Annotated in this window: 53 protein-coding genes and 1 tRNA gene; 52 read left to right on the top strand and 2 right to left on the bottom strand. The window is 46.8% G+C overall.

Annotated elements, in window-relative coordinates:
• Positions 1–218: 218 nt before the first annotated feature.
• From AAB523_02190 to AAB523_02080, 23 genes are all read left to right on the top strand, one after another.
• Positions 219–1,448: an aminoacyl--tRNA ligase-related protein gene (locus AAB523_02190; GenBank protein MEK7556078.1), complete on the top strand. Its 1,230-nt coding sequence runs from the start codon at positions 219–221 to the stop codon at positions 1,446–1,448.
• A gap of 1 nt (position 1,449) precedes the next feature.
• Positions 1,450–2,496, top strand: a complete 1,047-nt coding sequence (locus AAB523_02185) for a rod shape-determining protein (protein ID MEK7556077.1) — start codon at positions 1,450–1,452, stop codon at positions 2,494–2,496.
• A complete protein-coding gene (gene mreC / locus AAB523_02180; GenBank protein MEK7556076.1) occupies positions 2,471–3,283 on the top strand; it encodes a rod shape-determining protein MreC in 813 nt (270 codons plus the stop codon). Before AAB523_02185 ends, mreC begins: the two co-directional genes overlap by 26 nt.
• Positions 3,284–3,310: 27 nt before the next feature.
• Positions 3,311–3,574: a hypothetical protein gene (locus AAB523_02175; protein ID MEK7556075.1), complete on the top strand. Its 264-nt coding sequence runs from the start codon at positions 3,311–3,313 to the stop codon at positions 3,572–3,574.
• 3 nt (positions 3,575–3,577) lie between these two features.
• The gene (locus tag AAB523_02170) at positions 3,578–5,266 is read left to right on the top strand and encodes a penicillin-binding transpeptidase domain-containing protein (GenBank protein ID MEK7556074.1); all 1,689 of its coding nucleotides are present in this window, start codon (positions 3,578–3,580) and stop codon (positions 5,264–5,266) included.
• Between the two features lie 72 nt (positions 5,267–5,338).
• Entirely contained in the window at positions 5,339–5,809 is a 471-nt protein-coding gene (gene greA, locus AAB523_02165) for a transcription elongation factor GreA (protein ID MEK7556073.1), read from the top strand.
• Positions 5,810–5,864: 55 nt separating this feature from the next.
• Positions 5,865–7,334, top strand: a complete 1,470-nt coding sequence (gene lysS / locus AAB523_02160) for a lysine--tRNA ligase (GenBank protein ID MEK7556072.1) — start codon at positions 5,865–5,867, stop codon at positions 7,332–7,334.
• 311 nt (positions 7,335–7,645) lie between these two features.
• Positions 7,646–8,080, top strand: a complete 435-nt coding sequence (gene mraZ / locus AAB523_02155) for a division/cell wall cluster transcriptional repressor MraZ (protein ID MEK7556071.1) — start codon at positions 7,646–7,648, stop codon at positions 8,078–8,080.
• Position 8,081: 1 nt separating this feature from the next.
• A complete protein-coding gene (gene rsmH / locus AAB523_02150) occupies positions 8,082–8,972 on the top strand; it encodes a 16S rRNA (cytosine(1402)-N(4))-methyltransferase RsmH (protein ID MEK7556070.1) in 891 nt (296 codons plus the stop codon).
• Positions 8,969–9,307, top strand: a complete 339-nt coding sequence (locus AAB523_02145) for a hypothetical protein (protein ID MEK7556069.1) — start codon at positions 8,969–8,971, stop codon at positions 9,305–9,307. Before rsmH ends, AAB523_02145 begins: the two co-directional genes overlap by 4 nt.
• Before the next feature lie 77 nt (positions 9,308–9,384).
• Positions 9,385–11,097, top strand: a complete 1,713-nt coding sequence (locus AAB523_02140; GenBank protein MEK7556068.1) for a penicillin-binding protein 2 — start codon at positions 9,385–9,387, stop codon at positions 11,095–11,097.
• Positions 11,098–11,101: 4 nt separating this feature from the next.
• On the top strand, positions 11,102–12,397 hold the full coding sequence (gene murF, locus AAB523_02135; GenBank protein MEK7556067.1) for a UDP-N-acetylmuramoyl-tripeptide--D-alanyl-D-alanine ligase: 1,296 nt from the start codon (positions 11,102–11,104) through the stop codon (positions 12,395–12,397).
• A gap of 62 nt (positions 12,398–12,459) precedes the next feature.
• Positions 12,460–12,741: a hypothetical protein gene (locus tag AAB523_02130; GenBank protein MEK7556066.1), complete on the top strand. Its 282-nt coding sequence runs from the start codon at positions 12,460–12,462 to the stop codon at positions 12,739–12,741.
• Between the two features lie 161 nt (positions 12,742–12,902).
• Positions 12,903–12,974 (top strand) — tRNA-Glu (locus tag AAB523_02125).
• A gap of 268 nt (positions 12,975–13,242) precedes the next feature.
• Positions 13,243–14,076 carry a GIY-YIG nuclease family protein gene (locus tag AAB523_02120; GenBank protein ID MEK7556065.1) on the top strand — a complete coding sequence of 278 codons (834 nt, stop codon included), beginning with the start codon at positions 13,243–13,245 and terminating at the stop codon, positions 14,074–14,076.
• Positions 14,077–14,091: 15 nt separating this feature from the next.
• Positions 14,092–14,226 (top strand): hypothetical protein, encoded by a 135-nt coding sequence (locus AAB523_02115; GenBank protein MEK7556064.1) that lies wholly within the window; start codon positions 14,092–14,094, stop codon positions 14,224–14,226.
• Positions 14,202–14,540, top strand: coding sequence for a DUF559 domain-containing protein (locus AAB523_02110; GenBank protein ID MEK7556063.1), 339 nt, complete (start codon positions 14,202–14,204; stop codon positions 14,538–14,540). The genes AAB523_02115 and AAB523_02110 overlap by 25 nt, the downstream gene beginning before the upstream one ends.
• A 62-nt stretch (positions 14,541–14,602) precedes the next feature.
• Positions 14,603–14,863, top strand: a complete 261-nt coding sequence (locus tag AAB523_02105) for a hypothetical protein (GenBank protein ID MEK7556062.1) — start codon at positions 14,603–14,605, stop codon at positions 14,861–14,863.
• A gap of 71 nt (positions 14,864–14,934) precedes the next feature.
• The gene (locus tag AAB523_02100; GenBank protein ID MEK7556061.1) at positions 14,935–15,528 is read left to right on the top strand and encodes a host-nuclease inhibitor Gam family protein; all 594 of its coding nucleotides are present in this window, start codon (positions 14,935–14,937) and stop codon (positions 15,526–15,528) included.
• Between the two features lie 450 nt (positions 15,529–15,978).
• Positions 15,979–16,323 carry a DUF3135 domain-containing protein gene (locus AAB523_02095; GenBank protein MEK7556060.1) on the top strand — a complete coding sequence of 115 codons (345 nt, stop codon included), beginning with the start codon at positions 15,979–15,981 and terminating at the stop codon, positions 16,321–16,323.
• A gap of 134 nt (positions 16,324–16,457) precedes the next feature.
• Positions 16,458–17,684, top strand: a complete 1,227-nt coding sequence (locus tag AAB523_02090; protein MEK7556059.1) for a sugar phosphate nucleotidyltransferase — start codon at positions 16,458–16,460, stop codon at positions 17,682–17,684.
• Between the two features lie 123 nt (positions 17,685–17,807).
• Positions 17,808–18,455: a tRNA pseudouridine(55) synthase TruB gene (gene truB, locus AAB523_02085; GenBank protein ID MEK7556058.1), complete on the top strand. Its 648-nt coding sequence runs from the start codon at positions 17,808–17,810 to the stop codon at positions 18,453–18,455.
• Positions 18,452–18,973 carry a DNA-3-methyladenine glycosylase gene (locus AAB523_02080; GenBank protein ID MEK7556057.1) on the top strand — a complete coding sequence of 174 codons (522 nt, stop codon included), beginning with the start codon at positions 18,452–18,454 and terminating at the stop codon, positions 18,971–18,973. The genes truB and AAB523_02080 overlap by 4 nt, the downstream gene beginning before the upstream one ends.
• Here AAB523_02080 and AAB523_02075 read toward each other — a convergent pair.
• Positions 18,949–19,134, bottom strand: a complete 186-nt coding sequence (locus AAB523_02075; protein MEK7556056.1) for a hypothetical protein — start codon at positions 19,132–19,134, stop codon at positions 18,949–18,951. The genes AAB523_02080 and AAB523_02075 overlap by 25 nt on opposite strands.
• A 1-nt stretch (position 19,135) precedes the next feature.
• Positions 19,136–19,591, bottom strand: a complete 456-nt coding sequence (locus AAB523_02070) for a GatB/YqeY domain-containing protein (protein ID MEK7556055.1) — start codon at positions 19,589–19,591, stop codon at positions 19,136–19,138.
• A 404-nt stretch (positions 19,592–19,995) separates the two neighbouring features.
• On the opposite strand from AAB523_02070, the gene AAB523_02065 reads away from it, so the two are divergent.
• From AAB523_02065 to AAB523_01925, 29 genes are all read left to right on the top strand, one after another.
• A complete protein-coding gene (locus AAB523_02065; GenBank protein ID MEK7556054.1) occupies positions 19,996–20,418 on the top strand; it encodes a LysM peptidoglycan-binding domain-containing protein in 423 nt (140 codons plus the stop codon).
• 113 nt (positions 20,419–20,531) lie between these two features.
• On the top strand, positions 20,532–20,753 hold the full coding sequence (locus AAB523_02060; protein MEK7556053.1) for a hypothetical protein: 222 nt from the start codon (positions 20,532–20,534) through the stop codon (positions 20,751–20,753).
• Between the two features lie 13 nt (positions 20,754–20,766).
• The gene (locus tag AAB523_02055; GenBank protein MEK7556052.1) at positions 20,767–22,566 is read left to right on the top strand and encodes an alanine--tRNA ligase; all 1,800 of its coding nucleotides are present in this window, start codon (positions 20,767–20,769) and stop codon (positions 22,564–22,566) included.
• A 77-nt stretch (positions 22,567–22,643) separates the two neighbouring features.
• Positions 22,644–23,855 (top strand): hypothetical protein, encoded by a 1,212-nt coding sequence (locus AAB523_02050; GenBank protein MEK7556051.1) that lies wholly within the window; start codon positions 22,644–22,646, stop codon positions 23,853–23,855.
• 22 nt (positions 23,856–23,877) lie between these two features.
• Entirely contained in the window at positions 23,878–25,224 is a 1,347-nt protein-coding gene (locus AAB523_02045; protein MEK7556050.1) for a hypothetical protein, read from the top strand.
• 160 nt (positions 25,225–25,384) lie between these two features.
• Positions 25,385–25,603 carry a translation initiation factor IF-1 gene (gene infA / locus AAB523_02040; protein ID MEK7556049.1) on the top strand — a complete coding sequence of 73 codons (219 nt, stop codon included), beginning with the start codon at positions 25,385–25,387 and terminating at the stop codon, positions 25,601–25,603.
• Positions 25,604–25,630: 27 nt separating this feature from the next.
• Entirely contained in the window at positions 25,631–25,744 is a 114-nt protein-coding gene (gene rpmJ / locus AAB523_02035; protein ID MEK7556048.1) for a 50S ribosomal protein L36, read from the top strand.
• A 19-nt stretch (positions 25,745–25,763) separates the two neighbouring features.
• Complete coding sequence (rpsM, locus tag AAB523_02030; protein MEK7556047.1) at positions 25,764–26,144, top strand: 30S ribosomal protein S13; 381 nt, start codon at positions 25,764–25,766, stop codon at positions 26,142–26,144.
• A 4-nt stretch (positions 26,145–26,148) separates the two neighbouring features.
• Positions 26,149–26,583 carry a 30S ribosomal protein S11 gene (gene rpsK, locus AAB523_02025; GenBank protein MEK7556046.1) on the top strand — a complete coding sequence of 145 codons (435 nt, stop codon included), beginning with the start codon at positions 26,149–26,151 and terminating at the stop codon, positions 26,581–26,583.
• A 30-nt stretch (positions 26,584–26,613) separates the two neighbouring features.
• On the top strand, positions 26,614–27,249 hold the full coding sequence (gene rpsD, locus AAB523_02020) for a 30S ribosomal protein S4 (GenBank protein MEK7556045.1): 636 nt from the start codon (positions 26,614–26,616) through the stop codon (positions 27,247–27,249).
• A gap of 93 nt (positions 27,250–27,342) precedes the next feature.
• Positions 27,343–28,311, top strand: a complete 969-nt coding sequence (locus tag AAB523_02015; protein ID MEK7556044.1) for a DNA-directed RNA polymerase subunit alpha — start codon at positions 27,343–27,345, stop codon at positions 28,309–28,311.
• 5 nt (positions 28,312–28,316) lie between these two features.
• Positions 28,317–28,667 (top strand): 50S ribosomal protein L17, encoded by a 351-nt coding sequence (rplQ, locus tag AAB523_02010; GenBank protein ID MEK7556043.1) that lies wholly within the window; start codon positions 28,317–28,319, stop codon positions 28,665–28,667.
• Between the two features lie 19 nt (positions 28,668–28,686).
• Positions 28,687–29,031, top strand: a complete 345-nt coding sequence (rplM, locus tag AAB523_02005) for a 50S ribosomal protein L13 (GenBank protein ID MEK7556042.1) — start codon at positions 28,687–28,689, stop codon at positions 29,029–29,031.
• Positions 29,032–29,037: 6 nt separating this feature from the next.
• On the top strand, positions 29,038–29,454 hold the full coding sequence (gene rpsI / locus AAB523_02000; GenBank protein MEK7556041.1) for a 30S ribosomal protein S9: 417 nt from the start codon (positions 29,038–29,040) through the stop codon (positions 29,452–29,454).
• Positions 29,455–29,809: 355 nt separating this feature from the next.
• Positions 29,810–30,397, top strand: a complete 588-nt coding sequence (locus AAB523_01995; GenBank protein MEK7556040.1) for a nucleotide exchange factor GrpE — start codon at positions 29,810–29,812, stop codon at positions 30,395–30,397.
• 95 nt (positions 30,398–30,492) lie between these two features.
• On the top strand, positions 30,493–32,430 hold the full coding sequence (gene dnaK, locus AAB523_01990; GenBank protein ID MEK7556039.1) for a molecular chaperone DnaK: 1,938 nt from the start codon (positions 30,493–30,495) through the stop codon (positions 32,428–32,430).
• Between the two features lie 90 nt (positions 32,431–32,520).
• The gene (dnaJ, locus tag AAB523_01985) at positions 32,521–33,615 is read left to right on the top strand and encodes a molecular chaperone DnaJ (protein MEK7556038.1); all 1,095 of its coding nucleotides are present in this window, start codon (positions 32,521–32,523) and stop codon (positions 33,613–33,615) included.
• 273 nt (positions 33,616–33,888) lie between these two features.
• Positions 33,889–34,806, top strand: a complete 918-nt coding sequence (locus AAB523_01980; protein ID MEK7556037.1) for a class I SAM-dependent methyltransferase — start codon at positions 33,889–33,891, stop codon at positions 34,804–34,806.
• Positions 34,807–34,854: 48 nt separating this feature from the next.
• Positions 34,855–36,456 (top strand): ATP-binding protein, encoded by a 1,602-nt coding sequence (locus AAB523_01975; protein ID MEK7556036.1) that lies wholly within the window; start codon positions 34,855–34,857, stop codon positions 36,454–36,456.
• A gap of 207 nt (positions 36,457–36,663) precedes the next feature.
• Complete coding sequence (locus AAB523_01970; GenBank protein ID MEK7556035.1) at positions 36,664–36,879, top strand: DUF397 domain-containing protein; 216 nt, start codon at positions 36,664–36,666, stop codon at positions 36,877–36,879.
• Positions 36,880–36,924: 45 nt separating this feature from the next.
• Positions 36,925–37,410 carry a hypothetical protein gene (locus tag AAB523_01965; GenBank protein ID MEK7556034.1) on the top strand — a complete coding sequence of 162 codons (486 nt, stop codon included), beginning with the start codon at positions 36,925–36,927 and terminating at the stop codon, positions 37,408–37,410.
• A 112-nt stretch (positions 37,411–37,522) separates the two neighbouring features.
• Positions 37,523–38,497 (top strand): tryptophan--tRNA ligase, encoded by a 975-nt coding sequence (gene trpS / locus AAB523_01960; GenBank protein MEK7556033.1) that lies wholly within the window; start codon positions 37,523–37,525, stop codon positions 38,495–38,497.
• A gap of 20 nt (positions 38,498–38,517) precedes the next feature.
• Positions 38,518–38,712, top strand: coding sequence for a hypothetical protein (locus tag AAB523_01955; protein ID MEK7556032.1), 195 nt, complete (start codon positions 38,518–38,520; stop codon positions 38,710–38,712).
• Between the two features lie 176 nt (positions 38,713–38,888).
• A complete protein-coding gene (gene aspS / locus AAB523_01950) occupies positions 38,889–40,220 on the top strand; it encodes an aspartate--tRNA(Asn) ligase (GenBank protein ID MEK7556031.1) in 1,332 nt (443 codons plus the stop codon).
• Positions 40,221–40,686: 466 nt separating this feature from the next.
• Positions 40,687–41,418 carry a segregation/condensation protein A gene (locus tag AAB523_01945; GenBank protein MEK7556030.1) on the top strand — a complete coding sequence of 244 codons (732 nt, stop codon included), beginning with the start codon at positions 40,687–40,689 and terminating at the stop codon, positions 41,416–41,418.
• Positions 41,419–41,438: 20 nt separating this feature from the next.
• On the top strand, positions 41,439–42,041 hold the full coding sequence (locus tag AAB523_01940; GenBank protein ID MEK7556029.1) for an SMC-Scp complex subunit ScpB: 603 nt from the start codon (positions 41,439–41,441) through the stop codon (positions 42,039–42,041).
• 27 nt (positions 42,042–42,068) lie between these two features.
• Positions 42,069–43,016 (top strand): hypothetical protein, encoded by a 948-nt coding sequence (locus tag AAB523_01935; protein MEK7556028.1) that lies wholly within the window; start codon positions 42,069–42,071, stop codon positions 43,014–43,016.
• Between the two features lie 67 nt (positions 43,017–43,083).
• Positions 43,084–43,389, top strand: a complete 306-nt coding sequence (locus AAB523_01930; protein ID MEK7556027.1) for a hypothetical protein — start codon at positions 43,084–43,086, stop codon at positions 43,387–43,389.
• Positions 43,390–43,464: 75 nt separating this feature from the next.
• The gene (locus AAB523_01925; GenBank protein ID MEK7556026.1) at positions 43,465–44,520 is read left to right on the top strand and encodes a hypothetical protein; all 1,056 of its coding nucleotides are present in this window, start codon (positions 43,465–43,467) and stop codon (positions 44,518–44,520) included.
• Positions 44,521–44,638: the final 118 nt, after the last annotated feature.

Raw genomic sequence — 44,638 nt, 5'->3', positions numbered from 1 at the left:
GGTAGGGAACACCATTTCCAAAAAACGACCACATCCGCCCACTAGGGCGGATTTTGTATTCTTGATTCTCTCTCTTCTTTAAGATAAGATAACCCTAATGCGTCCCGTTAGAGGCCGCGATCGACTCCGTATGTGATCCGTATTTCCGGCACATAGCGTAATTATATATACTCATGGATACCAAACATACAACACGAACGCGATCTGCCTCTAACGGGATGCGCCAATCTCACCTTGCAACAAAAACACGAAAAGAGGCTCCAGCCGATGAAGTTGCGAACAACGCAAAACTTCTTATTCGCGCCGGTTTTATAGATAAACTGGGAGCGGGGGTGTACACCTATCTGCCTCTCGGATTGCGCGTGCTTAAAAATATTGAGAATGTTATCCGAAGAGCAATGAACGCGGCGGGAGGGCAGGAGATACTGATGCCTTCGCTTCAACCAAAAGAGAATTGGGAAAAAACAGGACGATGGAACACGATGGATGATTTGTATAAAGTGAAAGACAGCTCCGGCAGAGAAAACGCGCTTGGTCCTACGCACGAAGAAGTGGTGGTGCCGCTTGCGACGCAACTCGTTTCTTCATATAAAGATCTTCCGCTGTATCTCTATCAGATACAAAATAAGTTCAGAATGGAATTGCGCGCAAAGTCGGGGCTTTTGCGCGGGAGGGAATTTATGATGAAGGACTTGTACTCATTTCACGCTACGGAAGAGGACTTGGAAGCATATTATGAAAAAATGAAGGGAGTGTACCACAATATCTTTGAAACGGTTGGTTTGGGTGGTCTGACACGCCTCACGTTTGCTTCGGGAGGCAGTTTCAGCAAGTATTCTCACGAATTTCAGACGGTGACTCCGGCGGGAGAAGACACGATATATCTCTGTGAGTCGTGCATGGTAGCCGTGAATAAAGAAATTATTGCTGAACAGAACGTGTGTCCGGAATGCGGTAACAAGGAATTAAAAGAAGAACGATCAATTGAGGTGGGTAATATTTTCAATCTTAAGACCAAATTCTCCGATGCATTCGGACTGACGTACAAAGATAACGCCGGGGCAGAGCAGAAAGTGCTCATGGGATGCTATGGGATCGGACTCTCGCGTGTTATGGGAGCGGTTGCAGAAGTGCTTTCGGATGAGCGTGGTCTTCTATGGCCCCAGTCCATCGCGCCGTTTTCGGTGCACCTGCTTTCTCTCGGGAAGGACGCCGAAGCGGAAGTTTTGTACGAAGCGCTTCGGGCAAAAGGAATTGAAGTACTCTATGATGATCGGGACGTTTCCGCGGGAGAAAAGTTTGCCGATTCCGATCTGATCGGCATACCTCTCCGGATGGTGGTGAGCAAGAAAAGTTTGGAAGCGGGAGGAATTGAAGTAAAAAAGCGTCTCGAGAAAGAGGCAGAGATCCTCACGAAAGAAGAGCTCTTTAATCGGCTTTTAAAATAATATGTTTGAGAAATTCTATAGTTTATTTTCCAATGATATCGGCATTGATCTGGGAACGGCGAATACGCTCGTGTATCTGCGCGGCCACGGCATTGTGATCACCGAACCGTCTGTTGTCGCGGTCAATCAAAAAACAGGGCGTGTGGTTGCGATCGGAACAGACGCAAAACAAATGCTGGGCCGCACCCCGGGGCATATCACCGCGATTCGTCCGCTGGTGGACGGGGTTATTTCCGATTTTGAGATCACTGAGGAAATGTTGGCGTATCTGATGAACAGGGTCAAAAAAATATCCAATAAAATGATCCGCCCGCGCGTGGTGATCGGTGTTCCTTCAGGGGTGACGAACGTACAGATACGCGCTGTCCGCGACGCGATGAAATCCGCCGGAGCACGCGAGGTTCACATTGTGGAAGAACCCATGGCGGCGGCTATCGGTATTCGTTTGCCGGTTAAAGAACCGGTCGGTTCCATGGTGATAGACATGGGCGGCGGGACGACCGATATCGCGGTCATCTCATTGGGTGGCATTGTGCACTCCAAGAATCTGCGGATTGCCGGAGACAAACTGAACACGGACATCATTTCTTATATTCGCGATGAGTTCAAGATCCTGATCGGCGATCGCACCGCCGAAAGCGTGAAGATCGCCATCGGATCGGCGCTTGGCGATACGTCGGCAGAGGCGTCCATTAAAGGCAGAGATCTTATTACCGGGTTGCCCCGGGAGGTTATTATTACGGAATCAGATATCAGGGAAGCGATTGCTTCGTCCATCAATCATTTGGTGGAAGCGGCGAAGGAAGTATTGGAGGGAACGCCGCCGGAAATTCTCTCGGATGTCATGAATCGCGGCGTGATGCTGGTTGGCGGCGGCGCGCTCATTCCGGGCCTCGCAGAACTCTTACACAAGGAGCTGAAGATACCCGTTCATATCGCCGATGATCCGCTCACGTCAGTCGTGCGCGGAACGGGAATCATCGTGGAAGATCTCGAATATTTCAAGGATGTATTAATTGAAAATGAAGATGAGTTACCGCCAAAATAACACAAAGCGTAATACACTGGCGGTTGGCGTCGTTCTTGTGTTGGCGGTATCCACTTTTTATTTTTGGGGCGGCACGATCTATTACGGTATTTCTGCGGCGGCTCACTACGTTTCGGAGCCGCTCTGGAAAGCGGGGAATCGCATGAGCAATACGGCTTCTTCATACAGTGCCTTTTTGGATTCAAAGGAAACTTTGGAGGGGAGGAATGATGAACTGGAGAAAGAGGTTCAGGAGCTTCGCTTGAAACTCCTCTCTAAAGATCTGTTGCTGAAAGAGAATAAGGAACTGAAGGCGATACTCGGGCGTGTCAGCAATCAACGTGCCATACTTGCCACAGTGCTCTCTCGGCCGAACAATTCTCCGTATGATACATTGATCATTGATATCGGGAAAGATAAGGGAATAGAGAAAGGAGACAAGGTCTTGGTTGCCGGAGAGATCGTGGTGGGGACGGTAGGGGAGGTGTACGCGCGTTCTTCAAAAGTGGAACTGTATTCTTCCCCGGGCCTCACAAGAGACGTTGTGCTGGGAGGAAGCGGTATTCCCGCGACCGCTAAAGGGAAAGGCGTTGGCAATTTTGAGATCATACTGCCGCGTGATGTTTCGGTCGTTTTAGGCGATGTGGTCACCATTCCTGATATTGACCTGACGGTGCTCGGCAGCGTTCTGTATATCGGGAAAGACCCCAACAGCCCGTTTCAAACGATTCTTGTGAAAAGCCCGGTCAATTTTAGTGAGTTAAAGTGGGTAGAAGTCGTTATCTCTTCTCCCGAGCATACCAATTAATACGTGATCCCTAAAACTGTTGTATCCATGATAAAAAGAGCTATCGCAGATGTATGTATACTATTGAGTGTCTTATACGCGCCGTGGTGGGTGACGGCGTTCATCGGTATTCTTTTTGTGTTTTATTTTAGTAATTATTACGAACTGATAGCCGCAGGCGTACTTGTTGATGTACTCTACGGAAACAATAGCACCCCTTTATTCCACATCCCTTTTATTTTCAGTATCGACTCAGTTGTTTTTTACGTTCTCGTTCAATTCTTGAAGACCAAAATGCGCATGTATATCTAAATTATGTCAAAGAAACGAACATACAATCACGAAATAGATCCCGATGAGATCTTCTTGGATTCCCATAATCTTCCTGAGTTTGACATACATCAGTTTGAAGGAAGAATTGAACGTCCCATTTCCAAACAGGCGGTCGCGCTGATGGGTATCGTGTTCATGCTAGTGGGAGTAGTTTTTCTCGGACGCCTGATGGACCTTCAGGTGGCACGCGGAGAATCTTATCGAGAGCGCAGTGAAAATAATCGTCTGCGACATATTCCTATCTTTGCGGAGCGCGGAGTGATCTATGACAGGAACAATCAAGAGATGGCATACAACGTGCCGAGCGAGGATGATTTTTCAGAACGGGAATATATCAAACAAGAAGGATTTTCGCACGTTCTCGGATATATCAGTTATCCGAAAAAAGACAGTTCGGGCTTTTATTATCAAACCGCTTTTGAAGGCAAGAACGGCATTGAAAGTACGTACAACGATCTCTTAGAAGGGAAACAGGGGATCAAGATAAACGAAGTGGACGTGTTTGGCGGCGTGCAATCCGAGAGCACCATACTCCCGCCCGAGGACGGTGAAAATATCGTGCTCTCCATTGACGCGCGCGTTCAGAGCAAGTTCTATGAATTGATAGGAAATTTGTCCCGCGATGTTTCGTTTACCGGCGGGGCGGGTATTATCATGAATATTGAAAACGGGGAATTGCTCGCGCTGGCAAGTTACCCGGAATACAGTTCGGATGTACTCTCTCGCGGTAGCGACAGCGAAAAAATAAGCGCGTACATCAACGACCCGAGTAAACCATTCTTGAACCGAGCTGTTTCAGGGCTCTACACGCCAGGGTCAACGGTCAAGCCGTATGTGGGGCTTGGCGCGCTACATGAAGGTATTGTGACGGCAGATACTTCAATACTCTCCACCGGCTCCATATCAATTCCTAATCCGTATTTTCCGGATCTACCCTCTATTTTCAACGACTGGAAAGCGCACGGATGGGTGGATATGCGCAAGGCGATCGCTGTTTCATCCAACGTTTATTTTTACGAGATTGGCGGGGGTTACGAGGACCAAAAAGGACTCGGTATCGCAAAAATAGAAAAATACGTCCGCATGTTCGGTTTGGGGGAACTGACCGGCATAGATATACCGGGAGACGTGGAAGGAGTGGTCCCGAACCCGCAGTGGAAGGAGAGCAATTTCCCCGGCGACCCGTGGAAGGTTGGCGATACGTACCATACGTCAATCGGACAGTATGGTTTTCAAGTGACGCCTCTGCAAATGGTGCGCGCCGTTGCGGCGATTGCAAACGACGGCACGTTGGTAAAACCGCACCTTTTGATCGGGATTTCGGAGCAGCCGATCAATCAGGAAGAGTTTATCGTGGGCACCATAGATATAGAAGGAAAATATTTCAATGTCATCAAAGAGGGAATGAGGCGCGCGGTTATTGAAGGATCAGCAACCGGGTTGAATATTTCCGGGGTCAGTGTCGCGGCAAAATCAGGTACTGCGGAAGTGGGGGTCTCCAAGAAACGCGTCAATTCATGGATCACGGGATTTTTCCCTTATGAAAATCCCAAATATGCTTTTACGGTTGTCATGGAAGAGGGTCCCCGCGCAAATTTGATCGGAGCATTGTATGTGATGCGTCAGCTTCTGGAATGGATGGCGGTGGAAACACCCGAATATACGCAGTGACGAATAAACCAACCATTCATTGACTTTTGACCTTCTTGTCCCTATAGTTAGAACTTATATATACATACCTATATGAACGATGAGCAAAAAACATACTTGAGCAAAGAAAAACACAAAGAGCTTACCGAAGAGCTCGATTTTCTTAAGACGAAGCGACGCAAAGAAATTGCCGAGAAGCTTGAGTACGCCAAGTCGCTTGGCGATCTCTCTGAAAATGCCGAGTATCATGAGGCGCGAGAAGATCAAGCAAACACTGAACGGCGTATCATTGATCTGGAAGCATTACTCAAAGACGTAGAAGTGGTGAAGAAACACCATAGTGAAGAAGTGGAGATCGGGTCTGTTGTGGTTGTGCAAAAAGAGGGCGAGAAAGAAAAAAGAACCTATCAGATCGTTGGTTCTGCGGAGGCGGACTCCGCTCAAGGAAAGATCTCAAACGTGTCTCCGCTCGGCGAGGCACTCATGGGCAAGAAAAAAGGGGAGACTGCTTCTTTCCAAATCCCCGCCGGTGAGGTAAAATATAAAATTATAGACATTGAATAATCAGCTTCTTTAGCCAGAAGTTCCCAAGAACTTAAACGCGAGAAGCTCTCCCCCCGTGGCATCTCTAGAAGAACTTCGCAGTGAACGCATTAAAAAGCTCCAGAATCTCAAGACAGAAGGGATAAATCCATATCCTATTGTTTCGCATAGGGAATATTCACTTGCCGAGGCGCTTCTCGCATTTCCAAAACTCTCAAAAAGAAAAAAACCGATCGTTCTTGTCGGGCGCGTGCTCGCACTTCGCAAACAAGGCGGCCTCATATTCCTCAATTTTAGTGACGGCACGGAAACACTGCAAGCGATGATGAAGAAAGATGATCTTAAGAATGGAAGTTTTCAGTTGTTTGCCGACAACATAGACATTGGCGATTTCGTTGAATTCACGGGGTCGCTCTTTATCACCAAGCGAAAAGAAAAAAGTATTCTGGTGAAGGGTTGGCGCATGCTCGCGAAAAGCTTGCGACCGCTTCCTGACCAATGGGCGGGACTCTCGGACGTGGAGGAGCGATTCCGAAAGCGATATCTGGACACGCTTATGTCTGCCGAAGTGAAAGAGCGTTTCGTCATGCGCTCGCGCATGATCACGACATTGCGCTCCCTCTTGGACAAAGAAGGGTTTCTTGAAGTGGAAACACCGATATTACAACACCACGCCGGTGGGGCTACGGCAACGCCGTTTACGACGCATCACAATGCGCTTGATGTTCCACTCCATCTGCGCATTGCCCCGGAACTGTATTTGAAGGAACTTTTGATCGGCGGATTTCCGAAAGTGTATGAGATGGGAAGAAATTTCAGAAATGAGGGCATTGACGCGACACACAATCCGGAATTTACCATGCTTGAGTTTTACGAAGCATACAGCGACACGAGGAAACTCATGGTGTTCATGGAGCGCATGATAAAAGCAACGGTAAAAACGCTTTTCAAGAAACAGAATATTCCCTACGGCGACAACACCATAGATTTCTCTAAAAAATTCCAGGTCGTTTCGTACCTTGATCTGCTCAAGCGCTACGCGCTCATCACACACCCGGAATCTATCACCAAAGAAGAAGCGACGACCAAGGCGCATCAGCTGGGCGTGCCGGTGGACAAGGGGGATGGAGTGCAGAAAATACTTGATAATATCTACAAAAAATCATGCCGGCCAAAACTGATACAGCCGACCTTCGTTATTGATTATCCTACCGATTACCTACCGCTTGCGAAACGGAAAGAAGAAGGAGGAAATCTCGTTGACGCGTTTCAATTGGTCATCGCCGGCATTGAAGTGGGGAAAGCGTTCTCCGAGCTCAATGATCCGCTTGATCAGGCGGAGCGTTTCAAAAATCAGGAAGAGCAAAGAAAAGCTGGCGACAAAGAAGCACAGACTCGCGACGATGCATTTTTGGAGGCAATGGAATACGGTATGCCGCCCGCGGGAGGCGTAGGGATCGGCATTGAACGCCTAGTGCTTTTGTTTACCAATACGCACAATGTTCGCGAGGTCATTTTGTTTCCGACATTGCGTCCAAAAGGGTAGCACGGAAGATTTTTTAAGTTTCTCGATCAGCACTGATCAAATCATAGATCCGGGTATTGTTTCCCCACTACTCCAGTATACTGGAGTAGTGGGGAGGGGAGAGATTCCGCACAAATCGTGAGATATACAAAAACCGACCCCCGATGGGCGGTTTTTTAATGCGTGCCTCACGGGCGTTTTTACCATGCGCGATAATGTTTTATGGAGTACGGGAGGGTGGCTCTTGTGGATAACTTTTTTGTGTAGTGGGATGAAGTGGTATAGAATGAAAGGCAAGTGGGATAAGGTGGGATGTTTCCCAAACACCAACCATGCTCATAGGCGAATACATACACACGCTTGATCCAAAAAAAAGGCTTTCGCTTCCCGCTAAATTTCGCAAAGAGGTAGGGAAAAAAGTCGTTATTACGCGCGGTTTGGACAAGTGTCTGTTTATCTACCCCTTGAAGCAATGGGAAAAGATCTCAGCAAAGCTCGCGGAGCTTTCCATGGGAAAGGCGGACAGCAGGGGATTCAATCGCTTTATTCTTGCAGGTGCCGTTGAAACAGAAGTGGATGTTGCTGGACGAGTGCTCATTCCGGATTTTCTAAAGGCGTTTGCGCATTTGCACAATAAGGTCGTTGTGGCGGGTGTGCATAATCGCATTGAAGTATGGGATGAGAAGTCTTGGAACACCTACACTGTGCGGGTTGAAAAACAGGCTGACGAGTTGGCTGAAAAGTTAGGGGAGATCGGAGTTCTGTAACATGCACCAGTCAGTTCTTTTACACGAAGTCATCACGTATCTGGATATTAAGAAAGGAGATGCGGTTTTAGATGGAACCATAAATGGCGGCGGTCACAGCAAGGCCATGTGCGAGCTCATTGGCAGCAAAGGGAAGTTGATCGGGATCGATCAGGACAAGGACGCTTTAGAGCGGGCAACGAAAGCGCTTAGCGAATGCGCTACGCCGCACTCTCTTATTCAGGAAAATTTCAGGAACCTTGATCGGGTACTTTTAAGCACTGGTATGAAGACGGTAGACAAGATATTGCTTGACCTGGGTTTCAGCAGTTTTCAGATAGAAACGTCCGGAAGAGGGTTTTCTTTTCAGAAAGACGAGCCACTTCTCATGACCTTGAAGGCATCCCCACAACCGGAGGACCTCACCGCGGAGGAGATCGTGAACACATGGGAGGAGGAGCACATTGCGGATATCATCTACGGATTTGGTGAAGAGCGTTTTTCACGAAGGATCGCCAAAGGGATTGTATCGGCTCGGGAAAAAAAGCGCATTACCACGACAGGGGAGCTCGCACGGATCATCATTGAGAGCGTTCCCGAAAGACTACGGAGTGGGAAAATACATCCCGCCACCAAGACATTTCAGGCACTGCGCATCACGGTGAACGATGAACTGGGAGCGCTCACAGAAGGGCTCGAGAAGGGGATACGAGCGCTTTCTCCCGGAGGAAGGATGGCCGTCATTTCATTTCATAGTCTTGAAGACCGGATCGTCAAAAACACGTTCAGGCAAAAACAGAAAGAGGGAATCGTTTCCATACTTACCAAGAAGCCTCTCACCCCAAGCAGAGAAGAGATCGGAGAGAACAAGCGCGCGCGGAGCGCTAAATTGCGGGTCATAGAAAAATTATGAGAACAATGAGCCTACCACAACGAGATATCAACTACGAACAAGCGGCATTTTGGGCAGTATCCCTTTTGGTGCTCTCGTTCGTCTTTGGCTATTCATATTTTGTAAATGCGACCGTCCTTCACGTGGTAGGGCGCCAAAACACGGAACAAAAGGCATCCGAAGTGCGTGCGCACATTTCTGAACTTGAAACAACTTATTTTGCGCGTATGAATGGCATGAATCTGGATCTCGCGGTATCATATGGACTAGAGGAGGCCGGGGAAACAACATTCGTATCTCGTAAAACACTGGCCAAGAAGACCCTTACGTTCAATAATAGATCTCTTGCGCAATAATCTTTTTATTGCAATACATATCTTGCATAGCTTTCACATTTTTCCTTCGCCTCAATTAACACGCAGCGTCTACTTGTATGAAAGCTGAAACTACACCGCGCATTCATATACTATTTTTTTTAATGCTACTCTTTGCGATAGTCCTCGTAGGGAGGCTTTTTTTTCTTCAAATCGTGCATGGGCAAGCATATCAAGAAATGGCGGACAGTCAATATGTGACGTCCGTCTCCAACATCTATGAGCGTGGGTCCATTTTTTTTCAAGATCGAAGAGGACAGCTCGTGTCTGCGGCAACGTTGAAATCGGGATATATTATTTCCATCAACCCCAGCATAATAGAAAACTCCGAGGAGGCGTACGAAAAAATACAAAAGATCATTCCTCTTGATAAAGAGTCTTTCTTCGTCAAAGCGGCAAAGAAAGAAGATCCCTACGAAGAGCTTGCTCGCCGTGTCGCAGAGGAGTCAGCTTTTGCGGTGCGCGACCTTGAGATTCCGGGCGTTTCAATCCAGAAAGAAAAGTGGCGTTTTTATCCCGCGGGGAAAACCGCCGCGCATATTTTGGGGTTTGTCGGGTACAGCGGCGACACGCTGAGCGGGCGCTATGGCCTTGAACGCTATTATAACGACATACTCTCGCGCGCGAACGAAAATCTCTACGTAAACTTTTTTGCCGAAGTTTTCTCCAACATCACGGATTCAATTCTCAAAAGTGATAATTCCAAGGAAGGAGATCTGGTCTTAACCATTGAGTACAATGTGCAGTTAGCGCTTGAGGCGACGCTTGCGCAAGTGATGAAAGACTGGTCTTCGGAATCCGTGGGAGGCATTATCATCAACCCAACCGACGGAAGGGTGTATGCCATGGCATCACTGCCTAATTTTGACCCCAATCTATTTCAAAAAGAGGAATCCTTGGCCGTATTCGGGAATCCTATTGCGGAAAATGTGTACGAAATGGGGTCCATCATCAAACCACTCACCATGGCGGCTGCTCTGGATACCGGCGCCGTGACCGCGCGCACCACATACAACGACAAAGGGTATATCAATTTAGACGGGTATCGGATAGCCAATTACGACGGTGAAGCGCGCGGCGTAGTGTCTATGCAGGAAGTATTAAATCAGTCGCTCAATACGGGTGTTGTGTTCGCGGAACAGAAAATGGGAGGGGAGGCCTTCCGCTCATATATGGAGGCGTATGGCATCGGCAAAGAAACCGGCATTGAAGTGCCGAATGAAACAAAAGGACTCACCGACAACTTGAAGAGCGGACGCGAAGTTGAATACGCGACTGCCTCTTTCGGGCAAGGTATCGCCATGTCGCCGATCGCAACCGCACGCGCGCTTTCCACGCTTGCAAACGGCGGATTACTTATTGAACCGTATCTCGTGGACCGCATTGATTATAAGAACGGGGGAAGCAAAAAAACCTATCCCGATGAAGGGACACGCGTACTTAAGAAAGAGACGTCCGAGGAGATCACGCGGATGCTCGTGAAGGTCGTGGACGAGGCGCTTTTGGGAGGCACGGTGGCACTGCCGCACTATAGTGTTGCCGCAAAGACGGGCACTGCGCAGATTGCGGATCCAAAACAAGGAGGTTACTATGATGATAGATATCTCCACTCATTTTTCGGCTATTTCCCCGCGTATAATCCGCAGTTCCTCATCTTTTTATATAATGTAAACCCGAAGGAGGTGCGATACGCTTCGCAAACGCTTACGAGTCCATTCATAGACATCACGAAATTTCTCATCAATTATTACGAGGTCCCGCCGGACCGATAAACACATGATCAAACGCATATTAAAAAATATCATCGTGCGGATACTGGAGCTTGAAGCGCGGCTTGTGCTTAAGAAATATAAACCCAAAATAATTGCGGCAACCGGCAATGTGGGCAAGACGTCCACGAAGGATGCTATCTACGTGATGCTAAGCAGGGCTTACCATGTTCGCAAAAGCGAAAAGAGCTTCAATAGCGAATTAGGAGTACCGCTTACTATCTTAGGATGCGAAAGCGGATGGAACAGTCCTCGCCTATGGATGTCAAACATTCTTGAAGGGCTCGCGCTCATCTTCCTCAAGAACCACTATCCCAAATGGCTCATACTTGAAGTCGGGGCGGACCGGCCGGGCGATATTTTGCGCATTACCAAGTGGCTCTCTCCCGACATGGTGGTGGTCACGCATATTGGCGAAGTGCCGGTGCATGTTGAGTTCTTCAAGTCCGTCAAGGAGGTGGTGGCGGAAAAAAGCCATCTCGTTCGCGCCCTTAAAGAAGGCGGACTTCTCTTCCTAAACGCCGATGACGAGCAGGTGCTTTCCATGAAAGAGCACTCGCGCGGAAAGGTCTTCACGTTCGGCACGAGCGAGAAGGCGACGATGCGGGCAACTAATGAGCAAATTCTCTATGACCAAGACGGCAAACCCGCAGGCGTGACATTCAAGATCAACTATGGAGAGAGCAGTGTGCCGGTACGTCTGCAGGGGACAGCGGGTTTTAGCTATGCCTACGCGGTTTCTGCGGCGCTCTTGATCGGCGTGTCGGAGGGTTTCAATCTGCTTTCGGCAGTGGAGTGGATACAAGAATATGAAACGCCGCCGGGACGTTTGAAGATCATAGGGGGTATCAATCGCACGAGCATCTTAGATGACAGCTACAACGCTTCTCCCGCGGCGATGGACGCGGCTTTAAGCACGCTCGCGGCCGTAGAGACGAAAGGAAGAAAGATCGCCGTGCTCGGGGATATGATGGAACTGGGAAAACATTCCACCGATGAACACAAAAAAGTAGGCGCGCTTGCGGCGGGTATTTGCGACATACTTGTAACGGTCGGCATGCGCGCTCAAACGATAGCCGAGGAAGCGCACGCGAAGAAAATGGGGAAGCGTGACATCTTCTTGTTTGATGATGCGAGGGAAGCAGGGGTTGCCTTGAGAGGCATCGTTGCAGAAGGGGATGTTATCTTGGTAAAAGGATCGCAGTCAATGCGCATGGAGCGTGTCGTGGAGGAATTGATGGCGCACCCGGAAGACAAACGCCGACTGCTCGTTCGCCAGGAGACAGAGTGGCTGGAGCGATAAAACTTTCGCGGGTATATATTTTGTTTGACAGAAAGAGTATTGAGAGGGTACGCTTAGAGAGTATGATTTGGCAAGACATCGGGATCATGATCATTCAATGGGCTTTTTTCTTCGCGCTCATACCAACGGTGTTGAGTAAAGACAAGCCGCCTTTTTTCACGAGTCTCCTTAACGGGATCCTTCTTCTTTTTCTTGCGATTATTTTTTCCACATTGCATCTCTGGGGCAGTGTGACAAGCACACTTCTTGTGGGTGGAACGTGGTTTTTTATCGGATTCCAAAAATATCGCACAGAGAGTAAAACGAAGTTGCTTACGGCATCAGCGCAAAAAATTAAACCGTAGATTTTTCATAAAAACGTGTTACAATACGCCCATATTAAATAGCTCGTTACGAGCTATTTTTTAAAAAGAGCCTGTCGTCAGGGTAAGCCTTGCAAAGACGATGTCTTACGTGGTACATGAATGGACTTTTAATTACCGATTGATATACAATCTTATCACTTGGCCCTATCGTCTAACGGTTAGGACATCGCCTTCTCAAGGCGGCAATCGGGGTTCGATTCCCCGTAGGGTCACAGATTTGAACGCAGTGAAAAGCTGTGACCCGGAGAGAAAGACAACTGCTTGTCTTTCGCGGGAATCGAACCGCCGGAGCGTTATACGAATTGGCGAGGAGCGAAGCGACCCCGCGCAACGAGTATCGCGGGGCGGATTGGCACTCATATTATTATTTTATATCTAAAATATTATGGATATGGAAAAGCGATCGAAACAGCTGCACCCTTTCCGCCATAAGAATTTTTTATATTTGCACTCAAGATCCAAAAATGATTTAATTCCTTTATGCCACAAGTAATAACAACAATACTGTTAGATGACAATCCGAATGGTGTAAAAATAGCAGAACTTTCTAATTGGAAAGGTCAGATATTTATCATTCCGAGGAATCATCTCAATTCCGTCCGAGACAGAGCAGAGATGAATCAGGCGGGAATATATTTTCTCTTTGGAGATGGAGAGGACCGCCCCCTTGTATATATTGGTCAATCTGAAAACTGTGCTTCAAGACTCACTTACCATGACAGAGATCGAGAAGACGAACAATGGAATACAGCTATAGTGTTCACGGGCGGCTTGCATGGCACATATATTAAATATTTAGAAAGCATTGCTGTTAAGACCGCAACAAATGCAAATAGATATGAAGTGATTAACCGCACAGCCCCAACGGAGAATCAATTAACAGAAGCGCAAAAAATTACTGCAGATGAGTTTTTTAAGAAAATAAAATTTCTAGTTACGTTTTTTGGATTTCAATTATTTCAATCTGTTAGAGAATTATCTTCTGATAAGGTTACCTATCATTTAAAAGCGGATGGCGCTGACGCAAAAGCCCAGCTTTTGGATGATGGGAGCCTCAATGTACTTAAAGGCTCTCTTGCGCGAATTAGAGAAACGGAAGCATTTTTCGGTTGGTCAAAAGCAGCTCGAAAGAAATTTCTTGAAGATGGCACACTTGTAGATAATGAGGATGGAATTTCTTATAAGTTCACAAAAGATGCTGTGTTCAATAGTCCCACTGCCGCAGCCGCAACAGTAACTGGCCGACCGATAAACGGCTGGACGGCATGGAAAGATGAAAGCGGAAAAACATTAGATGAAAATATAAGAAAGTAAATTATCTATTTGATCATGAATTATTTCGTCTTAATTGTTGTCGCTGTTGCGGGGATCGCGCTGGGGTCGTATTTTGCCAGGCAGAGGAACGGCTGGCTGGCTGATCGAGGACAGGAAGAAATAATATGCAATCTCACATCACAAAAATAGCATACGAACTTGGCACAGCCCTACGTGAAAAAGGTATTAAGCTTGAGCTTGAACATTGGGATGGACACAAACACGTGGACATTTTCATACCAAGCGCCGGGCTATGCATTGAGGTAGACGGGGCACAACACTACACTAACGCAGATCAAATACTTCGGGATCTTGAGCGTGCACATTATTCGGATGATGATGGGCAACGAACTATGCACATCCCTAACGAAATCGTGACAACACATTTTAAAAAGGTTGTGGATGCTATAGCTAAGACAGTCTCGATCCGCCACGAGGAGATATCAAACGGCGAGATAGCGTAGTATTCTTATGGAAGCCGCTATTTCTTCATAAATTAAAACTTTAACAAACCAAGCAATACAACATGATGGAAAAATTTGAGAAAGAAAATCCTTTTATGCAAAGGTATGAAACGGACCAAGAGCTTAAAAAGGCGATAGACAAGAAGATCGGCCGGCCATTGAATTGGCAGTTGCTTAAAAAGACCGAAAGCGAAGCTCTGTATGCGGGTATTGATCCAGTCACGGAAGTAGTGTACGCGATCTCAAGCAAAGAACATGAGAATGTTTTTATTGAGACATTTGGTTCCCTCAGCGAAGCACTCGCTTCCGTTAAAGAACAGTAGAAAAGCCACGGCCCGCGGGTATATATTTTCTCCCTATCCAGGCGTTTGACTTCCTTTTTGGGGGGAGTAGTATGGCGCTAGTATTCATACATGATCTTTCAAAAGAGGTGTTTCATATGGGAACAACAAGGCAGAAGGTAGAGAAAGCGTTTTCTCGGATGGCCGGCATGCTTAAGCGGTTGGCAAAATATGTGGAGGAGATCGGAAAAGAAGGAGAAGTAATCCGTTCCATCAAAAAAGAGTACGACAAACAAATCACACAGTTGCACAAAGAAGGGCAGGGGAAGATCAGTCCGCATGAAAAAAGGCGGGAAAAATTGTTTAATGATCTGCTTCGTCTCGCGCTTCCCAACTGGAAAGGACTCGTGAACAAAGGAAAGGAAACGATCGAGCTTTCCACCGGAGTAATCCAGAGCCGATTGGCGGCGCTTCCTAAAGTGACAGTGCTTGATGAGGAGAAGGCGGTCAGAGCACTTGAACGAAAAGGATTTCGTGACTGCGTGCGTGTCATCAAAGAAGTTGATAAAGAGATGATACAGAAAAAGCCTGGTGCCGCGAAAGGCATTAAGTGGATCTCAATGGAGCGCTCCCGCACCATCACAGTCAAACCCGTCAAAGGGGTCGTGTTGACCCGTTCTCTGGATAAAATGTCAGAGAAAGTGTAGATACGTAAAATATTTTAAGGCCGATCACGTGATCGGCCTTTTTATTTGATATTCTTGACAAATTTTTTGTATCTGTTATAAAAAATATACCTTTAAAGCTGACATTTTAATGGCTTTGAGGGGGAGCTTCGGTCATTCGACCGAAGCTACGGTGCGCCAATCCAACTGCCGATCCAACAGGAGGAGTACGCGATGAAAAAAGCATCCATTCGTGCCGGCCCCATGCCGGCAAACAGAGCTCGTTTGATTATCTCTCTCTGCATCGGCGCCGGCCAGTTCGGCTAACAGCCGAAGGGCAGCGCAACAGCGCAACTGACACGCAGCGCTTACATAAACAGCGTTGTCCCCCGAAGCATCACCGCTTCGGGGTTTTTTATTTGCAGGTGCTTGACATAACAGGAAAAGAGTTTAATAATATATGCAGATAAAGCACGCCAAAGGAGGTGTGTCATGAAAGCTCTCTACAAGATCACTGTCAGTTCGCGTTATGACTACTTGTTCAAACTCTACAAAGCTGATCCGAAGGAGTTTGAACGGCATACCCGGGCAATGATAGAAGCACAGATACAGGGAGCGTCTCCCCATCTGCAATTAAAGTTGCGCGCTCTGCAGTCCCTACTCTTCGCTGAACTTTCCCACTACAAACATCCCGTCGCGCGGATGAACCGCATGGTGGAATTGTTCTGGAACAAGGCTATTGAACTTCAAAGCGCGCTCAACGGTTCTTTACCTAAACCAGCAGAGAAGTCTAAAGGGCACAACGCAAAAGTCATTGCACTTTTCAAGAAAGAGTAGCCATTTTCCCGGGATCAGTATGATTCCGGTTTTTTGTTGCGCCATTCAAAAGGTTTGACATGAGCGAAATATTTTGGCATAATCCAGCAGGATTTTTTATCTTTGAACATTGAGTATTCAAAAGGAGACAGATCATGTACCTGCAGAATGATGTTATCGGCATTGTACTTGCCGGCGGACGGGGGAATCGGTTATTGCCACTCACCGCGGTGCGTGCAAAGCCTTCCGTGCCGTTTGGCGGGAAGTGGATCATCGCGGACCTCGCGTTATGGAGTCTCTATAATTCCGGGATCAGGACCATTAAGGTTCTCGCGCAATATATTTCGCAACCGTTGATCCAGCATGTGCAAAGGAGTTGGCCGCTTCGTCCGCATGGCGAACCGCACGTAGAGGTTGTTCCCGCTCAAATGCGCGTACATGACGACTGGTATCGCGGGACCGCGGATGCGGTGTATCAAAATCTGGACCTCATTTGCAGAAACAGCGGATGCTTTCCGCTTACCGCTATCTTTGCGGCTGACCATATCTTTAAGATCGATGTGGGGCAAATGCGTGAGTTCCATGATAAAAAACGCTCTCAGTTCACGGTGTGCGTCAAGGAGATGCCGACAGAGGATGCCTCCGGTAAATTCGGTGTTCTTATCGTTGATGAGGAGGACCGCGTCATCGGTTTTGAGGAAAAGCCGGAAAAGCCAAAAGAGATATCAGGGAAGCCGGGCTACTGCTATGCGTCCATGGGCAATTATCTGGCAGACTCGCTCCTTCTTAAGGAGGCACTGGAAAAAGATGCCCGTGATGAATCTTCAAGTCATGATTTCGGGAACGATGTGATCCCCGAATTGATCCGTGGTGGCGTGGCGATGTTTGCGTATAATTTCGCACACAACACCGTGCCGGGACAAGAAGGGCCGTACTGGGTTGATGTAGGAACCGTCAAATCTTACTGGGGAGCAAACATGGACCTTGTGGGACCATGGCCGTTACTCAATCTGTATTCGGAGGAATGGCCTATCTTGCCGCACCCCGATAGTCTGCCGCCTGCAAAGTATGCGAGCGGGGGGAACTATGAACATATGCTCGTAGGGGGAGGATGCATCATTGATGGCGCAAGCATAAGCAAGTCTGTGCTTGGAAGAAAAGTTCGTGTTTTTCACAACGCTGAGATCGAGGAATCCATTCTTTTTTCGGGAGTAACTATCGGAGAGGACGTGCGCATGAGGAAGGTGATCATTGATGAAAGCAATCATATTCCGAACGGCACGCGCATTGGTTTTTCGGAGGAGGAAGACAAAGCGAACGGTCTCAAGGTAAAAGACGGCATCACGATAGTTCCGTACAATTTTTCTTTCACGAAAAAATAGATCTTTTTGTTCACGCCGGCCTTTCATAGGCCGGCTTTTTTATCGTAATGCGGCGGACTTTCGGCGCTCGCGATTGCCTGGTATCATGGGAAGGTGTCTATACCTCAAAATATTTTCTCAAATATGAACAGCCAGCAAAGAAACATTTTATTGATCGATAAGCCGAAGGGTATCACCTCGTTTGACGTCATACGCGCTTTGCGCAAGAAATTAGGAATGATCAAGATGGGTCATGCCGGCACGTTAGATCCTTTGGCAACGGGGCTCATGCTCGTGGGCGTGGGCGAGGGGACCAAAGAACTTGGAGGTCTCCTCGGCTTGCCGAAGACCTATGAAGCAGAGGTGCTCCTTGGCGTGAAGACCGAAACGGGCGATTTGGAAGGGGCAACGATGGAAGAAACTGCCGTTTCGGAGATAAACGAAGGAGAGGTGAAAAAAGTACTTGCGGGAATGGTGGGGACTCTCTTGCTTCCCGTACCGAAATATTCTGCCGTGAAGCGCGGCGGTGAGCCGCTCTACAAAAAAGCGCGGAGAGGCGAGCATGTGGAAGTTCCCATCAAAGAGATGGCAGTTTATTCTTTGAAACTCCTTACGCACGCGCCGTTTGATAATAAATATGTGCTTGGCATAGAACTTGAGGTAGGCAGCGGAGTCTATGTACGGTCAATTGCCGAAGAGATCGGAAGACGGCTCGGAGTACCCGCGACGATCAAAGAACTGCGCCGCACGAAGATCGGAAAATATTGCGTGGAAGACGCGGAGAAAATATGAGAAAAGTATTGAGTGAAAAATTCTTTGCGCGGGATGCGCTTCTCGTGGCCGAAGAGCTTCTCGGAAAATTCTTGGTGCGGAAGTATGGGGAGAGGGAAGAAGCGCACATGATCACCGAAGTGGAAGCGTATGACGGACACTTAGACAGAGCAAGTCATGCAAGTAGGGGGAAAACAGAGCGCAACAAGCCCATGTGGGGGTCGCCAGGACGCTTTTATGTGTATCTCGTCTATGGCATGCATAACATGCTTAATATCGTAACAGGACCGAAAGATTACCCCGCGGCGGTGCTCATTCGTGGCGTGGAGGGGCTCCGCGGGCCCGGTACATTAACAAAAGCATTGCGAGTTGATAGAACGTTGAATAATAAAAAAGCGGATAAAAAAACGGGACTCTGGGTTGAAGACAGGGGAGTGATGATACAAAAGAAAGATATCAAAAAAGGCCCACGCGTCGGTGTGCGTTACGCGGGGCCGGTATGGAGCAAAAAACCTTATCGATTTCTTTTTAAGGGGTGAACCGAAACCTCGGAAGGGTTTTGGCGGTCCGCCTTGGCAGAGGCCTCTTTCAAGTTTTCTTCTTCAATTTTCTTTCGTATCTTCAGCAACTCTTCATCAGCCGTTTTCTTGACGGCCTCTTCTTTGTCCAGTTCTTCTTGGGGATGAGGGTATGTTTCCATATTATGCGAATAGCTCGTCAACCACTTCTTTAACGTCGGCTCCATCCGCTTTGTCTTTGAGTTCCTTCATCAGGGTTCCCATGAATATGCCCTTCTTTGTCGGATCGCTCATGCCGAGTTCGGCTTTTTTCGCTTCCGCCGCGCGACGAATGTCTTCCTTGCTCATGGTCGCCGGAAGATAGGTTTCCAATATCGCGAGCTCTTTCTTTTCCGATTCGGCAAGTTCCGGACGCCCTCCTTTTTCAAATTGTAGAATAGAGTCTTTGCGCTGTTTGACGGCGCGCTTGATAACGGCGATCGCCTCTTCATCGGAAAGTATCTCGTCGGGCTTTTTTTTGCTGGCTACCAACTCGTTGGTAAAACCGGTCAAAAGTCCTCGCAGAGTGGTGAGGCGCACCGCGTCCCGCGCTCGCATGGCATCCTTCAGTTCTTCTTTGATTTGTTCATGTATTGTCATAGCTTCCATTATAAGGTTCCGGACAGATTATTCAATGAATAGATTTTTCGCCATGGGTACGTATGATCATCCTGTGTATTTTCCACTAACCACCACTACTCCAGTATACTGGAGTAGTGGGGGGTTATGGTGTATGGCATATACTTGGAATTTACTCCTAAAGCCTGCCTGCCGACAAGGCAGGGTTTAGTCAAGTTATTGAACCATTACGGGGTATTGACCCCGTTAGAGATCACGGAGCACTTTTCTCGAAAAATCTTTTAAATCTTGTTTGTGTGGGTCTCGAATACGTGTATAGGTATTATACCTCCTGCGACCGTGTCCTATCTCTAACGGGGTTGACAAAAACTTGAAATAGTGTATAGTTAACTCAGTATTTCAACCATCAAAAAGGAGCTCTTTTCATGAACATGATGATCGTGAAGCAGTATCTGCGGAATGCCCTTCGTGTCGTGCTCGTTTCGGTGATTGTCGCCCTGAGCATGCTTATCGGTGACAAGTTCCAACCGTTCACCTATCTGGAACTGACCATGGGCTATCTGAATCAGACGGAGGTGAAGAAGACGGTCGTTCACAAAGCGTCGCCTGCGAAAATCGCCGATAAGGTTGCCCCGAAAAAACAGGCACAGGCAGAGATACCAGAGAAAGATGCGCTCTGGGAACACGTCGGGAAGATCAAGGGCGAATACGTGGTGAAAGACGGAGACACACTGTGGAGCATTGCGCGAAAGCATAATGTTCCGCCGAAGGAACTCCTCGTCGCAAACAACATGACCCGCGACACCAAACTGCGCCCCGGCCAGCTGATCACTATTCCGAAGAGCTGATACACCACCTATGTTCTTTGTACACGGAACCGTACCCACGGTTCCGTTTTTTTTGTCTTTGTTTTCACTTCTGTGTATAATGAAAGGCATTAATTGTCATTAAATCCTTTGCAATGAATATACTTATCATCGGCATGACCATCGGTCTCATCGGCAAGGTAACGCTCGGTGTTGCGGTCATCCGAGTTCACATGCATCTTGCCGAAGAGCGCAAGGTTGACGGCGACGTCATACGCGCGATTGAACGCGAGAAATATGTTACTGCGAGCGCTATTTTTCTCATGATTGCCGGATATCTTTTGGAGACGACATATTTCATGGGATTTTTCGCGTAACGAATAACAGAACATGACATCGCGCGAGATCAGAAACCGATTTCTTTCTTTTTTTGAACGCCGTGGGCACGCAGTCATCCCGAGCGCTTCTTTGGTGCCGGAGAATGATCCCTCGGTGCTCTTTACGACCGCCGGCATGCAGCCCTTGGTGCCGTATCTCTTAGGCACACCGCACCCTAAGGGAAAACGTCTGGTGAATGTGCAAAAATGTGTCCGCACACAGGACATAGAAGAAGTGGGCGATAACACGCACGACACGTTTTTTGAAATGCTCGGCAACTGGTCGCTTGGCGATCCTGCCTCGCCTGACGGCATCGGAGAAGGCGGGTATTTCAAAGAAGAAGCTATTACGTGGAGTTATGAATTTTTGACGTCAAAGGAAGAGGGGTTGGGTCTTGATCCGAAACGATTGTATGTGACTGTGTTTGAAGGCGATGAAAATGCTCCGCGTGACACCGAATCAGCGGAGATCTGGAAAAGTTTAGGCATACCCGCGCATCGCATCTATTATCTGCCCGCAAGCAAAAACTGGTGGAGTCCGGGAGACAATGGCCCCTGTGGCCCCGACTCCGAAATGTTTTATGATCTCACCGAAAAAGGCCTAGGCGATATGACACATGAAGAATACCTCGCGGCTGACGACAGGCAAGATGTCGTGGAAATTTGGAACGATGTGTTCATGGAGTATGAGAAAAAAGACGGCAAAGTGATCGGCAAACTTGCGAATAAGAACGTGGACACGGGCGCAGGATTGGAACGGCTCGCGATGGTGTTGCAGGGGAAGCGTAATGTGTTTGATACTGACCTTTTTTCTCAATTAATGGTAGAGACGAAGAAGATCACGGAAGACATGCGCGCAGAGCGTGTTATTGCAGACCACATGCGTACCGCGACCATGATGATCGCAGACGGTGTGACGCCCTCAAATACTGATCGCGGATACATCCTGCGCCGGCTTATTCGTCGTGCGGTGGTGAAAGCGGGCGGAACATTAATGCCCGAACATGTGAGCGCAACCATCTGTGCGATAGTGGAAACCTATAAGGGTGTGTACGTCAACGTTCTGGAAAACAAAGAACGAATTGCGGAGGAAATAAATAGGGAGATTGAGAAATTCAGCGGCTCGGTCGCAAAGGGAATGAAAGAATTCGAGAAACTAGCAAAGACTGGCGTAATCTCGCCGGTAGACGCATTCATTCTTTTTTCCACCTATGGTTTTCCGATAGAAATGACGGAAGAACTCGCGAAAGAGCGAGGAATCATGGTTGATAAAACGGGATTTGAAACGGAGTTTAAAAAACATCAGGAACTTTCGCGCGCGGGGGCGGAACAAAAATTTAAAGGGGGTCTGTCCGACACGGGCGAAAAAACGACCATGTTGCATACCTCTACGCACCTTATGCTTGCGGGACTGCGCAAATTCTTGGGTGAGCACGTGCATCAAGCGGGATCAAACATCACGACAGAACGTACGCGCTTTGATTTCACACACCCGGAGAAAGTGCCGCGTGAGATTTTGGATAAGGTGGAAGCGTACGTGAACGAAGCGATTGGCAAAGGTTGCGCGGTTGTCGTTGAACAAATGCCGAAGGAAAAAGCAAAGAAGACGGGCGTAGAAGGAAGTTTCTGGGAAAAATATCCCGATATGGTGAATGTGTACGCGGTGAAGAGCGAAGACGGCACGGTATATTCGCAAGAACTTTGCGGCGGACCTCACGTTGAGAATACCAGAACCATAAAAGGCACATTCAAGATCATAAAAGAAGAAGCGTCGTCGGCAGGTGTACGCAGAGTTAAAGCAGTGCTTGAATAAAAAAAGAAAGACCAAACCTTTTTAATTTCCACAGAGAAACGAACCACTCTTTTCTCCAGACATGATATAATATCTTTATGGTATTTTCTGTTTTTACGCGAAAGAAGAGTGGTAAAATTGCGCTCGTATTTGATATTGGTTCAGCAAGCGTTGCCGGTGCCCTCGTACTGTTTAAAACAGGGGAAACGCCGAAGATCATCTACGCTGTTCAAAGAGACATGATTTTTCAGGAAGAATTGGATGCTATACGACTGCGCGGCATTATGCTTAAAACACTTAACGAAGTGGCCATGGATGTGCAAAAAAATGGTGTTTCTCATTTAAAATTCACACAGATGGGAAGCCGTGTTCCGGAGGTGGCATACTGTACGCTTGCTTCTCCGTGGTACGCGACGCAAACACGGATGATACGGGTAAAAAAAGATAAACCGTTTGACGTGACGAAACAATTCATTGACGATCTTATGGGAGCGGAAATAGAAGCGTTCAAAAGTTCGGAGGAGGTCAGGGGGTACATAGGAGATGATAGAGCCAGTGTCATGGAAAAACGGCTGATACAGGTCAAATTAAACGGCTATGAAACATCCGAACCGCACGGGAAGAAAGCGCGCTCTATTGAGGCGGCTCTTTTCGTCTCTGTGTCTCCGAAAGAATTGCTTAAAGATATTGCGGGAGAGATACGGAGGACATATGTCGTCTCGGAGGTAGAGTTTAGTTCTTTTTCACTTGTGGCTTTTGACGTGTTAAGAAATATTGCTCACCATGCGGATAATTTTTTGTTTCTTGATATTTCCGGGGAGGTCACTGATCTCACGCTCGTGAGATCCGGCATACTCCTTGAAACGGTTACATTCCCCATCGGGAAAAGAGATATCATCCGCAAGCTTGCGAAGATATTGAAAACCAATCCGGCTGACGCGCTTTCAATCTTGCACTTGTATCACGAGCAGAACATCAGCACTCACCATGAAGACAGCATTAAAGTGGCACTCTTCTCCGCGGCGGGTGAATGGACGAGCAGTTTTCAAAACGCACTTAGTACGTTGTCGGAATCTTTCGCAATTCCGAGCAAAGTTTTTTTCACTTCCGATAAAGACCTTGAAGAATGGTTCGCTTCGTTGATCACTAAAGAGCAATTTGCGCAATTCACCATGACGGATGAAAAATTTGACGTTACCCCCGTGAATGCGGCGCTTCTCAATGATTTTTGTCGTTTCAATTCTTCTGCCGCGAGAGACCCGTTCATTATGATTGAAACAGTGTTTGCAAACAAAGTGCGGGGCTTGTAGTATTAACGTAATAATCATCCGTATGAAACATTCATTTGACGACATAAAGATTCCCAAAAAACACAGCCGAAAGGAATCGAAAAAAGACGCAGAGCATATTCCTGTTCACGTGGTGACGCAAGAAAGGGAAGAGAGGGAAGAGATGCCCGAAAAGAATCTTGCCACGCGCATGTCGTTCTTGAAGCCCCGTGTCCGTGAACGCCTCATAATAGAGGAGAGACGCGGTGGTCGGCGCATACTTCTTTGGAGTGCGGCTCTTTTTGCGGCACTCGTGCTTGTGTTTTCATTCCTCAGCCTGTTTACGGGCGCAAACGTAACGATCACCCCGAAACAAGACACCGGCGTCATTGAAGGGGAATTCTCGGCTTACAAGGAACCTGCTCCGGGAGAACTCGCTTTTGACGTGATGATTCTCGCGAAGGATGAAGGGAAGGATATTCCCGCGACAAAAGAACGCCAGGTTGAACGGAAAGCATCAGGTAATATTATTGTTTACAACAAACACAGCACCGCGGCGCAACCCTTGATAAAAAACACTCGGTTTGAAGCGCCAGAAGGCAAGATTTACCGCATCAAGGAATCAGTCAGTATACCGGGAACAAAAGTGGAGGCAGGGAAGATGATCCCGGGGTCTCTTGAGGTAACGGTATATGCCGATGAACCGGGAGAATCATATAATATCGGATTGTCTGATTTTACCATCCCCGGATTTAAAGGGAGCCCCCAATATGAGAATTTTTACGCTCGCTCCAAAACCGAAATGACCGGAGGATTTTCCGGCGTCGTGAAATACCCGTCGGAAGAAGATATCAAAGTTGCCCGCGAAGAACTCCAGAACACGCTCAAAGAGCAGTTGCTGGCTGAAGCGAATGTGCAAAAGCCGGATAACTTTATTCTCTACGAAGACGGCATATTCATTTCTTACGAAGGGGAAGACAAAATTGAGGAGACATCGGATGACACCGCGCGCATTACCGAACGGGCGACACTGAATGGCGTAATCTTCAATAAAGACGAACTGGCAAAATTCATCGCGAAGCAGGCGCTTCAAAACCGATATGACGGGAGCGCTGTGACTATTCCCAATGTGGACCAGATCACATTCAATGTGGTGGATAAGCAATCTGCTTCGCCGTTTGATAAAAGTATATCGTTTAGCCTTTCCGGTACGGTTAATGTCATATGGACCGTTGACGAAGAGGGGTTAAAGGCGGCGCTTGTCGGCAAACCTAAAAAGGGATTGCAATTCCAAGAAGTACTCGCCGCGTTTCCCTATATACAACGAGCCGAAGCCTCCATTAAACCCTTCTGGAAGAGAACATTTCCGGATAGTGTGGACAAAATACATATCAATCAAATTACAAAATAGAAGAGGGGCTGACCGAGCACCACTTTTACTAACTTCTCCATTGAGTATCTACGGAAACAATGATTACATTATGCACCAAAAACCTCTTCTGCTTTAAGAGTAAAAGTGGTGCTCGGTTGACTATTTATACACTTATCTGTTAATATACAGACCACTCTAGATGAACGAAAAAAAAGGAAAAGAAGAAGTTGCGCTAGGGGTGGTAACGGAAGCATTGCCTAATACGTTGTTTCGTGTCTCACTTCCTACGGGGAGTGAGATGTTAGCATATCTTTCAGGCAAAATGAGAATGCATAGGATCAAAGTGCTTGTCGGTGACAAGGTAGAAGTCGTTTTAGATCCGTATGGCGGGAAGGGGAGGATCATTAAGCGAGTGTAGAGAGCGAGCCAACAAATAGGTTTTGATATGAAAGTAAAAACTTCCGTAAAAAAAATGTGCGCAAAGTGTAAAATGGTCCGCAGAAAGGGTCGTATTGCCATTGTGTGCGAAAATCCGAGACATAAGCAGCGTCAAGGATAATTGAAATTATTTTTTATATATGCGTATCGCAGGTATTACAATTCCAGAGGAAAAAAGACTAGAGATCGGCTTGACGGCTATTTATGGCGTGGGGCGTCCTTTGGCGCACCGGATATTAGACAAGGTGAAAGTTTCCCACGGAAAGAAACCGAAGGATCTTTCAGAAGACGAGGAAAATCGCGTGCGCAAGGCGGTTGAAGAGCTCCGCATTGAGGGTGATCTCAAGCGCGAGGTTGCGGGGAATATCAAGCGGCTGAAAGATATCGGCAGTTATCGCGGTTCGCGGCACGCCAAACGACTTCCTTCACGCGGACAGCGCACAAAAACAAATTCAAGAACAATGCGTGGTAACGTGAGAAAGACCATGGGTTCCGGCAGAAAGAAAGTAGAGAAGAAATAAAATCATGGGAAAGAAACGAATTGTAAAAAAAGGAGCGGGTAGCGTTGATGCCGGATTAAAATCCAGGGCGCTTTCTCGTGTTTCTAAAAGGAGAGTTGTTGCCGGCACTCTTCACGTACAAGCAACATACAACAACACCAAGGTGCTTCTCTCTGATAAAGAAGGCAACGCGCTCGCGTGGTCTTCCAGCGGAGCCCTCGGATTCAAGGGCGCAAAGAAGGGAACGCCTTTTGCGGCCGCAAAAATAGGTGAATTGATCGGAGAAAAAGCGGCGATGATGGGAGTACAAGAGGTTAACGTCATCGTGCGTGGCGTAGGGTCAGGAAGAGAATCGGCAGTAAGAGCATTTTCCAGCAAAGGTATTGATATTTCCGCAATCGTGGATAAGACACCGGTGCCGCACAATGGCCCCAAACCAAAGAAACCGCGACGCGTCTAATTGAGAGAAAAAATAATTGAGATAAAATGTATGTCAACAGGACACAGCAAATGTAAAATATGCAGAAGAACAGGCGAGAAGCTTTTCCTCAAAGGGGAAAAGTGTTTTACTCCTAAGTGTGTTTTCAACAAAAAGCCCTACGCTCCCGGAAAACTCGACTCAGAGCGCAAGCACCGGTCACAATTAACGGAATACGGACGTCAGCTTCGCGAGAAACAAAAAGTTCGCAACATGTATGGTCTCCGGGAAGAACAATTTTCTCGTTACGTGAAGGAAGCGTCATCCCATGCGGGAACCAATCCGGCCGAAGTACTCTACGAACGTCTTGAATCACGGCTGGACAATGTTGTCTTTAGACTTGGTATTGCGGTGTCGCGTCCTCTTGCTCGGCAAATGGTGTCACATGGTCATATCACCGTAAATGGAAGGAGAGTCACCATTCCTTCATATCGGTTGAAAACAGGCGATGTGCTGGGGGTACGGGACAATAGCAAGCAGAATAAGTTGTTTATGGAGCTTGGTTCCAAGACCCTCAAACAAACCTATCCCACATGGCTTTCGTTTAGTCCCGACGTATTGAAGGGCGAGATGAAAGGAGCTCCCAGAATGGAGAAGTCAGATAACCTGTTTGATCTTGCATCGATTGTTGAGTTCTATAGCCGATAAATTTCGCGAGAAAGTACTCTAGGGATTGCCATTTCTCGAAAAACAGTGTATATTTTAACAATTATTTTATTTTAACCGTATAATCACATCTTTATGCTTGACGTAAATGTTCTCTTGCCATCAAAGCCAAGGATCGTTTCCGAAGAAGGGTTCAAAGGTATCTACGAGATCGATGGTCTCTATGCCGGATATGGACATACTTTGGGAAACTCATTGCGAAGAATCATCCTTTCTTCGCTTCCCGGTTTTGCGATCACTTCTGTAAAGATTGGGGGAGTACCCCATGAATTTTCTACTATTGAAGGCGTGAAAGAGGACGTTATTACGATCTTGCTCAATCTGAAGAGAGTAAGATTTAATCTGACTACCAACGAACCCCAGACGGTTTCCTGCTCCATTAAGGGTCCGAAAGTGGTTACGGCGGGAGATCTCATAGCACCGGGTCAGGTTGAGATTTTGAATAAGGATCAGCATATCGCGGAAATAACCAAGAAGGGGGTCACTCTTGATATTGAAATGACCGTTGAAAAAGGTCTTGGTTATGTAGCAAAAGAAGTGCTTCAAAAAGGAAAAAAAGTTGATATCGGCACCATCGCTCTTGACGCGATCTTTACTCCTATCAGAAGGGTGAACTATGAAGTGGAGAATATGCGTGTTGGCGAAAGAACAGACTACAATAGATTGCGCATGACCGTTGAAACGGACGGCAGTTTGACACCGCGAGAGGCGTTGGAGAATTCCATTGATATCATGATCAAACAACTGAAGGCCATTGTCGGATTTAAAGAAGAGCAGGTGAAAGAAGAAATGGGAGAAACTTCTTCCGAAGAAGGAGGCGGAAAAGAGGAAAAAAAGCTCGATGCTGACATTTTGAAAACTCGCATTGAGACTATTGGATTTTCGCCGAGGATCTTGAACGCATTAACGAACGCAAATATTAGAACGGTTGGCGGGCTTGCGAGAAAGAAAGAGGAGGATCTGCTCGATATTGAAGGGCTGGGTAATAAAGGTATTCAAGAGATCAAGCGTGCGCTCGGCAACCTTGGCGTTACGTTAAAATAAGATCCATGAGACACCATAACGCAAACAGAAAATTTGGCAGAACACGAGATGAGCGAAGGGCTTTGATGAAGTCCTTGGCGCTTGCTTTGGTGAAGCATGAAAAGATAAAGACAACGGAGGCTAAAGCGAAGGAGCTGCGGCCATTCATTGAAAAAATGGTCACGAGAGCGAGGCGAGGAGACCAAGCCTCACAGCGGCTCTTGGTCGCTCGTCTGGGCTCTCCCTCCGGCGTGAAGAAGCTGATCGACGAGATCGCGCCTCGGTATAAAGAGCGAAATGGTGGGTATACGCGTATTGTGAAGCTCCCGGCGCGGGCAAGTGACGCAAGCAATATGGCAATCATTGAATTTGTATAAAGTTACGAACAGAAGAATTATGGAATACACTATTGACGCAAATCAAAAAAGTCTCGGACGAGTTGCAAGCCAAGCAGCGGTTTTTCTGATGGGTAAGAACACGACCACCTATAAACGGCATTTGGCACCGGCGGTGAGAGTACACATCATCAACGCTTCCAAGATAAAGATGACCCCTAAAAAGTTGGACGGTAAAATATATAAAACTTTTTCCGGATATCCGGGAGGACAGAAAGAGAAGCCGATGAAGGAGGTGGTCGCAAACAAAGGATATGCTGAAATTTTTAGATTGGCGGTCAAAGGCATGCTTCCGACAAACAAGCTCCGGAGCATTATGTTGAAAAATCTAGAAGTCACCGAGTAAAATTTCATGACAACAGAAACAAACAAAACAAAAAGCAGATACATTGAAGCGGTGGGACGAAGGAAGACCGCCGTGGCGCGCGTGCGCCTGACGGAGGCAGCCAAGAACCAATTTGTAGTGAACGATCGCGAGCTCAACGTGTATTTCCCGACAGGGGAGATGCAGGAGGTAGTAACCGAGTCTTTTTCCAAATCAAAAGTTCCCGCAAAATTCAAGGTTTCCGCCAAGATAACGGGAGGAGGCATTCACGCTCAAGCTGAAGCAATGCGGCACGGGATCTCGCGCGCGCTTGTTTTGTTTGACGAGGAGCTCAGAAAAAAACTCAAAAAAGCCGGGTTTCTTAAGCGCGATCCGCGCGTGAAAGAGCGAAGAAAGTTCGGTTTGAAAAAAGCTCGCAAAGCGCCACAATGGAGCAAACGCTAGTTTGCGATCATTGTGGGAGGGGGTCGGGGAACGGGAGTTCCCCGTATCGGAGAGCAGTGCGAAGCACGTTGAGAACCGAGGGTTCTCAAAGGAGCAAAGCTCCACAATGGAGCAAACGCTAGTTTCTCCGCGAGTAAGAGAGATTTCAGGGTCATGAAACTTTGACAGTAGTTTTGTTATTCACTTTGAATTACGAAACTCCAATTCCGCGTCTTTTCCTTAAATTTCGGCTACGACTTGGGGAGAATTATTCAATATATACGCCGTATATGTTGAATAATTCTCCCCGGCGTCTCGCTCGAAATTAAAGAAAAATCCTGCGAAAGCGAGTTTCGTAACTCAAAGTATTCAAGGTATGGTAAAGAAAACACCGCACAAACAAGAAAACGACAATGTTGCCAAAGAGCCTCACGTGGCATTGGACGACGTGGTGTTTGAATCCGAAGAGGATAGTGGTGCCGATGCGCTTAAAAAATTACGAGAGCGTCTTAAAACGTGCGTGCAGGAAAAACAGGAATATTTAGACGGCTGGCAGAGAGCAAAAGCTGATTTTCTGAATCTAAAGAAAGAGACGGTGGCGGAAAAAGAACGCTTTGCGAAATTTGCAACCGAGGATATCATTCACGAGCTTCTGGTAGTATTGGACAGTTTCGGTATGGCCTTTGGCAACACTCTCGCATGGGAAAAAGTTGATAAGAATTGGAGGACCGGTGTGGAGCATATTTACGCGCAATTTATGGGGGTTTTAGAACAAAATGGCGTGCAAGTCATTGATCCAAAAGGGGAACATTTTAATCCACACGAGCATGCCTCCCTTGAGGTCATAAAAACAGATAAAAAAGAGGAAGACAACACTGTGGCGGAGGTTGTACAAAAAGGATATCGCTTGCGGGACAAAGTGATCAGAGCCGCACAGGTAAAAATCAAACAATATACAGAGTGATGCTACCTACAAGCGCCACAGAACTTTACAAAAGAAATAATATATGTTATAAAATATCCGTCTATGAGTATTTTTTAACATAGCACATCAAATATATGAGTAAAATATTAGGAATTGATCTAGGAACAACAAATTCGGCAATGGCGGTTGTCTCAGGAGGAGAACCGACCATCATAGAAAACACGGAAGGCGCGCGCACGACGCCGTCCGTGATCGCTCTTTCCAAATCCAATGAGCGCCTTGTGGGACTCATTGCGAAAAGACAGGCGGTAACCAACCCTATTAATACTTTGTTCGGTATCAAGCGTCTTATCGGGCACAAATGGAGCGATGCGGGCGTCCAACGAGATACCAAGACATCCCCATTCACTATTGAAGAAGGCGATAATGGCGGCGTAAAGGTAAAAATGGGGGACAAGTTCTATCGCCCGGAAGAGATCTCCGCCATGGTGCTGCAGAAATTTAAGCACGATGCCGAAGCGAAGCTCGGTGAAACGATCACCGAAGTGGTTATCACCGTGCCGGCATATTTTAATGACGACCAACGAAAAGCGACAAAAGATGCCGGGAAAATAGCGGGATTTGACGTAAAGAGGATCATCAATGAACCCACGGCGGCGGCGCTCGCCTATGGGTTCAACAAGAAAAAGGATGAGAAAATCGTCGTATACGACTTTGGCGGCGGTACGTTTGACGTATCCGTACTTGAGGTGGGGGATGATGTGATAGAAGTGAAATCAACGGATGGCGATGTGCACATGGGCGGTGAGGACATTGACCAGAAAGTTATCACGTGGATTGCCGATGAATTTAAAAAAGAATCGGGTATTGATATTACCAAAGACGTGCTCGCGCTCCAGCGCCTCAAAGAAGCGGCAGAAAAGGCGAAACACGAGCTTTCCACCACGCCGGAAACAGAAATTAATATTCCGTTTGTCACTTCGGATGCATCCGGGCCGCGACACCTCATGTTGAAACTAAGTCGCGCAAAACTTGAAGAACTCGCGCGGGAATTTATTGATAAATCCATCGCGATCACTAAACGCGCGCTTGGAGCATCGCCTTTCGGTATTTCGGATATCAATGAGATCCTCTTGGTGGGAGGCCAGACGCGCATGCCCGCTATTCAAAATGCCGTGAAGGAGCTGTTTGGCAAGGAGCCGAACAAATCCATCAACCCCGATGAGGTGGTGGCGCTCGGCGCGGCAATCCAAGCAGGCATTTTGCAGGGAGACGTAAAAGATATCCTTTTGCTCGATGTCATCCCGCTTTCTTTGGGCATTGAGACCATGGGTGGTGTCGCGACAAAGCTGATAGAAAGAAATACAACGATTCCCGCGTCCAAATCGCAAATTTTCTCAACGGCCGCCGATAACCAGACATCGGTTGAGATTCACATTGTGCAAGGAGAACGCCCGCTGGCGGCTGATAACAAAAGTCTTGGACGGTTTATCTTGGACGGCATCCCACCCTCACCGCGCGGCATGCCGCAGGTGGAAGTGATGTTTGATGTGGATGCAAACGGCATCTTGAATGTGAAAGCAAAAGATAAGACAACAAACAAGGAGCAATCCATTCGCATTGAAGCAAGCTCGGGTCTCTCCGCGCAGGATATTGAACGCATGAAGACGGAGGCACAAGTGCACGCGGCAGAGGATAAGCAGAAAAAAGAGCTGATCGAAGCGAAGAATATTGCCGAGCAGATGACCTATACGGCAGAAAAAGCGCTCAAAGACAGCGCCGGCAAAATCCCCGAGGAGATAAAAACAAGCATTGAAGAAAAAATAAAAATACTTCGTGAAATAAAGGAGAAAGATAATTTTGAAACGATAAAAAGCGCGACCGAAGGACTCTCTACGGAAATGCAGAGGATCGGGGAACATCTCGCTAAGAATGCGGGAACGGGAACAGGTTCTCAAGGCGATGGGGCAGAAGGGAATGTGCGGGACGCGAAGTTTGAAGAGAAGCCGGACCAAAATGGAAAAGACGAAGAAAAACAAGGGGAAGATGGCCAAAAGGGGAACGATAAATAATTGTGAAAAGGGTGGGTATGGTACTCGCCTTTTTCAATTAAAACGGTTTGCGGTTTCTTCTTTACGGGGAATATGTTATATAATGAATATATGGGAAAAGACTACTATAAAATTTTAGGCGTTGAGGAGAAAGCTTCATCGGAGGACATCAAAAAGGCCTTCCGGAAGCTTGCGCATAAATATCACCCTGACAAAAGCGGCGGCGATGAATTGAAGTTTAAGGAATTGAATGAAGCGTACCAAGTGCTTTCCAATAAACAAAAACGAGCGGAATATGATACCCATGGGCATGCGTTCAATAGCGCCGGCGGAGGGCAGGGATTCTCGGGATTCAGCGGAGGAAACCAAGGATTTTCAGGATTTGGCAACGCCGCCCAAGGTTTTGGGGGAGTTGAGTTTGATCTTGGCGACATCTTCAGTGAATTCTTTGGCGGTGCATACCAAGGGGGCGGCACGCAGACAAAGCGCGGTCGGGACATTTCCATTGATATTGAAATTCCTTTCAAGGAGTCTGTCTTTGGAGCACAGCGGAAAATATTGATTACCAAAACCTCGGTATGTAAAACATGCAAAGGGTCGGGAGCGAAGGAGGGTTCAAAGATGAAGACCTGCGATCTTTGCAACGGGAAAGGAAGATTCAATGAGGTTAAGAAATCTTTTTTTGGCACATTCAATACGGTGCGCGAATGCAGTACCTGTTTTGGTTCCGGACAAGTTCCTGAAGAAAAGTGCTTCACCTGCAAAGGTCATTGTGTGACAAAAGGAGAGTATGAAGCGCTTATCCACATGCCGCCCGGTATCAGAGACGGAGAAGTTATTCGTTTGTCCGGGAAAGGAGAGGCGGTGGCGCGCGGTCTTTCCGGCGATCTGTATATTAAAGTACGCGTGACAGAGCATCAGGTCTTTCGGCGCGACGGTGAAAACTTGCATATGGATCTCTATGTCAAACTATCTGACGCTCTTTTGGGAATAGAACAAAACATCGTGACCTTGGAGGGGAATATGAGCGTCACGATTCCGCCGGGTACCACTTTGGGAGAAGTGCTTCGAGTGAAGGGCAAGGGCATACCGACAGGGAACAATAAACGCGGCGACCTTCTTGTCCATCTGAACATAGAACTCCCTAAAAAATTATCGAAAAAAGCGAAAGCTCTCGTTGAAGAATTGAAGAAAGAGGGGATATAAAGGGAAAAAGAAAATCAATACCCTTTGTTTTGACTTCATACCACTCCTCGCTTGTCAAAATAAAGGGCGGAAGAAAAGTACACCCTTTGTTTTGACGTCGCTCGGACGCTGTGTAAAATTAAAATAAGAATTTTCCACGCGATCCTCGCTTGTCAAAATAATCAGTACTGTTGTGGTGCCGATACTTGACTTACGCGTATTTTGAGGTATTCTATAAGAAGATATTTATCACTATCATCGTTCTTAAACAGTTTTACTTGGGAGGAATTACCAATGAATTCGGTCTACTGCCAGTGCGGTAAATGCGAAGACGTGAAAGTTGTCATTGAAGACGGTAAGGCTTACGAAAAACACGGATTCCTGAAGAAGATTTATTTTTATTTCTTTTGGCTTCCGTTCATCAACCTGCTTCCTAAAAATCTCTGTAAGTGGATCTTTGTGTCGTCTAACGATCATACGAAGGCGATCCGAGAAACTTCAAAGACATACAAGTCTCTAGAGCTGATGTATCAGTACTACAAACAACCCATCATGGGTGCCAAGGAAAGACTGGTCTCTTCTTTTTGGGAGTTGAGTGTTATCAATGCGGGGGCGCTCAGGAACAGGCTCGCGTTAACAAAAAAGGAACTCAGGAACGCGATCCAAGAAAGAATGAATGGTTCTTCGCGGAAGATACGAATACTCTCTGTCGCTTCCGGTTCGGCCAGGGCGGTTATAGAAGCCATTGCTGAACTTAAGTTGGTTGGTAGCGCCGTTGAAGTAAGACTTGTTGACATAAGCAGATCAGCTCTGGATTACAGCAAGGGGCTTGCTTCGGAGTTCGGAGTAAGCAGTTCAGTAGAACTTATCAGGGCGGATGTACGAGATGTCAGCAAATATTGCAACGGTTGGAATCCTGACATTATCGAAATGGTAGGACTTCTTGATTATTTTAACCAGCCGGAAGCAATACAGTTGGTGAGCGCTCTGTATGATTCTCTCGCGAGAAACGGAGCATTCATCACCTGTAATGTGAACGACAACCCGGAAAGGGAATTTGTGACGGACGTCGTGAACTGGGCGATGGTGTATAGAAGCAGATGCCAAATGGCGGAAGTTCTTTTAGAGGGAGGGTTTCATCCGAAGGATTGCACGATCTTTTATGAACCTTTTCTTATCCACGGGTTGGCGGTTGCCAACAAAAATACTTGAGAAGTCCCTATATGCATTATATACTATGCATATAGGGCTTTTTTTAATATGGAAATATTTGCTGTTTTTGGACTTATTAATGGTATCGTCGCACTTATTATCGGTGCGTTCGTGTTTCTCAAGAACAGGCACTCATTTGAGAATCAACTCTTTACGCTTTTTAGCGTGTCAATTGCCGTTTGGTCTTTAAGTTATTGGAGATGGTTGTCTGCCGATATCTTGAGCGACGCATTGTTTTGGATAAAATTTTTTACCGTTGGATCTATTTTTATACCACCCCTCTACTTTCACTGGATCGTGCGCTTGCTTGAACTGGAGAAACTCTGGCGGTATTTGTCGTATTTTTTCTATTTTTTTTCGGCCATCGTACTAGGCTCGTTGGCCTTATTTCCTGAATCTGTCATCACCGCCGTCGGTGCTAAATCATTCTTTTTATATTGGCCGGAAGCAGGAGCAATATATGCCACCTATATTGCAACATATGTGGCCAGTGTTCTTGTGTCCACCATTTTTCTTTTCAATAAGTACTTCACCATCGCCGACAAGACCAGGAAGAGTCAATACTTATTTTTATTATGGGGATCCATTATCGGTTTTGGCGGAGGGGCAACAAACTTTTTCTTGTGGTACAACATCCCCATATATCCGTACGGCAATTTTTTGGTGAGCGTTGGATTATTGTTTTGGGGATATGCCGCCGCGCGATACAGTCTTTTTAACGCAAAAATCATCACAACCGAATTTTTCACGTTCATACTGTGGATCTTTATCTTCACTCGATTTCTTTTATCGGAAACTTTACGGGATTGGATGATAACCGGTATTACTTTCACAGCAACGGTCGTATTTGGAATTTTTCTTATCCGGAGCGTTCATGGAGAGGTTTCAGCAAGAGAACGGACAGAACTTTTGGCGAAAGACCTCAAAAAAGCGAACGAACGACTTAAATTGCTCGACGAGCAAAAGTCGGAGTTTGTTTCGATTGCGTCACATCAGTTGCGTAGCCCTCTTACGGCCATCAAGGGTTACGCGTCTTTGCTTTTGGAGGGGTCGTACGGGAAGATGTCCGCGAAGGTGGCGGGCCCGATACACAAAATACTTGCCTCAAGTCAGAGCCTGGTCAACGTTGTGGAGGATTTTCTTAATGTGGCGCGTATAGAACAAGGCCGGATGCAGTATCATTTGACGCCGGTAGACATCAAAGTCTTGACCCGAAAGATCATTGATGAATTGAAGCCGAATATGGACGAAAAAAAGCTCGCGCTTGTATTCAAAGCAGGCCCCGGAAAAGAAAATTACGTGCAAGCTGATGAGGGGAAAATACGTCAGGTAATTCTTAATGTTATTGATAACGCGATCAAATTTACGCCGAAAGGGAATATTACCATATCCATTTCAAGAAACAACGAGCGTCATGCGGTGCTCTTTGCGATACACGACACTGGTATCGGCCTCCCCGATGAATTCAAGGATGAGCTGTTTGGAAAATTCAATCGTGCCGATAATAGCAACAAAGTCCACGCCAACGGCTCGGGTATCGGTTTGTATCTCGCCCGGGAGATCGTGAAGGCGCACCAGGGGCGCATCTGGGCACAATCGGAAGGAGAAGGGAAGGGAACGACGTTTTACATTGAACTGCCGGCGGTGTAGTATTCAAAGAACAGCTTTACTTTCGTTCGTCTCCGCTTTCTTTTTTCGAAAAACTACCCTCCATCACTTTTGACTAAAGGATATTCAGTAAGTTACGAAAATATGTTGACCTTTTGTATTAATTGTGCTACATTTACAAATAGACATTGGCGGTTCTTGTTCAAGATTCTCTTGGCAACGTCAGCGTTCTTTACAAAGGGGATTCAAATGAAAGAACCACGCAACCCGCATGAAGTCGATGGCTTCAAGACCTCGTCCATCACCAGGTATCTCCCGATCAAGACCTGTGTTGCTGTTCGTATTGGCGGCACGGCGGTTGACATCAGGGATACCAAAGACTCTTCCAGCCCAACTCTCTCGTTCACTCGGGATGAGTGGAGCGCCTTTATCCAAGGCGTGAAGAAAGGAGAGTTTGATGTCTAAACTAAAGGGGGAACACCAGATAGTGTTCCCCCTTCACCATTTAAAATGAAATTTTATATAATTCCAGGATATAAGGAATCGATAAACAATTATCGCTGGCTCATATCTGAGGCAAAAAAGAAATATGATGTAGAGTTTTTAAACTTACAGCTAAAAGGTAATTCTCTTTTAAAACTCTCAAAGACTAAAATAGAACCAAACTCGGTTGTGTTTGGATTTTCAACAGGTGCTTTAATTGCATACAAACTAAAAACCCCGGTCAAAAAAGGAATTTACTGCTCAATGTCAGAAATACTTGGAAGTGACACAAAAGAGGTTCTTAAACATATGATCAAATATTTTGGTAAAAAAACTACCAATGAATTAAAGAAGTTAAGATATGGAAAACCCAAAGCAAAGAAACATATTATATTCTGTGGTGACAAGGAGATGACCGAAAGAATGATTAAATTAGGAAAAGTAAAAATTATAAAAAACACAGGACATAAATTTACTAAAGCTTATAAACAAGCGATATTGAAGGTAATATAACTATCCACAGCAAAGTTTAATTTTCGGGCATACGATGTTTAACTTGGAGCTCACTATGTGACAAGGAAGAACGAGGTTTGATAACCTCCGTTTCTTTGCTATTATATGAGGTATGGAAAGTGAAAAGAAAGTACTTCTTTCGGGGGTGAAACCGACAGGAAAGGCTCATATTGGGAACTATTTTGGCGCTTTGAGGCAGTTTGTTGACCTGCAGGATACCTACCAGTCGTATATTTTTGTTGCCAATTATCATGCTCTGACGACGGTTCGTGACGCTGAAAAATTGCGTAACTATACTTTGGATATTGTGCTTGATTATCTCGCAATCGGCCTGGATCCGCAAAAAACAACCATTTTCCTCCAGTCCGATGTTCCGGAAGTGACCGAACTTGCGTGGATATTCAACTGCATCACAACCATGCCGTATCTCTCACGCGCCCATGCGTTCAAGGATGCAGAAGCGAAAAGCAAAGAAGTGAATGTGGGTACTTTTGATTATCCTCTGCTCATGGCGGCTGATATCTTGATACAGGATGCCGATGTCGTGCCGACGGGAGCCGACCAAAAACAGCACATTGAGATCGCGCGGGACACGGCCGAAAAATTCAATAACATGTTCGGCAACACATTTAAAGTACCCGAACCGCTTATTCTTGAGAAGGTTAAAACAGTGCCGGGAACCGACGGACGAAAGATGAGCAAAAGCTATGGCAACACGATTCCGCTGTTCGGGACTGACGAAGAGGTCAAGAAGGCGGTCATGTCCATTGTGACCGACTCCAAGACGCCCGCAGAACCGAAAGATCCCGAAACATGCAACATTTTTGCTCTCCACAAACTTTTTAGCGGTGATCAGATTGCGGATCTGGAAAAGCGATATCGCGGGGGAGGGATGGGCTACAAAGAGTCAAAAGAAATCTTAATAGAGCGTATCATTGGTTTTATTGCTCCTTTGCGAGCGCGCCGAGAGGAACTCGCGAAAGATAAGAACCAAGTTTTGCAGATTCTTAAGAACGGCGGCGAGATCGCCCGCTCTGCCGCCAAAGCAAAAATGCTTGAAGTAAAAACAAAGGTCGGTCTTCAGTAATATTTTTTTTATTTATCACCATGGAACACCTTGAACATTATGACCCCGCCATTCCCATGCAAGCGGAACTTTTGAAACGGCATCCGGATTGGATAGAGGCGCACGCGAGAGACTTTAGGGAGGAATTTCTTCCGGAGCATCCCGAAATAATCGCCGAATTTGAAACCGACCCCGAGGAAACAATTAAAAAGATTGAACAAGAATTTTACCACTAAGAACCTATCTTAAAAATAACCATTATGAATTTTCGCTACTGCGCCACTCAAAATCCTACTCCGAACCGTCGAATCGTCAGTCGTCGTGTCACCGACACGCCTCTTTCCGTTTCTCGGATTCTCGTGACAAATTTTGAGTGGCTCGTTACGCGATTATTTTTAAAATAGATTCTAATATGCAACGAATACTCATCAACAAATTGCACGACCATATCGGGAAAGAAGTAACCATCGCCGGATGGGTTGATGTGCGCCGCGATCACGGAAAACTTATTTTCATAGATCTGCGAGACCGAAGCGGCACCGTACAGATGGTGGCGTTACCGAATCACGCGGATGCGCATAAACTTGCGGGCACCGCGCGCAGCGAGTGGGCGCTTGAAGTGAACGGTATTGTGAATAAGCGCCCGGAGAAAATGGTGAATTCGGGTCTGCCGACGGGGGATATAGAGATAGAGATCACGGACATTAAAGTCCTTTCGGAGGCGGCGGAGATCCCTTTTGAAAAAGATGTTGCCGACCTTAATATTGATACCTATTTAGACAACCTGCCGTTTACTCTGCGTCGTGAAAAAAGCAGAGCGATGCTTCGCGTGCAGACACGACTTATACAGGCATTTCGCGCGTTTCTTTCAGGTGAAGAGTTCGCGGAAATACAGGTGCCAAAACTTACCGGCGGCGACGCAGAAGGCGGTGCGGCCGTGTTTGAAGTGCAGTATTTTGACCATAAGGCGTGTTTGGCGACGAGTCCGCAGCTCTACAAGCAAATAATGGTGGGTGTCCTGGAGCGCGTGTTCACTACCACGAGCGTGTATCGCGCGGAAAAACACAGCACGACCCGCCACCTTAATGAATACACAAGTATGGATCTTGAATATGCTTTCATCAAAGATCATACGGATATTATGGACCTTGAAGAGAGGATGCTTCGCTTTATGATGAATGATCTGCGGGAGCATTGTGCCGACGCCTTCAAACTTTTCTCTGCGGAAATACCGACGATCCCTGAAAAGATACCGCGCCTGAAGCTTCGCGAGGCGCAGGAAATACTGGATACGGAGTATGGGCAGAAATGCAAAGGAGAGTCCGACTTGGAGCCCCAGCACGAACGAATGCTTTGCGAATATGCAAAAAAGAAATACGATTCCGATTTTATTTTCGTGTCCCATTATCCCGTTTCAAAACGGCCGTTTTACACATACGAAGATGAAGAAGACCCGGGATACACAAAGAGCTTTGATCTGCTTTTCCGCGGTCTTGAAGTAACGACCGGCGGGCAACGCATCAATAATTACGAACAACTGGTTTCAAATATAAAAAAATGGAAATTGGATCCGGAACACTTCGCGTTTTATTTGCAGGCATTCAAATATGGTATGCCGCCGGAGGGCGGACTCGCGATCGGGCTTGAACGGCTCACCGCGCGTCTTTTGGGTATTGAAAATATAAAAGAGGCAACACTTTTCCCGCGAGACATGAACAGAATCGACACTCTGCTTTCCAAATAAATGGAATATTCAGTCCATAAAAAACAAAAGGGCTAGATATTTTCTAGCCCTTTTTAATGGTCTGATAGGTGATGTCTGACACTATTTATTCGTGAGGAAATTTTTTTGGCCGAGCAGTTTGAACTGTGTTCCGGGGTAGAAAACCCCGAAGCGCGCCTTTCTTTTTGCTCCAAGAGTCTGACACGCACCACCGATGCAGGGACAGTTTTCCTTTATCATGGCAGTCCAGCATTGTCTCACTTGCCGTCCATCTCTTGCACGTCTTTTTCTCATCCTTTTCCTTCTCGTCTGCTTGGTTGGTCATGTATCCTCCTTTTATACAAGATAGTGTTTTTCAAACAAAGAACAAATTGTCGGTATTAATATACGGCATCAATCTAACGCAGTCAAATTTTTCTTTTTGTTTTCCTCGCGCGAGCTTTTTGCCGTACTTGAAAAATGCCGCCAAACGGGTATTATTCTACTAATGGCAGCCGTATATAGAATAAAAACCGGAGTGTTTGAAGGCCCGCTTGATCTCCTTCTTTCGTTGATAGAAAAACGAAAGCTTTTTATTAACGATATTTCGCTCGCGGCGGTCGCGGATGATTTTATGGCGCATATCCGCACGTTTGATAATCTGCCGATCAAAGATACGGCACATTTTCTTTTGGTTGCTTCCACTTTGGTTCTTATCAAGTCAAAGTCGCTCTTGCCCGCGCTGACGCTTACAGAGGAGGAGAAAGGGAATATTGAAGATTTAGAAGAGCGCCTACGGACGTATAGGCGAATGCGCGAGGTTAGCATGTACATCAAGAGCCGCTTCGGCAAGAATATCATCTTTGCCAGAATGCCTCTAAAGCACATTGACCCTGTTTTTTCTCCCGACGAGAATACCGATGCGCCCAATCTTCTGTCGGCGATAAAAAGAGTGCTGGTGTCATTGCCCATAAAGGAGATTATCCCGGAGACAGTGGTGAGAAAGATCATAAGCCTGGAGGAGGTCATGGATACATTGACCCGGCGTATCACTGCAAGTATGAGTATGAGCTTCCGAGAATTTTCCGAAGCGGGGAGAAAAGAGAAGGCTCACGTTATCGTCAGTTTCCTGGCGATGCTTGAGCTGGTGAAGCAGGGCGCCATAAGTGTGAGGCAAGAAAAACATTTTACCGATATTAACATGGAGTCGCGCAGTATTGGCGTACCGATGTATAACTAACGCAGTAATAATAAATAGACATGAATTTAGACGCCCGCATAGAAGCAATATTATTTTTTAAAGGAGAGCCGATCTCTCTTAAGGAACTTGGCGCTCTTCTTAAAGCAAGCGAAGAGGAAATTGCTTCCGCGCTTTTGGTGCTTGAAGAGCGTATCGTCGTGGGCGGCTTGCGACTCCTAAAGAAAGATGGAGAGGTGATGTTGGGGACTGCGCCCGAAATGTCAGGTTGTATTGAAGGAATGATCAAAAGTGACCTCCATAAAGATCTGGGGAAGGCGGGAATAGAAACATTGGCCATCGTTCTCTATCTTGGCCCGGTTACGCGAAGCAAGGTAGACTACATCCGCGGGGTAAACTCCGCTTTTATCGTACGCAACCTCATGATCCGCGGACTTGTTGAGAAAGAGCAAAATCCAAATGATCAGCGTAGCTTCCTCTATAAGCCAACGTTTGAACTTCTTTCCTACTTGGGGGTCACCGAGGCGAAAGCTCTGCCGGAATACGAGAGCGTCAGGCAGGAAATAGAGGGGTTTGAAAAACATCAAAAGGAAGAAGGGGATACGGAAAAGGCGGGCTTGCAGGAAGAGGATATTTTTGAAACAAACGAAATGGATGAGAGTTAGTTGCGAGTTTCAGACATAAAGGCAGAGATGAAAATTTTTGACATAAAAAATAGAAGAACCTATGTGGGCATCCTGTTTCTTTTCACCGTGCTGTTCACCCTGCCTCATTTTTTGAGCGTCTTCACTGTTTCGGAAGAGGAGGCGGCGGGTGCCGGAATGATCGGAATGGAAAAGAAAAGAGAGGACCCGTTTCAAAACCTTTCTCTGCAAGGCAAGGCGTTCTTTGTGTATGATATAAAAGAAAACAATGCTTTATATGTGAAAAATGAAGAAACACAATTTCCTTTGGCATCGCTTACCAAAGTCATGACGGCGCTCATTGCCGAGGAACTTTCCCCGGAAGGAATGCTTATCACTATTGACAGTAACGCACTTGAGACTGAGGGCGATAGCGGACTCGTGATAGGGGAGAGATGGCTACTTAAGGACATCATAGACCTTACACTCGTCTCATCTTCAAATGATGGCGCGCGTGCCATCGCCTCTGTGGGGAATTTTGCATCGCAAGACGAAAACACTCCGCCTGAAGAATACTTTGTGCGGCACATGAATAGAAAAGCGCGTTCCATCGGGCTACAACAAACATATTTTCTTAACGAGAGCGGACTTGATGTAAACAGCAGCACTCCGGGCGCGTATGGATCTGCCGAAGACATGGCACTTCTTTTTGCTTACGTCTTGGAGCACTACCCGCAACTTTTGGAAGCAACGACCGAGAGCGCATTGCGTACCAGTTCGCTTGATGCCCAGCATGTCGCAAGCAACACCAATGTTTCCGCCGGCAGTATTCCCGGGATCATGGCTTCAAAGACAGGATTTACCGAATTGGCCGGAGGCAATCTCGTGGTGGCATTTGAAGCGGGGCCTACGCGGCCTATTGTGATCGCCGTGTTGGGGTCAACCGTGGACGGCAGATTTGATGACATGAAGAAGCTTATTTTGGCCTCACTCAAAGCGATCAGAAACCCCCTCTAGCGGTCAACAAGAATTTACTGTACAGTGAATAGAGACAGGTTTTGAGCATATTTTGGAGGAATCCCTCATGAGTGGAAAAACGATCTTTGTCGCGCGTGTGAAAGACCCAAGAGGTATATTCCATAGTTTTGTCAAAGAATACGGCTATTATATAATTGTTCCCGAAGATTCGATCAATCTGTCCGTATTGAAAAAAGAGTACCTGTTCAGATTGGCGAATACGTCCAGGAACGGACACGCGGTGGTTATTCTTTTTGAGGATGAGTGCGAGCCGAGACTGTTCATGCGCTTTGCCAATGATCATAGTTGGAAAAATGGCGGCCATCCTCACTATTATCTGAATTTGATCGATACTCTGTGGGCCTATGGTTGAGTTGAAAGGCGGGTGCTCTATACAGAGCCCCCGCCTTTTTCTTTTGCGTTCCTTTCATGTATAATTCTTGTAATTATGATTATAGACGTTGTAAAAGTCCTTGCTCCATCGGCACTCGCGTTCTTCATTGGTATTGCCATTACGCCGATGCTGACGCACTATCTCTATAAGCATAAAATGTGGAAGAAAAAGGCTCGAAACGAAGGACTTGGCGGTGGGAGTACGCCAATTTTTAATAAATTGCATAAGGAAAAAGAGGTCGGAACTCCGCGGATGGGAGGTATCATCATTTGGGTGAGCGTTCTCCTCACCATCCTGACTATTTGGATCATCTCGCAGATATATCCTACTGACGTAACGGAGAAGCTTGATTTTTTGAGTAGAAATCAAACATGGCTTCCACTCTTCACACTGATTGTTGCGTCTTTGATCGGTCTTATTGATGATGTGCTGGTCATTTACGGGAGGGGAGGGTATATTGCCGGAGGTATTCCGCTCTCGGTGCGCATTATCACTGTGCTCCTCATAGGGTTGATCGGCGCATGGTGGTTTTATTTCAAGCTTGATATGTCCAGTATTGCCATTCCTTTCAATGGCGAGTGGAATCTTGGCATCTATTTCATCCCGTTCTTCATGCTCGTCATGCTCGCGCTATTTTCCGGCGGGGTTATTGACGGCATAGATGGTCTCGCGGGAGGTGTGATGGCATCGATCTTTGCCGCTTACGGAGGTATTGCATTTTTCCAAAATCAAATAGATCTCGCGGCTTTTTGCGCGGTCATTGTCGGTGGCATTTTAGCTTTTTTGTGGTTCAATATACCGCCCGCGCGGTTCTATATGACAGAAACCGGCGTATTGGGTTTAACGACGACCATAGCCGTTGTGGCGTTTTTAACCAAGGCGGTTGTCGTGCTCCCCATCATTGCGTTTCCTCTTTTTGTCGCCTCCGGTTCAGTCATTATTCAGCAACTTTCCAAGAAATACCGGAATGGAAAAAAGGTTTTTCTCGTCGCGCCGGTTCATCATCATTTTGAGGCGCTTGGCTGGCCGGGGTACAAAGTCACCATGAGATTTTGGGTCATAAGCGTCGTCTTTGCCGGCATGGGCCTCATACTCGCATTGCTCGGGTAATAGACCCCCTACGCAATAACCTTTTCTACTCCAATGACGAATTTTCGGCTCCAAACAACTCATCGCACCACAAGAGTACTTCCAATTTCCAACTCCCTCCGCGGTCGTGGAAATTTAG

The organism is Patescibacteria group bacterium (assembly GCA_038063375.1).
Taxonomy (GTDB): domain Bacteria; phylum Patescibacteriota; class Minisyncoccia; order Phycocordibacterales; family JANLHH01; genus JANLHH01.
This window is presented reverse-complemented; position numbering and strand designations above follow the sequence as displayed.

Bases quoted from the DNA above. Each gene is read 5' to 3' on its own strand.
- AAB523_02110 (MEK7556063.1), top strand. From the start codon at position 14,202: ATGCAATCTCACATCACAAAAATAGCATACGAACTTGGCACAGCCCTA.
- truB (MEK7556058.1), top strand. From the start codon at position 17,808: ATGAACAGCCAGCAAAGAAACATTTTATTGATCGATAAGCCGAAGGGT.
- AAB523_01935 (MEK7556028.1), top strand. From the start codon at position 42,069: ATGAAAATTTTTGACATAAAAAATAGAAGAACCTATGTGGGCATCCTG.
- infA (MEK7556049.1), top strand. From the start codon at position 25,385: ATGAACGAAAAAAAAGGAAAAGAAGAAGTTGCGCTAGGGGTGGTAACG.
- AAB523_01975 (MEK7556036.1), top strand. From the start codon at position 34,855: ATGGAAATATTTGCTGTTTTTGGACTTATTAATGGTATCGTCGCACTT.
- AAB523_01945 (MEK7556030.1), top strand. From the start codon at position 40,687: ATGGCAGCCGTATATAGAATAAAAACCGGAGTGTTTGAAGGCCCGCTT.
- AAB523_02055 (MEK7556052.1), top strand. From the start codon at position 20,767: ATGACATCGCGCGAGATCAGAAACCGATTTCTTTCTTTTTTTGAACGC.
- rplM (MEK7556042.1), top strand. From the start codon at position 28,687: ATGGAATACACTATTGACGCAAATCAAAAAAGTCTCGGACGAGTTGCA.
- AAB523_02130 (MEK7556066.1), top strand. From the start codon at position 12,460: ATGATTTGGCAAGACATCGGGATCATGATCATTCAATGGGCTTTTTTC.
- AAB523_01995 (MEK7556040.1), top strand. From the start codon at position 29,810: ATGGTAAAGAAAACACCGCACAAACAAGAAAACGACAATGTTGCCAAA.
- AAB523_02015 (MEK7556044.1), top strand. From the start codon at position 27,343: ATGCTTGACGTAAATGTTCTCTTGCCATCAAAGCCAAGGATCGTTTCC.
- rpmJ (MEK7556048.1), top strand. From the start codon at position 25,631: ATGAAAGTAAAAACTTCCGTAAAAAAAATGTGCGCAAAGTGTAAAATG.
- AAB523_02105 (MEK7556062.1), top strand. From the start codon at position 14,603: ATGATGGAAAAATTTGAGAAAGAAAATCCTTTTATGCAAAGGTATGAA.
- AAB523_02095 (MEK7556060.1), top strand. From the start codon at position 15,979: ATGAAAGCTCTCTACAAGATCACTGTCAGTTCGCGTTATGACTACTTG.
- rpsK (MEK7556046.1), top strand. From the start codon at position 26,149: ATGGGAAAGAAACGAATTGTAAAAAAAGGAGCGGGTAGCGTTGATGCC.
- AAB523_01930 (MEK7556027.1), top strand. From the start codon at position 43,084: ATGAGTGGAAAAACGATCTTTGTCGCGCGTGTGAAAGACCCAAGAGGT.
- trpS (MEK7556033.1), top strand. From the start codon at position 37,523: ATGGAAAGTGAAAAGAAAGTACTTCTTTCGGGGGTGAAACCGACAGGA.
- murF (MEK7556067.1), top strand. From the start codon at position 11,102: ATGATCAAACGCATATTAAAAAATATCATCGTGCGGATACTGGAGCTT.
- AAB523_02190 (MEK7556078.1), top strand. From the start codon at position 219: ATGCGCCAATCTCACCTTGCAACAAAAACACGAAAAGAGGCTCCAGCC.
- mraZ (MEK7556071.1), top strand. From the start codon at position 7,646: ATGCTCATAGGCGAATACATACACACGCTTGATCCAAAAAAAAGGCTT.
- rpsD (MEK7556045.1), top strand. From the start codon at position 26,614: ATGTCAACAGGACACAGCAAATGTAAAATATGCAGAAGAACAGGCGAG.
- AAB523_02100 (MEK7556061.1), top strand. From the start codon at position 14,935: ATGGCGCTAGTATTCATACATGATCTTTCAAAAGAGGTGTTTCATATG.
- AAB523_02170 (MEK7556074.1), top strand. From the start codon at position 3,578: ATGTCAAAGAAACGAACATACAATCACGAAATAGATCCCGATGAGATC.
- AAB523_01970 (MEK7556035.1), top strand. From the start codon at position 36,664: ATGAAAGAACCACGCAACCCGCATGAAGTCGATGGCTTCAAGACCTCG.
- AAB523_01965 (MEK7556034.1), top strand. From the start codon at position 36,925: ATGAAATTTTATATAATTCCAGGATATAAGGAATCGATAAACAATTAT.
- AAB523_02175 (MEK7556075.1), top strand. From the start codon at position 3,311: ATGATAAAAAGAGCTATCGCAGATGTATGTATACTATTGAGTGTCTTA.
- AAB523_02060 (MEK7556053.1), top strand. From the start codon at position 20,532: ATGAATATACTTATCATCGGCATGACCATCGGTCTCATCGGCAAGGTA.
- AAB523_01925 (MEK7556026.1), top strand. From the start codon at position 43,465: ATGATTATAGACGTTGTAAAAGTCCTTGCTCCATCGGCACTCGCGTTC.
- AAB523_01955 (MEK7556032.1), top strand. From the start codon at position 38,518: ATGGAACACCTTGAACATTATGACCCCGCCATTCCCATGCAAGCGGAA.
- rplQ (MEK7556043.1), top strand. From the start codon at position 28,317: ATGAGACACCATAACGCAAACAGAAAATTTGGCAGAACACGAGATGAG.
- mreC (MEK7556076.1), top strand. From the start codon at position 2,471: ATGAAGATGAGTTACCGCCAAAATAACACAAAGCGTAATACACTGGCG.
- AAB523_01940 (MEK7556029.1), top strand. From the start codon at position 41,439: ATGAATTTAGACGCCCGCATAGAAGCAATATTATTTTTTAAAGGAGAG.
- AAB523_02115 (MEK7556064.1), top strand. From the start codon at position 14,092: ATGAATTATTTCGTCTTAATTGTTGTCGCTGTTGCGGGGATCGCGCTG.
- AAB523_02050 (MEK7556051.1), top strand. From the start codon at position 22,644: ATGGTATTTTCTGTTTTTACGCGAAAGAAGAGTGGTAAAATTGCGCTC.
- rpsI (MEK7556041.1), top strand. From the start codon at position 29,038: ATGACAACAGAAACAAACAAAACAAAAAGCAGATACATTGAAGCGGTG.
- rsmH (MEK7556070.1), top strand. From the start codon at position 8,082: ATGCACCAGTCAGTTCTTTTACACGAAGTCATCACGTATCTGGATATT.
- rpsM (MEK7556047.1), top strand. From the start codon at position 25,764: ATGCGTATCGCAGGTATTACAATTCCAGAGGAAAAAAGACTAGAGATC.
- AAB523_02065 (MEK7556054.1), top strand. From the start codon at position 19,996: ATGAACATGATGATCGTGAAGCAGTATCTGCGGAATGCCCTTCGTGTC.
- aspS (MEK7556031.1), top strand. From the start codon at position 38,889: ATGCAACGAATACTCATCAACAAATTGCACGACCATATCGGGAAAGAA.
- greA (MEK7556073.1), top strand. From the start codon at position 5,339: ATGAACGATGAGCAAAAAACATACTTGAGCAAAGAAAAACACAAAGAG.
- AAB523_02070 (MEK7556055.1), bottom strand. From the start codon at position 19,591: ATGACAATACATGAACAAATCAAAGAAGAACTGAAGGATGCCATGCGA.
- dnaJ (MEK7556038.1), top strand. From the start codon at position 32,521: ATGGGAAAAGACTACTATAAAATTTTAGGCGTTGAGGAGAAAGCTTCA.
- AAB523_02075 (MEK7556056.1), bottom strand. From the start codon at position 19,134: ATGGAAACATACCCTCATCCCCAAGAAGAACTGGACAAAGAAGAGGCC.
- AAB523_02120 (MEK7556065.1), top strand. From the start codon at position 13,243: ATGCCACAAGTAATAACAACAATACTGTTAGATGACAATCCGAATGGT.
- AAB523_02185 (MEK7556077.1), top strand. From the start codon at position 1,450: ATGTTTGAGAAATTCTATAGTTTATTTTCCAATGATATCGGCATTGAT.
- AAB523_02140 (MEK7556068.1), top strand. From the start codon at position 9,385: ATGAAAGCTGAAACTACACCGCGCATTCATATACTATTTTTTTTAATG.
- dnaK (MEK7556039.1), top strand. From the start codon at position 30,493: ATGAGTAAAATATTAGGAATTGATCTAGGAACAACAAATTCGGCAATG.
- AAB523_02080 (MEK7556057.1), top strand. From the start codon at position 18,452: ATGAGAAAAGTATTGAGTGAAAAATTCTTTGCGCGGGATGCGCTTCTC.
- AAB523_02045 (MEK7556050.1), top strand. From the start codon at position 23,878: ATGAAACATTCATTTGACGACATAAAGATTCCCAAAAAACACAGCCGA.
- AAB523_02145 (MEK7556069.1), top strand. From the start codon at position 8,969: ATGAGAACAATGAGCCTACCACAACGAGATATCAACTACGAACAAGCG.
- AAB523_02090 (MEK7556059.1), top strand. From the start codon at position 16,458: ATGTACCTGCAGAATGATGTTATCGGCATTGTACTTGCCGGCGGACGG.
- AAB523_01980 (MEK7556037.1), top strand. From the start codon at position 33,889: ATGAATTCGGTCTACTGCCAGTGCGGTAAATGCGAAGACGTGAAAGTT.